The sequence below is a fragment of the Bradyrhizobium dasycarpum genome, assembly GCF_042019905.1.
GTDB lineage: Bacteria > Pseudomonadota > Alphaproteobacteria > Rhizobiales > Xanthobacteraceae > Bradyrhizobium > Bradyrhizobium japonicum_B.
Genome location: NZ_CP169574.1, coordinates 113,951 through 171,621, shown reverse-complemented (window position 1 = coordinate 171,621; position 57,671 = coordinate 113,951). Strand labels below are relative to the sequence as shown.

42 protein-coding genes and 8 pseudogenes (2 of these 50 running past the window's edge) are annotated in these 57,671 nt (G+C 65.7%); 16 read left to right on the top strand and 34 right to left on the bottom strand.

What is annotated here, in order from left to right:
- The 3 genes from ACETMP_RS00770 to ACETMP_RS00760 form a co-directional block, all read right to left on the bottom strand.
- A protein-coding gene (locus ACETMP_RS00770; protein WP_375159553.1) for a hypothetical protein crosses the window boundary here: on the bottom strand, nt 1-89 show its beginning. It extends 268 nt beyond the left edge of the window; the window shows 89 of its 357 coding nt (coding positions 1-89); the start codon lies at nt 87-89; its stop codon lies beyond the left edge, outside the window.
- A gap of 237 nt (nt 90-326) precedes the next feature.
- On the bottom strand, nt 327-917 hold the full coding sequence (locus tag ACETMP_RS00765; protein WP_375159552.1) for a DUF2147 domain-containing protein: 591 nt from the start codon (nt 915-917) through the stop codon (nt 327-329).
- 106 nt (nt 918-1,023) lie between these two features.
- Nucleotides 1,024-2,052, bottom strand: coding sequence for an NAD(P)/FAD-dependent oxidoreductase (locus ACETMP_RS00760; RefSeq protein ID WP_028137516.1), 1,029 nt, complete (start codon nt 2,050-2,052; stop codon nt 1,024-1,026).
- A gap of 183 nt (nt 2,053-2,235) precedes the next feature.
- On the opposite strand from ACETMP_RS00760, the gene ACETMP_RS00755 reads away from it, so the two are divergent.
- Nucleotides 2,236-2,703 (top strand): acyl-CoA thioesterase, encoded by a 468-nt coding sequence (locus tag ACETMP_RS00755; RefSeq protein ID WP_375159551.1) that lies wholly within the window; start codon nt 2,236-2,238, stop codon nt 2,701-2,703.
- Between the two features lie 16 nt (nt 2,704-2,719).
- Here ACETMP_RS00755 and ACETMP_RS00750 read toward each other — a convergent pair whose 3' ends face one another.
- On the bottom strand, nt 2,720-3,040 hold the full coding sequence (locus tag ACETMP_RS00750; RefSeq protein ID WP_028137518.1) for a 2Fe-2S iron-sulfur cluster-binding protein: 321 nt from the start codon (nt 3,038-3,040) through the stop codon (nt 2,720-2,722).
- 177 nt (nt 3,041-3,217) lie between these two features.
- Nucleotides 3,218-3,591, bottom strand: a pseudogene (locus tag ACETMP_RS00745) (Hpt domain-containing protein).
- 398 nt (nt 3,592-3,989) lie between these two features.
- Between ACETMP_RS00745 and ACETMP_RS00740 the strand changes: the two are divergent.
- Nucleotides 3,990-9,693 (top strand): annotated as a pseudogene (locus tag ACETMP_RS00740) (negative regulator of septation ring formation).
- Between the two features lie 262 nt (nt 9,694-9,955).
- Here the strand turns inward: ACETMP_RS00740 and ACETMP_RS00735 are convergent.
- The 3 genes and pseudogenes from ACETMP_RS00735 to ACETMP_RS00725 all read right to left on the bottom strand — a co-directional run bounded on the left by ACETMP_RS00735 (nt 9,956) and on the right by ACETMP_RS00725 (nt 12,772).
- The gene (locus ACETMP_RS00735; RefSeq protein ID WP_375159550.1) at nt 9,956-10,822 is read right to left on the bottom strand and encodes an MlaD family protein; all 867 of its coding nucleotides are present in this window, start codon (nt 10,820-10,822) and stop codon (nt 9,956-9,958) included.
- A gap of 29 nt (nt 10,823-10,851) precedes the next feature.
- The gene (locus ACETMP_RS00730) at nt 10,852-11,634 is read right to left on the bottom strand and encodes an ABC transporter ATP-binding protein (protein WP_375159549.1); all 783 of its coding nucleotides are present in this window, start codon (nt 11,632-11,634) and stop codon (nt 10,852-10,854) included.
- 2 nt (nt 11,635-11,636) lie between these two features.
- Nucleotides 11,637-12,772, bottom strand: a pseudogene (locus tag ACETMP_RS00725) (MlaE family ABC transporter permease).
- Nucleotides 12,773-12,905: 133 nt separating this feature from the next.
- Between ACETMP_RS00725 and dgcA the strand changes: the two are divergent.
- Nucleotides 12,906-13,901, top strand: coding sequence for an N-acetyl-D-Glu racemase DgcA (dgcA, locus tag ACETMP_RS00720; RefSeq protein WP_375159548.1), 996 nt, complete (start codon nt 12,906-12,908; stop codon nt 13,899-13,901).
- Here the strand turns inward: dgcA and ACETMP_RS00715 are convergent.
- Entirely contained in the window at nt 13,871-15,067 is a 1,197-nt protein-coding gene (locus tag ACETMP_RS00715; protein ID WP_375159547.1) for an MFS transporter, read from the bottom strand. The two genes, dgcA and ACETMP_RS00715, sit on opposite strands and share 31 nt — an antisense overlap.
- Nucleotides 15,068-15,142: 75 nt before the next feature.
- Between ACETMP_RS00715 and ACETMP_RS00710 the strand changes: the two genes are divergently transcribed.
- On the top strand, nt 15,143-16,558 hold the full coding sequence (locus ACETMP_RS00710) for a hypothetical protein (RefSeq protein ID WP_375159546.1): 1,416 nt from the start codon (nt 15,143-15,145) through the stop codon (nt 16,556-16,558).
- Between the two features lie 274 nt (nt 16,559-16,832).
- Here ACETMP_RS00710 and ACETMP_RS00705 read toward each other — a convergent pair whose 3' ends face one another.
- Complete coding sequence (locus tag ACETMP_RS00705) at nt 16,833-17,192, bottom strand: hypothetical protein (protein ID WP_375159545.1); 360 nt, start codon at nt 17,190-17,192, stop codon at nt 16,833-16,835.
- Between the two features lie 143 nt (nt 17,193-17,335).
- Between ACETMP_RS00705 and ACETMP_RS00700 the strand changes: the two genes are divergently transcribed.
- On the top strand, nt 17,336-17,719 hold the full coding sequence (locus tag ACETMP_RS00700; RefSeq protein ID WP_375159544.1) for a VOC family protein: 384 nt from the start codon (nt 17,336-17,338) through the stop codon (nt 17,717-17,719).
- Here ACETMP_RS00700 and ACETMP_RS00695 read toward each other — a convergent pair.
- Nucleotides 17,712-18,155, bottom strand: a complete 444-nt coding sequence (locus ACETMP_RS00695; protein WP_375159543.1) for an RbsD/FucU family protein — start codon at nt 18,153-18,155, stop codon at nt 17,712-17,714. The two genes, ACETMP_RS00700 and ACETMP_RS00695, sit on opposite strands and share 8 nt — an antisense overlap.
- A 164-nt stretch (nt 18,156-18,319) precedes the next feature.
- Here ACETMP_RS00695 and ACETMP_RS00690 point away from each other — a divergent pair, with 164 nt between their 5' ends.
- Nucleotides 18,320-20,119, top strand: coding sequence for a caspase family protein (locus tag ACETMP_RS00690; RefSeq protein WP_375159542.1), 1,800 nt, complete (start codon nt 18,320-18,322; stop codon nt 20,117-20,119).
- 258 nt (nt 20,120-20,377) lie between these two features.
- Here ACETMP_RS00690 and ACETMP_RS00685 read toward each other — a convergent pair whose 3' ends face one another.
- The 4 genes and pseudogenes from ACETMP_RS00685 to thiD form a co-directional block, all read right to left on the bottom strand.
- Complete coding sequence (locus ACETMP_RS00685) at nt 20,378-21,361, bottom strand: threonine/serine dehydratase (protein ID WP_375159541.1); 984 nt, start codon at nt 21,359-21,361, stop codon at nt 20,378-20,380.
- A gap of 62 nt (nt 21,362-21,423) precedes the next feature.
- The gene (locus ACETMP_RS00680) at nt 21,424-22,482 is read right to left on the bottom strand and encodes a glycosyltransferase family 4 protein (protein WP_375159540.1); all 1,059 of its coding nucleotides are present in this window, start codon (nt 22,480-22,482) and stop codon (nt 21,424-21,426) included.
- 13 nt (nt 22,483-22,495) lie between these two features.
- The gene (locus ACETMP_RS00675; protein ID WP_028137533.1) at nt 22,496-23,308 is read right to left on the bottom strand and encodes a UDP-2,3-diacylglucosamine diphosphatase; all 813 of its coding nucleotides are present in this window, start codon (nt 23,306-23,308) and stop codon (nt 22,496-22,498) included.
- A 207-nt stretch (nt 23,309-23,515) separates the two neighbouring features.
- A pseudogene (gene thiD, locus ACETMP_RS00670) lies at nt 23,516-24,315 on the bottom strand (bifunctional hydroxymethylpyrimidine kinase/phosphomethylpyrimidine kinase).
- Between the two features lie 330 nt (nt 24,316-24,645).
- Between thiD and ACETMP_RS00665 the strand changes: the two are divergent.
- Nucleotides 24,646-26,577 (top strand): PAS domain S-box protein, encoded by a 1,932-nt coding sequence (locus ACETMP_RS00665; RefSeq protein WP_375159539.1) that lies wholly within the window; start codon nt 24,646-24,648, stop codon nt 26,575-26,577.
- A gap of 96 nt (nt 26,578-26,673) precedes the next feature.
- The gene (locus ACETMP_RS00660; protein ID WP_018317369.1) at nt 26,674-26,919 is read left to right on the top strand and encodes an Lrp/AsnC family transcriptional regulator; all 246 of its coding nucleotides are present in this window, start codon (nt 26,674-26,676) and stop codon (nt 26,917-26,919) included.
- 7 nt (nt 26,920-26,926) lie between these two features.
- On the opposite strand, the gene ACETMP_RS00655 is transcribed toward ACETMP_RS00660, so the two are convergent.
- Complete coding sequence (locus ACETMP_RS00655) at nt 26,927-27,865, bottom strand: c-type cytochrome (RefSeq protein ID WP_375159538.1); 939 nt, start codon at nt 27,863-27,865, stop codon at nt 26,927-26,929.
- A 155-nt stretch (nt 27,866-28,020) separates the two neighbouring features.
- On the opposite strand from ACETMP_RS00655, the gene ACETMP_RS00650 reads away from it, so the two are divergent.
- On the top strand, nt 28,021-28,437 hold the full coding sequence (locus ACETMP_RS00650) for a CHRD domain-containing protein (RefSeq protein ID WP_257196304.1): 417 nt from the start codon (nt 28,021-28,023) through the stop codon (nt 28,435-28,437).
- A gap of 72 nt (nt 28,438-28,509) precedes the next feature.
- On the opposite strand, the gene ACETMP_RS00645 is transcribed toward ACETMP_RS00650, so the two are convergent.
- The 10 genes and pseudogenes from ACETMP_RS00645 to ACETMP_RS00600 all read right to left on the bottom strand — a co-directional run bounded on the left by ACETMP_RS00645 (nt 28,510) and on the right by ACETMP_RS00600 (nt 40,800).
- The gene (locus ACETMP_RS00645) at nt 28,510-29,793 is read right to left on the bottom strand and encodes a cystathionine gamma-synthase family protein (protein ID WP_375159537.1); all 1,284 of its coding nucleotides are present in this window, start codon (nt 29,791-29,793) and stop codon (nt 28,510-28,512) included.
- A gap of 317 nt (nt 29,794-30,110) precedes the next feature.
- A complete protein-coding gene (locus ACETMP_RS00640) occupies nt 30,111-30,557 on the bottom strand; it encodes a c-type cytochrome (RefSeq protein ID WP_375159536.1) in 447 nt (148 codons plus the stop codon).
- Nucleotides 30,558-30,711: 154 nt separating this feature from the next.
- Complete coding sequence (locus ACETMP_RS00635) at nt 30,712-33,021, bottom strand: xanthine dehydrogenase family protein molybdopterin-binding subunit (protein WP_375159535.1); 2,310 nt, start codon at nt 33,019-33,021, stop codon at nt 30,712-30,714.
- A gap of 157 nt (nt 33,022-33,178) precedes the next feature.
- Entirely contained in the window at nt 33,179-33,709 is a 531-nt protein-coding gene (locus tag ACETMP_RS00630) for a GNAT family N-acetyltransferase (RefSeq protein WP_375159534.1), read from the bottom strand.
- Nucleotides 33,710-33,751: 42 nt separating this feature from the next.
- On the bottom strand, nt 33,752-34,027 hold the full coding sequence (locus tag ACETMP_RS00625; protein WP_375159533.1) for a DUF1127 domain-containing protein: 276 nt from the start codon (nt 34,025-34,027) through the stop codon (nt 33,752-33,754).
- 257 nt (nt 34,028-34,284) lie between these two features.
- Nucleotides 34,285-35,811: a murein biosynthesis integral membrane protein MurJ gene (murJ, locus tag ACETMP_RS00620; RefSeq protein WP_375159532.1), complete on the bottom strand. Its 1,527-nt coding sequence runs from the start codon at nt 35,809-35,811 to the stop codon at nt 34,285-34,287.
- Between the two features lie 190 nt (nt 35,812-36,001).
- Nucleotides 36,002-37,153, bottom strand: a complete 1,152-nt coding sequence (locus tag ACETMP_RS00615) for a DegT/DnrJ/EryC1/StrS family aminotransferase (RefSeq protein WP_375162055.1) — start codon at nt 37,151-37,153, stop codon at nt 36,002-36,004.
- Nucleotides 37,154-37,204: 51 nt separating this feature from the next.
- Nucleotides 37,205-38,209, bottom strand: a complete 1,005-nt coding sequence (locus ACETMP_RS00610; protein ID WP_375159531.1) for a Gfo/Idh/MocA family oxidoreductase — start codon at nt 38,207-38,209, stop codon at nt 37,205-37,207.
- A gap of 180 nt (nt 38,210-38,389) precedes the next feature.
- Nucleotides 38,390-39,803: pseudogene (locus ACETMP_RS00605) on the bottom strand (mannose-1-phosphate guanylyltransferase/mannose-6-phosphate isomerase).
- A gap of 7 nt (nt 39,804-39,810) precedes the next feature.
- Complete coding sequence (locus tag ACETMP_RS00600; RefSeq protein ID WP_375159530.1) at nt 39,811-40,800, bottom strand: NAD-dependent epimerase; 990 nt, start codon at nt 40,798-40,800, stop codon at nt 39,811-39,813.
- Nucleotides 40,801-41,034: 234 nt separating this feature from the next.
- Between ACETMP_RS00600 and ACETMP_RS00595 the strand changes: the two genes are divergently transcribed.
- The gene (locus ACETMP_RS00595; protein WP_375159529.1) at nt 41,035-41,994 is read left to right on the top strand and encodes a lysylphosphatidylglycerol synthase transmembrane domain-containing protein; all 960 of its coding nucleotides are present in this window, start codon (nt 41,035-41,037) and stop codon (nt 41,992-41,994) included.
- Nucleotides 41,991-43,011, top strand: a pseudogene (locus tag ACETMP_RS00590) (glycosyltransferase family 4 protein). Before ACETMP_RS00595 ends, ACETMP_RS00590 begins: the two are co-directional and overlap by 4 nt.
- Here ACETMP_RS00590 and ACETMP_RS00585 read toward each other — a convergent pair.
- The 5 genes and pseudogenes from ACETMP_RS00585 to rfaD form a co-directional block, all read right to left on the bottom strand.
- Nucleotides 42,932-43,945 carry an NAD-dependent epimerase/dehydratase family protein gene (locus ACETMP_RS00585; RefSeq protein WP_375159528.1) on the bottom strand — a complete coding sequence of 338 codons (1,014 nt, stop codon included), beginning with the start codon at nt 43,943-43,945 and terminating at the stop codon, nt 42,932-42,934. The pseudogene ACETMP_RS00590 and the gene ACETMP_RS00585 overlap by 80 nt on opposite strands.
- A gap of 43 nt (nt 43,946-43,988) precedes the next feature.
- The gene (locus tag ACETMP_RS00580; RefSeq protein WP_375159527.1) at nt 43,989-45,902 is read right to left on the bottom strand and encodes an SDR family NAD(P)-dependent oxidoreductase; all 1,914 of its coding nucleotides are present in this window, start codon (nt 45,900-45,902) and stop codon (nt 43,989-43,991) included.
- An 84-nt stretch (nt 45,903-45,986) separates the two neighbouring features.
- Nucleotides 45,987-47,273 carry an O-antigen ligase family protein gene (locus tag ACETMP_RS00575; RefSeq protein ID WP_375159526.1) on the bottom strand — a complete coding sequence of 429 codons (1,287 nt, stop codon included), beginning with the start codon at nt 47,271-47,273 and terminating at the stop codon, nt 45,987-45,989.
- A complete protein-coding gene (gene rfaE1, locus ACETMP_RS00570; protein WP_375159525.1) occupies nt 47,270-48,754 on the bottom strand; it encodes a D-glycero-beta-D-manno-heptose-7-phosphate kinase in 1,485 nt (494 codons plus the stop codon). Before rfaE1 ends, ACETMP_RS00575 begins: the two co-directional genes overlap by 4 nt.
- A 12-nt stretch (nt 48,755-48,766) precedes the next feature.
- Nucleotides 48,767-49,748: pseudogene (rfaD, locus tag ACETMP_RS00565) on the bottom strand (ADP-glyceromanno-heptose 6-epimerase).
- 156 nt (nt 49,749-49,904) lie between these two features.
- On the opposite strand from rfaD, the pseudogene waaF reads away from it, so the two are divergent.
- A pseudogene (gene waaF / locus ACETMP_RS00560) lies at nt 49,905-50,974 on the top strand (lipopolysaccharide heptosyltransferase II).
- A 176-nt stretch (nt 50,975-51,150) separates the two neighbouring features.
- On the opposite strand, the gene ACETMP_RS00555 reads toward waaF, so the two are convergent.
- Nucleotides 51,151-52,188 carry a glycosyltransferase family 4 protein gene (locus ACETMP_RS00555; RefSeq protein WP_375159524.1) on the bottom strand — a complete coding sequence of 346 codons (1,038 nt, stop codon included), beginning with the start codon at nt 52,186-52,188 and terminating at the stop codon, nt 51,151-51,153.
- A gap of 126 nt (nt 52,189-52,314) precedes the next feature.
- Between ACETMP_RS00555 and galE the strand changes: the two genes are divergently transcribed.
- From galE to ACETMP_RS00540, 3 genes are all read left to right on the top strand, one after another.
- Nucleotides 52,315-53,328: a UDP-glucose 4-epimerase GalE gene (gene galE, locus ACETMP_RS00550; RefSeq protein WP_028137556.1), complete on the top strand. Its 1,014-nt coding sequence runs from the start codon at nt 52,315-52,317 to the stop codon at nt 53,326-53,328.
- Nucleotides 53,329-53,446: 118 nt separating this feature from the next.
- A complete protein-coding gene (locus ACETMP_RS00545; protein WP_375159523.1) occupies nt 53,447-55,252 on the top strand; it encodes an ABC transporter ATP-binding protein in 1,806 nt (601 codons plus the stop codon).
- A 35-nt stretch (nt 55,253-55,287) separates the two neighbouring features.
- Entirely contained in the window at nt 55,288-55,989 is a 702-nt protein-coding gene (locus tag ACETMP_RS00540; protein WP_375159522.1) for a fumarylacetoacetate hydrolase family protein, read from the top strand.
- Between the two features lie 109 nt (nt 55,990-56,098).
- Here ACETMP_RS00540 and ACETMP_RS00535 read toward each other — a convergent pair whose 3' ends face one another.
- Nucleotides 56,099-56,332, bottom strand: a complete 234-nt coding sequence (locus ACETMP_RS00535) for a hypothetical protein (RefSeq protein ID WP_375159521.1) — start codon at nt 56,330-56,332, stop codon at nt 56,099-56,101.
- Between ACETMP_RS00535 and ACETMP_RS00530 the strand changes: the two genes are divergently transcribed.
- Nucleotides 56,331-56,873: a Spy/CpxP family protein refolding chaperone gene (locus ACETMP_RS00530; protein WP_375159520.1), complete on the top strand. Its 543-nt coding sequence runs from the start codon at nt 56,331-56,333 to the stop codon at nt 56,871-56,873. The genes ACETMP_RS00535 and ACETMP_RS00530 overlap by 2 nt on opposite strands.
- Before the next feature lie 171 nt (nt 56,874-57,044).
- Here ACETMP_RS00530 and ACETMP_RS00525 read toward each other — a convergent pair whose 3' ends face one another.
- On the bottom strand, nt 57,045-57,671 hold the 3' portion of the coding sequence (locus ACETMP_RS00525) for an aspartyl/asparaginyl beta-hydroxylase domain-containing protein (RefSeq protein WP_375159519.1). The gene runs 303 nt beyond the window's last position; the window shows 627 of its 930 coding nt (coding positions 304-930); its start codon lies beyond the right edge, outside the window — the gene reads right to left on this strand; it ends in the stop codon at nt 57,045-57,047.

The following is a 57,671-nucleotide window of genomic DNA, read 5'->3' as shown; positions in this document are numbered from 1 at the left end:
TAGCGCCCGTCGTCACGCGCCTGTGCCGAGAATGCCGGAAGCGCCGTCACGACCAGCAGCGTCGCTGCGCACGATCTTGAAAATTTCATCTCGTCGTCCCGCGATCAAATGATCCGTGCGGGGGACAATGCCGTCGGTTGTCCGCGCCTTGAACCAGGCGCGGCCGACGACTCGTTCCCCAGCAGCTGACGACGAGTATGCAAATCCGCTGCCAGCGCGCATTCCGGGGAATTACTGCCGCACGGCGCGACGCCACGCGCCTTCCAGCGGATGCGGCCTAGGAACAAAATCCGAGGCCGAGAAGATCGTCAGATAGCGAGGCCAGCCTATTGCTTGGCCGGTGCCATCATCGTGCCGCCGCCCTTCTTCGGCACGGGTGCCGGTTTGGTGGCCGCGGCCTGCGGGGGCAGATATTTTGCCACGATGGCGGGATCGACCTGGGCGATGTTGGCGTCAGGCAGACGCGTCCAGGTCTCGTCCTTGCCGAGCAGCGAAATGCCGAGATAGCCGCGCAGGGTCAGGGTCTGGCCGTCGGGACTGACCTTCATGTTGGCTTTCCAGATCTGGCCGTCGCGCGGATTGAGCACGTTGCCGCCTTCGTACTTCAAGCCTTCGCGCTTCATGTTGCGGACGAAGGAGATGCCCAGCACAGGCGCGTTCTTGCGGTCATCGGTGCACTTGCTGCAGACCTCGTTCGGATCGTCGCCGGGACGCGGGAAGGTCTTTGCGATCACGCCTTCGAAGACGCCGTTGCGGTCGACGAAGAGAAACCATCCGACCGTCCTGCCGTCTTCGACCTTCTGCCAGAGGCCCGCCGCCGTGGGCTCGGCTGTCTGCGCCGCAGACGGCCTCACCGTCGCGAGCGACAATGCGAGCGCGAGGAAGGAGAGCAGCCGAAGGCTGGAGAAATTCCGCATGAGATCACCTTGTTATTCCACGACCGGAATGGCCGCAGACTACGGCGATTTCGCGAACGGTTCCAGCACCAGAAACATGGGGCATGCCTTCCCGGCCCTGTTGCCGTCAGTTGACACCGAGCTTCTTCTGCAGGCTGGAGGACGAGGTCGTGTATTGGAACACGAGCCGCTTCTCCGGATAGACGTAGCGATGGGCTTTTTGCGACATCAGCGCGCCCTCGTGGAATCCGCACAGGATCAGCTTGATCTTGCCGGGATAGGTGTTGATGTCGCCGATCGCGAAGATGCCGGGCACGTTGGTCTCGAACGCGGATGTCTCGACCGGCACCAGGTTGTTCTCGAGCGCAATGCCCCAGTTCGCGACCGGACCGAGCTTCATGGTCAGCCCGAAGAACGGCAGCATGGTGTCGCAGGCGATCTCGGTGATGCTGTTGTCGTTGCCCTTGACGGTGGCGCCGGTGAGCTTGCCGTCGGCGCCCGACAGCGCGGTGACCTGGCCGAGCTTCAGATCCATCTTGCCGCCGGCAACCAGCGCGCGCATCTGCTCGACGCTGTGGGGCGCGGCGCGAAACTCGTCGCGCCGGTGCAGCAGCGTGATGCGCTTGGCAATGGGATGCAGATTGAGCGTCCAGTCGAGCGCGGAATCGCCGCCGCCGACGACCAGCACGTTCTTGTCGCGGAACGTTTCCATCTTGCGCACCGCGTAGTGCACCGAGGTGCCTTCATAGGCCTCGATGCCCGGCACCGGCGGACGCTTGGGCTGGAACGAGCCGCCGCCGGCCGCGATCACCAGCACCTTGCACTCGAACACTTTGCCGGCGTCGGTGGTGCAGCGAAACAGGGGATCGCCGATCTTCTCCACGGTCTCGACCATCTCGCCGAGATGGAAGGTCGGATGGAACGGCTTGATCTGCTCCATCAGCGCGTCGGTGAGGCCCTGCCCCGAGACCTGCGGAATGCCGGGAATGTCGTAGATCGGCTTTTCCGGATAGAGCTCGGCGCACTGGCCGCCGACCTTGTCGAGGATGTCGACGAAATGCGCCTTCATGTCGAGAAGGCCAAGCTCGAAGGCGGCGAACAGACCGCAGGGGCCGGCGCCAATAATCAGCACATCGGTTTTGATTGCGTCGCTCATGTCGTCTCTTTGTCTGTCGCTATCTGTTGGACGGCGCCCTTTGGGCCGAGGTGACCCCTGCCTGTCTAGCCAACGGGGATGGATCAGGGAAGGCATAAAAGCGGGAGCGCCCCGCGGCCGCGCCCACTTGCCGGGGCAGCATAACTGGGCTGTAACGAGCAAGGATATGACGGAGATCAATCGGTGAACGCACCAAGTCGCCTCGATACGACGCCGCGCCTGGAGGACTTTCCCTACCGCCTCAGCGACAACGTCCGCTTCGGCGACCTCGATCCCAACCAGCACGTCAACAACGCGGTCTACGCCACCTATTTCGAGACCGGCCGCGTCACGCTGATGAAGCTGCCGGAATACGGACTGACGCCGCCGGGCCTCGCCTGGATCATGGTGCGCCTCGACATGCATTTTCGCGCCGAGCTGCATTGGCCGGGCTCCATCGAGCTCGGCCTCGGCGTCGTGAAGCTGGGACGCACGTCCGTGACTTTCGAGCAGGTCGTGTTCTCGGAAGGAAGATGCATCGCCTCGGCGACGTCGGTCGGCGTCTTGCTCGACGAGGCGACGCGCCGGCCGGCCCCGCTGACCCCTGAGGTGATCGAGAAATTCAGACCCTGGCACAAGCGCGGCATCGAGGTCGCGCCGCCGAGCAGTTAGTCTTGTCGAGGGACGATCAGGCCTGACGTTCCGGCGTCGTCACGACGAGACCGTCAAGGTCGTCGGTGACCTTGATCTGGCAGGACAGGCGCGAATTCGGGCGCACGTCGAAGCCGAAGTCGAGCATGTCCTCTTCCATCGGGGTCGGGCTGCCGACCTTCTCGCGCCAGGCTTCGTCGACATAGACATGGCAGGTCGCGCAGGCGCAGGCGCCGCCGCATTCGGCCTCGACCCCGGGAATGCTGTTGCGGATCGCGGCTTCCATCACGGTTGCGCCGTTCTCGATTTCCACCGTGCGGGTTTCGCCCTTGTGGTCGACAAAGTGAATCTTGGCCATGTGTGCTCGTGTTGCCGCGGTGCTGGGAATGAAGGAGGGTCCGGGCTGTCCTATAACGGGTCGATCAGCCCGGCGCCATAGGGTTTTGATGCGAAGTGAATGCCGCTTTGCGGCAAGAAAATGCGTCAAAACAAGAGGCTAAGACAAGAGCCTGGTATCCGGCTCGGCGGCGCGGTCTCAAGCCTTCAGGATCGCCTCGATGGCGGCGCGAGCCTCGGTCACGGCCTCCTTCAGCGCGGCGAAGGCGTGGCCCTCGTTATGGCCGACCTGGATCGCGGTCTCCAGGCTCGCCGCGGCATCGGCCACCGCAAAGGCGCCGATCCCGCGCGCCGACCCCTTGAGCTTGTGGGCAAGCGCGGCGGCCTCGGCCGGCAATCCCGCCATAGCCGCCACCAGGCGCACCGCCTGCTCGGCGAACATGGCCAGCACTTCCTGCTCCAGCTCGGCGTCGCCGAGCGTCATCCGGGAGAGATGGTCGAGGTCGAGCGGGCTGTCGATGGGTGCAAGCGGGGGGAGGGCATCCAGTCCATCCGTTGCAGTTCAGGCGTCATGGCGAAAGGCCCCGGCATCGCGCGACGGTTCCGCCGGTCCGGCGGTGAGTTCACCTCACCCAAGCATGGAAATGGTTAACGAAATGTTTGGGGTCGGAGACGCAGTTCTGCCCGTTTATTGACGAAAAGTTGCCGCAATCGGCCGAGTCCGGTGGAGAATTTCATTTATTGCTAAGGCGTTACGGCGCGATCCTGTTAACGATGATTAAGAATGTCTTAATCGCGGGCATTTCATTCGCGACGCTCTGCCAATAGGATGTTGCGGAAATTGGCGGACAAGCCGTCCGGGTGGGGACGGCTCGGAGATCCGCGCAAGCGGCATGATCCGGTCTGTGGGCTTGCGCAGGGCGCAGGGCTCGCGGGGGGACGCGTACAAGTAACGAGGGCTCGGACTGAACATGGCGAACACTCCGAAAAAGGTCAAAGACCCCACAGAAGTCGCGCTTTCTGCAATCCAGGAAGCCCTCAACATCAGCGACACCGCTGCGGACACCAGCCGCAACGCCGCGATGCGCAACGAGACGGCGCCCCCCGTGGCGCCTCCGGCCTTCGACGAGCCGAGCTTCGAGCCGCGTCCTGCCGCGAACGAACGCTCGACCGTGTTCGACCCGGTCGAGGAGCCGCGCGCCTCGCGTCGCGCCGCCAACGACGACCGCGAGACCATCGGCCAGCTGCTGCAGGCGCTGCAGAAGGGCCGCCCTGCCCGCAGCGTCTATACCTTCGCCACCATCTTCGCCGGCGTCTGGCTTGCCGCCTGCGCCGCGCTGACGTTCGGCTTCCTGCCCTCGATCCAGGCCGCCATGGGCCAGAGCGGCGGCGTGCTCGTCATCGCCGGCCTGATCGCGATGTTCTTCGCGCCGATCATGCTGTTCTACTTCCTCGCCAGCCTGGTCTGGCGCGGCCAGGAAATGCGCATGATCGCGCAGGCGATGGCGCAGGTCGCGATCCGCTTCTCCGAACCCGAGGGCTCGGCCTCCGATTCCATGGTCACCGTCGGCCAGGCCATCCGCCGCGAGGTCGCGGCGATGGGTGACGGCATCGAGCGCGCCATCGCGCGCGCCGGCGAGCTTCGAGACGCTGGTCGCCAACGAGGTCGCCGCGCTCGAACGCGCCTATTCCGACAACGAAGTGCGCATCCGCGCCCTGCTCCAGGACATCGCGCATCAGCGCGACAACCTGGTCGGCCAGGCCGAGCAGGTCCGCAGCGCCATCTCCGGCGTGCAGATCGATCTGCGCCACGACATCGCGCTGATCTCGGACGCGATCGCCTCGCGCGTCGACGAGGTCGCCAAGTCCATCACCGGCGCGCTGGAAGAGCGCGGCGCCCACATCACCAGCGCGCTGAGCAATGCCGGCGACAACATGATCCTGGCGCTCGGCGAGCGCGGCGGCGACCTGCTCGACCGCCTCGAGGAGGCCAGCAACGAGACCACGCGCGCCGTGCTCGACGCCAGCGAGCGGCTGACCACCAGCCTCAACTTCAAGACCGGCCACGTCCACGACGAGTTCGTCGACCTCGCCGACCGCGTCCACGAGATGCTGAACGAGCGCATCGACCGCATCACCGGCGAATTCGAGCAGCGCTCCGCTGCGATCGTCGACGGCATCTCCGAGCGCACCGAGCAGGTGCACGACAGCCTGAAGAATTCGTCCGACTCGCTGCTGCTCGAGCTCGAGCTGCGCTCCAACGACATCTCCGCCAAGATCGACGACGCCGGCAACCGCCTCGCCAGCCAGATCATGACGAGCGGCGACAAGGCGAGCGAGGCGCTCGACGCCACCGTCAACACCCTGGTCGCCAAGGTCGTCAGCCAGACCGAGACCGCGCACGATTCGCTGTCGCTGCAGATGAGCGCGTTCGACGAACTGGTCAGGAATCAGGGCACCGAGCTGGTCGAGAAATTCGCCCGCGACTCCGGCACGCTGGGCGCCCTGATCACGCGCCACATCTCCGAGTTCGACCGCACCGTGAAGACCTTCGGCGGCGAGATCGTCGAGCGCATGGGCCAGCGCACGCAGGACATCCATGAGTCGCTGAAGACCTATGTCGACAATTTCGACACCCGCTTCACCGCCAACGGCGGCGAGATCACCGCGATCCTCGACCAGCGCCTGGCGCAGTTCGAGACCACCATCGGCGAACGCGTCAGCAATTTCGACGCCTCGCTGAACGGCAAGATCACCGGCCTCGATTCCACGATCGAAGGCCACATCAAGACCTTCGACGAGCAGCTCGGGGGCCGCGTCACCGCGCTCGAGCAATCGTTCGACAGCCGTGCGAAGTCGATGACCGAGACGATCGACGGACGCATCAACACGCTGGCGTCGTCGCTGACCGACGGTGCCGCCCAGGCGATCCAGTCGATCGACAGCCGCCTCACCCACCTCACAAGCACGCTGACCGATGGTGCGTCGCAGGCCGTCGAAACCATCGATGCGCGCCTCAACCACCTCACGAGCACGCTGACCGACGGCGCGTCGCAAACCATCCAGTCGATCGACACCCGTCTGACCTACCTCACGACGACGCTCACCGGCGGCGCCTCGCAGGCGCTCGAGTCCATCGACAGCCGCCTCACCTACCTGACCACCTCGGTGACGAACGGCGCATCGCAGGCCGTGCAGTCGATCGACACGCGCCTGACGCTGCTGACCTCGACGCTGACGGACGGCACCGCGCAGGCGATCGAAGCGGTCGACCGCCGCATTACCGGCGTCACCGAGATCATCGACGGCCGCAGCATGCACCTGACCGACACGGTCACCGCGCGCTTCCAGGAGATCCAGCAGGCCATCGAGACCAAGGTCGGCTCGGTCGCGAGCGACATCGACGTGCGCGTGGCGCAGTTCGAGGACCTGCTCGGCTCGCGCGTCGAGGCCGTTGCAGGCCGCATCGAGAGCAGCGGCCGCCAGGCCAGCGAGGACATGATGTCCCGCGCCGAGATGATTTCGACCGCGATCCGCTCGCATGTCGAGGACGCCGAGCGCTCGCTCACCAACCTCGTCGTCAACACCAGCGAGACGATCCAGACCGGCGCACGCGCCGCCCAGCAGTCGCTGATGACGGTCTCCTCCGACGTCAACGCCCAGCTCAAGATGACCTCCGCCGAGGTCGAGCGCGCATTGACTGCGGCCGGCACCGGTTCTGCGAACTCGATCCTGAGCAGCGCCCGCGAGGCGCAGTCGACCCTGGTCGCGGCGTCGGGCGAAGCCTCCACCCAGATCAAGGGGCTCGCGGCCGACGTCGAACGCACGCTGTCGGCGGCAGGCGCGGCCACCGCCGCCTCGATCCTGGCCGGCGCGCGCGAGGTGCAGACCACCCTCGTCACGGCGTCCTCGGATGCGGCCAACCACGTCAAGACGCTCACCACCGACGTGCAGCGCTCGCTGTCGCTGGCCGGCACCACCACGGCGGAATCGATCACTGCCGGCGCCCGCGACGCGCAGAGCGCGCTGATCGCGGCCTCGACCGAGACCGCCAACCAGATCAAGGCGCTGTCCTCGGACGTGCAGCGCTCGCTCACCATGGCCGGCACCTCGACGGCCGAAACCATCATGAGCGGCGCCCGCGAGGCCCAGAGCACGCTGGTCACGGCATCCTCGGATGCGGCGAACCAGGTCAAGTCCCTCGCTGCCGAGGTGCATCGTTCGCTCTCGCAGGTCGGCCAGTCGACCGCCGAGACCATCACCACCAGCGCCCGCGACGCCCAGAGCACTCTGCTCACGGTCTCGGCCGAGCAGACCAGCCAGGTCCGTTCGCTCGCAGCCGAGATGCAGCGCGCGCTGGCGACCGCCGGCGGCGCTACCATCGAGGCGCTGACCAGCGGCGTGCGCGAGGCCCAGGGCACGCTGATCTCGGCGTCGACCGACGCGGCGACCCAGATCAAGTCGCTGACCACCGACATCGAGCGCACGCTGACCGCGGTCGGCGCCGACACCGCCTCGACCTCGACCATCCTCAACAGCGCCCGTGAGGCCCAGACCTCGCTGACCTCGACCTCGGCGGACGCCGCGAGCCAGATCCGCTCGATCTCGACCGAGATCGAGCGCACGCTGAGCGCGGCCGCCGCGAACGCGACCAACGACATCCAGACCAGCGCGCTCAACGCCCAGAACGCGCTGATCTCGGCCTCCAACGAGGCGAGCTCGCGGGTCAAGTCGAGCTCGGCCGACGTCGAACGTTCGGTGCTCGCCGCCAGCTCCAGCTTCGGCCAGGCCATGACCGGCAAGACCGACGAGATCGTCACCTACGTGCAGCAGCAGGCCGACCGCCTGTCGAACATGATCGACGCCAAGCGCGGCGCGCTGGTCGACGCGATCGGCTCGAAGACCAGCCAGCTCACGCTCGACATCGACCGCGTCACCTCGGACGCGCTGAAGTCGATCGAGACGCGCGGCCAGGCCTTCTCGCAGACCATGATGGGCAACGGCTCGGAAGTCGCCCGCACCATCAACGCGGCGAGCGAGATCGCCACCAGCGCGGTCGGCAAGTCGCTCAAGGACCTCGAGCAGGCCTCGCGCTCGGCGATCGACCAATCGCGCCAGGTCTCGGTCGCGGCCGTCACCGAGATGCAGGAGACCAGCAAGATCCTGCGCACCGACACCGTGGCGCTGTTCGAGCGTCTGCGCGAAGGCAACATCCTGCTCCAGGAAGTGCTGACCGGTGCGCACGACAATCTCAACTCGCTGGAGCGGGCGCTGGTGACGCGCGTCGCCGACTTCGTCTCGGCGATGAACGACGTCACCTCGCGCAACGGCGCGGCGACGCAGAACCTGGAAGAGCAGCTCAACGTCTTCAACAGCAAGACCACCAAGGCGCTGCAGGATCTCGGCGAGCTGTCGACCCAGTTCGACGCGCACGGCAAGGCGCTGGTCGAGGCCGCCCAGGTCGTCGAGCAGAGCAACAAGAACACCACCGCCTCGCTCGCCGAGCGCAAGCAGGCGCTGGAATCGCTGGTCACCACGATCGACCTGCGCACCGCCGATCTCGACCAGCGTCTGTCGCGCTTCACCGGCCTGCTCGATGAATCGCTGGCCGCGGCCGAGGAGCGTGCCCGCGATATCGCCCGCGTCGTCGCCGAGACCGCCGGCGCCGGCTCGGCCGCGATTACCCGCCAGTTCGAGGCGGTGCGCGTGGCCTCCGAGGAGGAGCACCGCCAGACCATCGAGGCGATGCACGACATCTACCGCCAGACCACGGACGAGGCGGACGCGATGTTCAAGCAGTCGACCGAGAAGTTCACCAACCTCGTCGCCAGCATGAAGCAGATGGCCCTCGAGATGCACAACGAGCTCGAAGCCACCCGCAACGAGCTGCGCCGCGGCGTGCTCGAGATGCCGCAGGAGGCCGCCGAGAGCACCGCGCAGATGCGCAAGGTGATCGTCGACCAGATCGAGGCGCTCGCCGAGCTGAACCGCATCGTGGCCCAGCACGGCCGCGGCCTCGACGTCACCACGGCGGGCCGCGCCTCCGTCGCCGTGCATCGCCAGGAAGAGCCGGTGATGGCCGTTGCGGGCAACCGCGCGACCGAGACCCGCATGCGCGACACCGGCAGCGCCTCAACGCTGCCGCCGCCGGACCTCGGCATGCCGGCCGCGCGCCGCACCGAAGCGCCGCCGGTCGCGCCTTCCGGCAACGACCAGGGCCGTGACGGCTGGCTGTCGGACCTGCTCAGCCGGACCGACGCCAATCAGGGCGCCCCGACCGGACGTGAGGCTCCCCGTGGCCGCGCCGCGCCGCAGCCGCCGGCCCCGCAGGCCAGCAGCAATCCGCTGGAATCGCTGTCGCTCGACATCGGCCGGCTGATGGACCGCAACCTCGCCGCCGAGATGTGGGACCGCTACCAGCGCGGCGAGAACAAGGCGTTCACCAAGCGCCTCTACACGCCCGCTGGCCAGAAGGCCTTCGACGAGGTCGCCCGCAAGTACCGCGCCGACCGCAACTTCAAGGGCACGGTCGACCGCTACGTCGCCGAGTTCGAGCGCCTGCTCGACGAAGTCGCTCGCGACGGCCGCGGCCCGCAGGAGCTGCGCAGCCACCTGACCTCGGAGACGGGTCTGGTCTACACGCTGCTGGCGCACGCGGCGGGACGGCTGGGGTGAGCGGCGAATAGCGAGTGGCGAAATAACGAATGAAAAACGGAGGCCTCGCGGCCTCCGTTTTTTTATTTGCATCCTCGCTGCCGTGCCCCGGACGCAGCGCAGCGCCCCTTCGGCGGTGCGCTGCAGAGCCGGGGCCCATGTCGCGGCATTGCGTGTGTCGCCGTCTGGGATCCCGGCTCTGCACAGCAACGCTAACGCATTGCAGCGCGGCCGGGACACGAGAGCTGGCGCGACAATGAAGGAACGTGATGGCTCCTACCCCCTACCGTCTCGGCGTCGCCGCCGGCTTCGGCGGTTCGGGCGGCGGTGCGGGCTGTGACGAGTTGCTGGCGCCGAACAGCACGCGGGTCGGGTTGCGGTCGAAATTGTTCACGGCGCGGCTGATGTCGCCGAGGGTGCGGCGGCCGTCGGCCATCAGCGCGCCGGAGCGCTTGTCGAAATCGTCGGCGAGCTCGCGGATCGACTTCACCGCCTGGAACAGCTCGCCGCCGTCCTTGCCGCCGGCCAGCGTGTTGAGGCCGAGCATGAGATTGTCGGCCTTGAGCATGACGCCGTCGACCTTGGCCATCACGCCGTCGATCTTCTCGGAGTTGCGCGCCAGCGAGTTGGTGAAGGTCTCCAGATTCTTCAGCGAGTTCTTCACCGATTCCTGATTGTCGGCGACGATCTTGTTGACGTTCTGCAGCGTGGCGCGGATCGCCTCGGTGACGTCCTGCAGCTTGTTGGGATCGGCGGTGAGCGTCGGGATGCCGTCCTGGTCGAGCGGCGGCGGGGCCGCCGCCTCGTCCCCGCCCTTGAGCGAGATCGCGGCGACGCCGGTGAGGCCCTGGAATTCGAGGCCGACCAGGGTGTCCTTGCGGATCGGGGCGTTGTTCTCGATCATGGCGAGTGCGACAACCCGCCGCGGATTGTCGAGCTTCACCGAGACCACCTCGCCCACCCGGATACCGTTGAAGTTGACGCTGCCGCCGTTGCGCAGGCCCGCCGCCGGGCCCTCGAACACGACACGCAAGGGGCTGCGCTGCTTGGTGGTATGCAGCGACTGAAACCACAGCACGAAGCCGATCGCCGCGGCGATCACCGCCAGCGTGAACGACCCGATCAAGATGTAGTTCGCCCGCGTTTCCATCAGGTGCTCCGGCTACTCATCCCAGCTACTCAAGTCATGACCGCGCGGGCGCGCTTGCCATGGAAATACTGCCTCAACCAGGGATGCTGCGAGGCCTGCATGTCGGCGATCGACCCTGCCGCAATGATCTTACCGTTCCCTAAAACGGCGATGCGGTCACACGCGGTGTAAAGGCTGTCGAGATCGTGGGTTACCATGAAAACCGTCAGCCCCAAAGTGCGTTGGAGCGTCCTGACCAGCTCGTCGAAGTCGCCGGCGCCGATGGGATCGAGGCCCGAGGTCGGCTCGTCCAGGAAGACGAGGTCCGGATCGAGCGACAGCGCCCGCGCCAGCGCCACGCGCTTGATCATGCCGCCGGAGAGCTCGGACGGGAAGCGCTCGGCCACTTCCGGCTTGAGGCCGACCATGGCGAGCTTGGCCATGGTGATCTCGTCCATCAGCCGCTGCGAGACCCGCAAATATTCGCGCATCGGAAACTGGATGTTCTGCTGCACGGTCAGCGAGGAGAACAGCGCGCCCTGCTGGAACAGGACGCCCCAGCGCCGCTCGACGTTGCGGCGCTGCGCGGTGCTGGAGGAATCCAGGTCGACGCCGAACACCTCGATCGAGCCTGCGACCTTGGGCACGAGACCGATGATGGTGCGCGTCAAGACGGATTTGCCCGCGCCCGACGGGCCAACGAAGCCAAGAATCTCGCCGCGCTTGACGTCGAGGTTGAGGCCGTCGAGCACGCGCGTCGTGCCGAACTGCACGGTGACGTCGCGAACGCGGATGATGGGATTTTGAATCTCGCTTTGAACTTCTCTTGCCATCGTCACATCCCGATCGAGGCGAAGAAGATGGCGAACACGCCGTCCATCACGATGACGAAGAAGATGCCCTTCACCACCGAGGCCGTGGTGTGCTGGCCCAGCGATTCCGCGCTGCCCTGCACGGCAAGCCCTTCGACGCAGGCAACGATGCCGATCACCGCCGCCATCACCGGGGCCTTGACCATGCCGACGATGAAATGATCGATCGAGATGGCGTCGCGCAGGCGCAGCAGGAAGGCTTCGGGCTCGACCCCGCCATAGAGCCAGGCCACCAGCCCGCCGCCATAGAGCGCGGCCATGGCACCGAGGAACGCCAGGATCGGCAGCGCCAGAACCAGCGCCATCATGCGCGGCAGCACCAGCACCTCGATCGGATCGAAGCCCATGGTACGCAGCGCGTCGATCTCCTCGCGCATCTTCATCGAGCCGAGCTCGGCGGTGTAGGCGCTGCCCGAGCGGCCCGCGACCATGATCGCGACCAGGAGCACACCGATCTCGCGCAGCACCAGCACGCCGAGCATGTCGACCACGAAGATGTCGGCGCCGAACCGCCGGAAATGGAAGATGCCTTGCTGGGCGATGATGCAGCCGATCAGGAAGGTGATCAGCACGATGATCGGCACCGCGCGCCAGCAGACCTGCTCCATGTGGTGCACGGTCGAGGTCAGGCGGAACGAGCGCGGATGGATCAGGACGCGAAACCATGCCGCGAGCACGGCACCGAGCATGTCGACGAGGCCCGCGACCGTCCCGGCTAGGCCGGCCACGGTCCGGCCGATCTGCTCCAGCATGCCGGCGATGGTGATCGGGCTGCTGTCGACCACGGCCCCCGCCCTGACCCGCCGCACCTCGTCGACGAGGCTGGAATAATTGGCGGACAGCCCCGCGATCTGGGCCTCGACGGCGCCTTGGGGGTCAGGCTGCGGCGCAGCCGCTCGATCAGCCAGGCCCCGAAGGTGTCGAGCTTGGCGACTTCGGAGACGTCGATGAAGATGCTTTGGGGGCCGCCGGCGAGCTTCTCGGCGTCGGCTACCATCCGTTCCAGCACCGGCGCGAAGCTCGCGGTCCAGGTCCCAGTGGCGCAAAGTGCCAGCGCGTTGCCCTTGGCAATCCGTTCCAGCTTCGGATCGCTATCCAAATGTCCGCTCCCGTACCGGGGCGGAGAAAATCACAGAGTTGCGCACGCGCCCTTACCCAGAGAAGGTATCCCCAAGTGGTTAATGTTAGTTGCTAGAGGTAACTAGCAGGTTCAGATTTCGCCAGAGTTCAAAATGACTTCCATGAAATTTGCCTCCCTGGCGACGCGAATCGAGCGCTTCCCGATCGCGGGCAGCTTTACCATCAGCCGCGGGGCGAAAACCGAGGCCGTGACCGTCATGGTGGAGGTGAGCCGGGACGGGCTGACCGGCCGCGGCGAGTGCGTGCCCTATCCCCGCTATGGCGAGACTCCCGAGGCGACGCTGGAGGCCATCCAGGCCATGCAGCAGGCCGTCGCCGACGGTATCTCCCGGCAGGCGCTCCAGGCCGCCATGGCGCCCGGCGCGGCCCGCAACGCCCTGGATTGCGCCCTGATCGACCTCGAGGCCAAGGCGGCCGGCCTGCGCGCCTGGAACCTGCTCGAGCGCCCGGTGCCGGGCGAGCGCACCACCGCCTACACGATCTCGTTGGGGACCCCCGAGGCCATGGCCGCCGCGACCGCCAAGGCGGCGCACCGGCCGCTGCTCAAGATCAAGCTCGGCGGCGACGGCGATCCGGAACGGATCGCGGCGGTGCGCAAGGCGGCGCCCGAATCCGAGCTGATCGTCGATGCCAACGAGGCCTGGACCGAAGCCAATCTGGAAGCCAACCTTGCCGCCTGCGCCGCCGTCGGCGTCACCCTGGTGGAGCAGCCGCTGCCGGCGGGCCAGGACGAGGCGCTGGCGCGGATCAAGCGGCCGCTCGCGGTTTGCGCCGACGAGAGCGTGCATGACCGCTCCTCGCTCGCTCCCTTGCGCGAGCGCTACGACGCCGTGAACATCAAGCTCGACAAGACCGGCGGCCTCACCGAGGCGCTCGCGATGGCCGATGCGGCGCAGGCGCTCGGCTTCGAGATCATGATCGGCTGCATGGTCGCGAGCTCGCTGTCGATGGCCCCGGCCATGCTGGTGACGCCGCAGGCGCGCTTCGTCGATCTCGACGGCCCGCTGCTGCTCGCACGCGACCGCGACCACGGGCTGCGTTACGACGACAGCCTGGTCTATCCGCCGGACGCCTCGCTCTGGGGCTGAGCCATGAGCCGGTGCCGCGCCGACCAGATCAGCAGCGCGCCGCATGCGGCCATCGCCGCCATGACGTAGTACAGGCCGTCGCCGATGCGGGCGTAGATTGTGCCTGACGCGATCGAGGTAGTGGCGCCCAACAGGCCGTTGCAGGCGGCGTAATAGCCCTGACCTCGTGCGATCTGATGCGGCGGCACGCGCTGCACCAGGAGATTCATCGTGCCGACGATGGTCATGCCGAAGGTGAAACCGTGGCCGAGCTGCACAATCGCGAGCAGCACCAGCGACGGCTCGTTCGCGGTGACGATCCAGCGCACCACAGCGCTAAGCCCGCCGATCGCGATCATGGTGGAGGGATGCAGCGAAAAGCGCGGCGACAGCGCGAACACCACGATCTCCGCGATCACGCCCAGCGTCCACAGCCCCGCGATGGTCAGCCCGCTGATCCCGTGGAGCTGCCAGTTGATGGCCGAGAAGGTGTAGTAGGCGACGTGGCTGCCCTGGATCAGCGCCGCCGAGACGATGACGGCCCAGAAGCCGGCATCGCGCAGCAGCGCCTTGCCGGCATGCCTCTCCGCCGTCTTGCGCCTGAGATCGTCGAGCGGCTGAAGCAGCAGGCTGGCCGCGACCGCAACGACGGCCCATGCGACGATGATCCAGATCAGGTCGCGCGCGGCGATGACGTCGACGAGATAGCCGCAGGCGAGCGAGCCCGCGGCGAAGGCTGCCGAGCCCCACAGCCGCAACGGTCCGTAATCGAGCCCGTAACGGGCGACGCCGCGCAGCGCATAGGCATCGGTCAGCGGCATCGTCGGCGTCCACATCACGCAGGTCAGCGCATAGATCAGGAACAGTGCCAGCGGCTGCTGCTGCTGGCCGACCGCCGTAAAGCCGATCGCGGTCGCCAGCACCGACAGCATCATGGCGGCGCGGATGGCCTGTCGCTTCTCGGCAAAGGCGGTCACCTGCGGCAACGTGGTGAAGCGGGTGATCGCCGGCAGCGCGTTGATCAGCCCGATCCAGGCCGCGTCGATGCCGATCGCCTTCAGCCACACCGGAAAGAACGGCAGATGCGTGCCCGAGACCGCGAACACAGCCGAATAGAACAGGGCGAGGCTGACGGCGAATCGCCGCTTCCTCGATGCCGCGATGGGGATTTGTGATTCGGACTGCATCAAACCAATTGCGATTCGGTCGATATCGTGGTGATCGTTACAGTAACGCGTAGTGATTTGCGCGACGAGATCGTCATGGCCAACGAAGCATTCGCCCTCTCGCCTATGTCTGCCCGCGCGGCCGAGCCGAACGAGCAGGATTACGACGCGATCCGCGAAGCCTTCATGGAGACGGCACGCGGCCGCTGGTTCCTCGGCGAATACGCCAAGCGCAACCGCAATGCCGACACGCGCATGGTGCTCGACGCGGTCGCGAAGATCGAGGAAACCCTTGCGGCACAGCGGCAACCCGTCGTCGAGGACCGCCTGCCCGAGGCGCTGGTCGAGATCCGCCGCGCGATTCGCGAGGCCGAGACCATTGCGCTTGCGGCGTTCGACCCCGCGGCCATCGAAGCCAGCCTCGCGCCGATTCCGCGCGGGGTGCGCATCATCAAGGAGATCTCCTGGCGCTGGCGCGAGATCGGCGCCGACGGGCAGATCTGCGATCTCATTGATTCGCAGCTCGCCTCGATCGAGGCCGCCTGCGGTCAGGCCCAGGCCATCGATCCCCGCGTCGAGCTCAGGATCGCCTTCGATCTGCTGAAGGACCGGGTCGAGCAGACCGAGGGCGACGCAACGAAGCCGGCGGCGGCTCCGGTGCAGGAGGCGCCGTCATCCGTCGCCGAAGCGCCTGTCGAGACCGCGCCGGAGGCGATGGCCGCCGAAGCACCCGTGGCTTTTACGGAGACGGCGCCGGACGTCGCAGCAAGTGCCGCGCCTCAAGCCGTCGTGGAGAGGGCCGGCGCCACCGAAGCGTTCGCCGCGGCCGAGCAGGCAATGGACACCGCCGTCGCGACGGAGATTGCGGCCGATAGCCAGGTCGCTGTCGAAAACGCCGCGCTTGACCAGGTCGTGCCGGAGCATGTCGCGCGTGCAGATGCCGCGGCTGAAGACGTCTCGTTTGAAGAGCCGGCAGCTGAATCCACCGCATTGTCGGACGTCGCCGACGCGCTCGCGCTCGATGCTGCCGCGCAGGCCGAGGACGACGCCGTGCTCGAGGCCATCGCGCTGGAGATGGCGGCGCCCGATCCGGAGTTCGACGAGATCATCGCGCCGGCCGAGATGGACGCGGCCGTTCCGGAGCCGAGACCAGCAGAGTCCGCAGCGCCCGTCGCTGCCGAGCCGATCGCGCCTCAGCCGGTCGTCGCACCCGTGGTCGAAGAGCCTGCCGACGCGCCCATATCGATGGACTCGCTTGCGCGCCTCACCGACGCCATCGCGGAGGCGGCCGCCGAGGTGAGGGAGCAGCCGGCCCCGGCGATGGCGGCCAGTGCCACCTTCGCCGCGGCCCCGGCCACGATGATGCCGACGCCCTCGCCCGTGCCGGAGCCCTCGCTCGGCGCCACCATTCTCGCCAGCGGCATTCTGCAAAAGCCCCGCACGCCTGCCAACGATCCCCTCGCCCCGATCCGCCGCATGACCCAGGCCGAGAAGATCGCGTTCTTCTCGTAAGGGGGCGCTGCGTACTCACTTTCGTGTCCCTGACGAGCGAAGCGCAGAGCCGGGACCAGAGGCCGCACTCTCAGTCGCAACATGGGCCCCGGCTCAGCAGCGCACCGCTGAAGAAGCGCTGCGCTGCGTCCGGGGCACGCAAGCGGAAGAGGCGCACCCTCACCGCATCGTCATTGCGAGCGCAACGAAGCAATCCAGAATCCCCTCCGCGGAAAGACTCTGGATTGCTTCGCTACGCTCGCAATGACACGGAAGCGCTGACCGCCGCGCCTCCTCACCCGCAATTCCACACCGCACCGATCGGCGTGCGGGTCCAGCACGGGCCAAAGCTGCCGCCGTTGTAGCGGCCGCCGTTGAAGCCGGGGCGGCCGAAATAGTGCCATTCGCCGTCCCAGCGGTAATATTGCGGAACCGGATCGATGTACCAGTGGCGGCGCTCGTTGCGCGCGAGGCGCCGCATCGCGTCCTTCTGCTTGTAGAGCGGGATGCTGTTGCTCAGCGGCTGGCGATAGCCCGGCAGGAATCCATAGCCTTTCCAGACCGGCTTGGGACGCTTTTGCGCGGCCTCAGCGGGCGCGACGGCGGGCAGCAGAGACAGGATGATGGCAACGAATAGACACATGAGGCGAGACATGAATTGACGATAGACGCTCGCCTGTCGGAAGACCATTCAAATTCGAGTGGGGGGCCTTTTGCCGCTTCGACATGTCGGCCTGTCCCGATAAGCTTGCCAGCGCAGCAGCAGCAGCTGGGCGAATAATATTGCGGAATGAACGCATGTCTGAAACCCCGCACGTCGGCGCTTTCGCCATCGTTCCAAGCAACGATCTTGCCGCTGCAATTCCGTTCTGGGAACGCCTCGGCTTTGCGCGCAGCGGCGGCGATGCCGGCTATGTCATCGTGACGGGCTGGGGATGCGAGGTGCATCTCACGCAAGCCGGGGATGACCCATGGCGCGTGCCGACGCACAATCCCTTTGGCATCTTCATCCGCACGCCCGAGGTCGAGGCCATCGCGGCGCGCGTGGACGATCTCATCATCCGTCCAGGCGGCGTGCTGCGTCACCGCGAATGGGGCATGTATGAGTTCGGCATCAACGGCCCTGACGGCCTCCTCGTTAGGATCGGCTGGCCCTCGGCGCTGATGAGGCCCGCTAGCTGATCACGCCCTTCCGGATCAGGAAGCAGCCATAGCCTCTGCTGTCACCGATCTGCACGACGCCAAAGCCCGCCGCCGCCGCGCGATAGAAATCGGATCGCGAGAGCTTGCCGGGACTGACCGGACTGCCGCTGGCGCGTTCGATCTCGGCGAGCACCGCGCGCTGCACCTCGGGCACGCGATCGGGATCATCGACCGGCATCATCACGCGCACCGGATCGGGATCGAAATCGTCGAGCGGATAGACCGACATGATGGCGCGGACGGCGGTCTCCATCGTCATGCCCGGCAACTGGATCAGGCGCTGCGACGATGTGCTGCGAGCGATATGCGTGGCCGGGTGGTTGGCGTCGACGACCACGAGATCGTCGCCGTGGCCCATGGAAGCCAGCAGCCAGAGCAGGTCGGGCGTCAGGATCGGATCGATCGATTTCAGCATGGGACGGCGGCTCCGCTCAGCGATCGCTAACCATAGCAGGTTCCAAGCGTGATTCAGATCACGTCCGTCACCATGGTGACAGGGATCACGGACCTCGCGCTCGAACGCGGCCAGGCTTGGTCGCAACCAATCTCGTATCGAGATGAGTGCCAAAGGAGCACGCCATGTTCCGCCTAAAGCCTTTTTTGATGACGGCCAGCCTCGTGGGAAGCCTGTTCGGCTTCACCTGCGGGCCCGTGTCCGCGCAAGTCGCCCCGGTCCAGCCTGCCGCCGCCGCGCTGCAAGGCCCCGAGCAGCGGGTGGCACTGGTGATCGGCAATGCGAACTACCAGAACGCGCCGCAGCTTGCGAACCCCGACGATGATGCCCAGTCGATCGCGCAGTTCCTGAATTCCGCCGGCTTCGAGGTGGTTGCCGCGACCGACCTGACCCAGAACGACATGCTGCGCGTCGTCCAGGACTTCTCCGCCAAGGTCGCTTCGCGCGGTCCGAACACGGTGGCGATGGTCTATTACGCCGGCCACGGCGTGCAGCTCGCCGGCGAGAACTATCTCGTTCCCGTCGACGCCAAGGTCTCCAGCCCGACCGAGCTCGTCAACAATTCGGTGCGCCTCGTCGACGTGATGTCGACGCTGGAGACGATCCCGAGCCGCATGCGCATCGTCATCCTCGATGCCTGCCGCAACAACCCGTTCCCTGAGGTCAACGACGCCGGCCGCGGCCTTGCCATCGTCGATGCGCCGAACGGCTCGATCGTCGGCTACTCGACCGCGCCGGGCGCCGAGGCGCTCGACGGCACCGGCGGCCACAGCCCGTACACGCAAGCCTTCCTCAACGTCGCGCGCGAGCCCAACGTGCCGATCGAGCAGCTGTTCAAGCGCGTCCGCCTGCAGGTGAACCAGACCACCAGCGGCGCGCAGATCCCGTGGGAAAGCTCCTCGCTGACGAGCGACTTCACCTTCTTCGGCGACACTGCCGTTGCCGCCAACCGTGCGCCGGTGAAGGCGCCCGTGGTTCAGATGGCCTCCAACCTGCCGAGCCGTTCGACGCGTCAGGCCTATGACTACGTCGTGTCCGAGGGCCGGCCGGAATATTATCAGGAGTTCATCCGGATGTATCCGCACGACCCGCTGTGCGACCACGTGCGCTGGCTGCTCAACAACATCCTGATCTCGCAGGCCTGGCACAAGACCGTCCTGGCGAACTCGCCAGTCGCGTACAAGAGCTTCTATGACAGCTACGGCAACAGCCCCTATGCGCAGGTCGCGCTGAAGCTGCAGGCGCAGCCGAAGCAGATCCCCTTGATGCAGGCGACCAAGTTCCTGGCGCCGCAGAACATTGTCCCGACCTTCAAGATCGGCAATCTCGGCCAGCAGAAATACATGCCGCTGCTGCAGCAGGGCAATGGCGGCGGTCAGCTCAACGGCAACCTGCCGATCGTGCAGAAGCCGATCGACGGTAATGTCATCGGCAAGCCCGGCAATGGCGGCCAGATCGTCAATCTGCCGGCTGGCAACAACAACCAGCAGAACGGCACGCCGTCGCAGACCCCGGGCAAGATCGTCACCCTGCCCGCGCCGACCACCACCAACAAGGGCGGCATCGGCAAGATCGTGACGCTGCCTGCGACCAGCAACAAGCCGGACGGCGGCAACGTCAATGGCAAGCCGGGCAAGATCGTGAGCATGCCGGTAAACATCGGCAAGGGCGGCGCGACGATCGACGCAAAGCCGGCCGTTCAGACCCAGAACCAGCCGATCCGCGTCAACAACGGCAACACCGGCATCGTGAAGCTCAACAACAACCCGGTGAACAAGGTGCAGAACAGCGTCCAGACCAACCGTCCGCAGCTGAACTCGATGCCAAGCCGCATGGTCAACAGCAACAGCAACTTCCGGCAGTCGATGAACCAGGCGCCGAGCATGAGCAATGGCGGAAATCGCCGCAGCGGCTTCATGCGCTGATCGCGCGAACGAAGAAGGTGTGCTCCCTCCCCGCAAGCGGGGGAGGTTGCACCGAGCAAGCGGATCGTTCGAAGCCAGCAGACACAAAGACAATAGACACAAAGAAAGGGGCAGAGCGGTGACGCTCTGCCCCTTGTCTTCATCTCAGCCCTGAAGGTCGTCATTGCGGGATGTGCGGAAGGCGCAGGCCCGGAAGCCATAACCCCGGCTGGTGGCTATGGATTCCGGGCTCGCGCTCCGCGCGCCCCGGAATGACGGCTAGGCCACCAGCTCGGCGAACAGATCCGCATCAACGTTGCCGCCGGAGAGCACGATGACGACGTTCTTGCCGGCGACGTCGAGACGTCCCGCCAGCAGCGCGGCGAGAGCGACGGCGCCGCCGGGCTCGACCACCAGCTTGAGCTCGCGATAGGCGAACGCCACGGCGGCGCCGACTTCCTTGTCCGATGCAGTGACGCCGCGCGCCAGCAGCTTGCTGTTGATCGCAAAGGTCATCTCGCCGGGGATCAGGGCCATCAGCGCATCGCAGATGGTGCGGCCCGCGGGCCCGTGCGGCTCGCGATGACCCGCGCTCAGCGAAATGCCGTGATCGTCGAACGCCTCGGGTTCGGCCACCACGATCTCGGCGAGCGGATAGCGTGCCTTCACCGCGGTCGCGACGCCCGCGATCAGGCCGCCGCCGGACGCCGGTGCCACCACGATGTCGGGGGAAAGGCCAAGCGTTGCCATGTCCTCCGCGATCTCGCGGCCGGCAGTGCCCTGTCCTGCGATCACGAACGGATCGTCGTAGGGCCTCACCAGCGTCGCGCCGCGCTTCTCGGCGATGCCGCGCGAGATCGCCTCGCGGTCGTCCTTGTCGCGATCATAGAGCACGACCTCGGCGCCGTAGGACTTGGTGCGCTCGCGCTTGGACAGCGGCGCATCGGCAGGCATCACGATGGTCGCCTGCATGTCGAGGATTTTTGCCGCCGCCGCCACGCCCTGGGCGTGATTGCCGGAGGAGAACGCGACGACGCCGCCGGCGCGCTTGTCCTGCGGGATCGAGAACACCTTGTTGAAGGCGCCGCGGAACTTGAACGAGCCGGTGCGCTGGAGCATCTCCGGCTTCAGGAAGACTTTCGCGCCAACCCGCTCGTTGAGCACCGGAAAGGACAACAGCGGGGTGCGGATGGCGTAAGGCGCGATCACGCGCGCTGCGGCGTCGATGTCGGCGGGGCCGATCGGGAGAAGCTGTTCGGTCATATCAGACCTTATCGCGGCCATTGAGCCGCGGGCAAGACACCTCCGCGCGAGGAATCTTCCCTTCAGGCGACGAAGCGCGGCTGTTCCGTGCCGTCCCGGCCCGGCAGCATGCCCCCCACCGCCTGGATATTATCAACAAAAGCCCTCGCCGAGGCTTCCCAGGTGTAATTGGCGGCGAATTCGACACAGTCCTGCCGGGAAATGTCGAGCGCCGCGAAGCAGGCGTTGCGGAGGTCGTGATCGAGGGCACCGACCGGGGCATTGCCGATCACGTCGCGGGGGCCCTTCACCGGAAAGGCCGCGACCGGCAGCCCGCTCGCCAGCGCCTCCAATAGCACCAGGCCGAACGTGTCGGTCTTGCTGGGGAATACGAACACGTCGGCCGCCGCATAGATGTCCGCCAGCGCCTCGCCATGCTTCTCGCCGAGGAAGATCGCTTCGGGATAGGCCTCTTCCAGCGCGGCGCGCGCCGGGCCGTCGCCCACGATCACCTTGGTGCCGGGCAAATCGAGGTCGAGGAACGCTTCGAGATTCTTCTCCACCGCGACGCGGCCGACCGACAGGAACACCGGTGCCGGCAGGCAGAGGTCGATGGCACGCGGATGGAACACCTTTGTGTCGACGCCGCGCGGCCACAGCACGACATTGTCAAAACCGCGCTCGGCCAGCTCGCAGGCGAGCGCAGGCGTTGCCGCCATCACGGCACGGCTGGGGGCATGGAAGCGGCGCAGCGCCCGCCAGATCAGCGAGCCCGGAACCGGCACGCGGGCGCGGACATATTCGGGAAAGCGGGTGTGAAAGCTGGTCGTGAACGGCAGCCGGCGCTGGCGGCAATAGCGGCGGACCATCAGGCCGATCGGCCCTTCGGTCGCGATGTGGATGCTGTCCGGGCGCGCCTCCTCGATCAGCCTGGCAATGCGCGCGGGGCGCGGCATCGCCAGCCGCACATCGCGATAGCTCGGCATCGCGAAGGTGCGGAACGCTTGCGGCGTCAGGAACGTGAACGCAACGCCGGAACCTTCGACGTCAAGCCCTTCGGCCGCGTCAGCGAGCTTGGTCAGCGTCCGAACCACACCGTTGACTTGCGGGTGCCAGGCGTCGGTCGCGACCAGAATGCGCATCGGGCGGCCTCTGTTATGCGGCTCTGGCTGCAACCTGCGGGACGGCCGCCGGCTTCTGCAGATGATCCGCCCAGGTGATGATCTCGAAACGACCGTCGTCGTGCTCGACGAGCGCGGTGCAGCTCTCGACCCAGTCACCGCAATTCATGTAGCGAATGTCGCCTTCGTCGCGGATCACGGCATAGTGGATGTGGCCGCAGATCACGCCGTCGGCGTCGTAGCGCCGCGCCTCGGCGGCGAGCGCCTGCTCGAACGCGCCGATATAATTGACCGCGTTCTTGACCTTCTGCTTGGCCCATTGCGACAACGACCAATAGGGCACCTTGAACAAGCGGCGGAAGAAGTTGACGAAGCGATTCATCTGGATCGCGAAGTCGTAGGCCTTGTCGCCGAGATGGGCGAGCCAGCGCGCGTTCTGCACCACGAGATCGAAGATGTCGCCGTGGATGACGAGATAGCGCTTGCCGTCGGCGCCGGTGTGGACGGTGTTCTCGACCACGTCGATGCCGCCGAAATGCGTGCCGTAATAGTTGCGCAGGAACTCGTCGTGATTGCCGGGGATGTAGATGACCTTGGCGCCCTTGCGCGCCTTGCGCAAAAGCTTCTGGACGAGGTCGTTGTGGGATTGCGGCCAGTGCCAGCTCGATTTCAGCGCCCAGCCGTCGACGATGTCGCCGACCAGATAGATCGTGTCGGCATCGTGGTAGCGCAGGAAGTCGAGCAGAAGATCGGCTTGAGAACCGCGGGCTCCGAGATGAACGTCGGAGATGAACAACGTGCGAAAGCGCCGCTCGGGGCCCTCGTCACTCACATCGTAACTTCCCATGCGCCAGCCTGTAACAATGTCCCGTGACAGGGGGATGACCGATTGAACCCGTGAGGCACCTCTAGATACGAATCACGCCTAGCCTCGCCCTCCCTGCGAATATCAGTCGCATGCGACAATCAGGCGACACGGCGCCGCAGAAGGTGATCGTCATGGGGGCCAGCGTGCCCCCAAACTGCGCCGCGGCGGCGCTCCCGCGCGCCCGCGTCAGTAGAACCTGTGAAAATGATGGATCGGGCCGTGGCCGTGTCCAACGCTGAAGCGGTCGGCGGCGGCGATCGCCGCGCTGATCCAGGTCTTGGCGTTGCGCACGGCGCTTGCCAGATCCTCGCCCTTGGCGAGCCCGGCCGCGACCGCCGAGGACAGCGAGCAGCCGGTGCCATGGGTGTTGCGGGTCGCGACGCGCGGCGCGGCCAGCGCGAGCGTTCCCTCGCCGCTGACGAGATAATCGATGCTCTCGGCGCCCTCGCCGTGCCCGCCCTTGATCAGGACCGCACGGCAGCCGAGCGCCAGCAGGCGCCGCCCTGGCTTTCGATCTCCGCTTCGCTTGCCGCGACCGGCTCGTCGAGCAGCGCCGCGGCCTCCGGCAGGTTGGGCGTTATCACCGACGCCAGCGGTACCAGTTTTGTGCGCAGCGCATTGACGGCCTCCGCGGCGAGCAGGCGATCCCCTGACGTTGCCACCATCACGGGATCGAGCACGACGTGTCCCGGCGACCAGCGCAACAGTGCGGCCGCGATCGCCTCGATGCTGACGACCTGGGCCACCATGCCGATCTTCACCGCGCCGATGTCGAGATCGGAGAACACCGCATCGATCTGCTCGGTGACGAACGCCGCCGGCACGGCCTGGATGCCGGTGACGCCGCGGGTGTTCTGCGCGGTCAAGGCCGTGATGACGGACGCGCCGTAGACGCCGAACGCCGCAAACGTCTTCAGGTCGGCCTGGATGCCGGCGCCGCCGCTCGAATCGGAGCCGGCGATGGTGAGTGCGACCGGGGTCGTCATCGCCGGACACATTTGCTGGAGACGGAAGCCATGGCTTGTCCTAGCGCGACCGCGAAACACCGGCAAGCGCCGACCTGCCGGCGGCAGCCTGTGATTCGCCGTGGCGCCCCCAGTTCGAATCAGGCGAACTCGAGGGCCTCGGCGCCGCAACGGTACGGGATGCAACCACGCGGAAACCCTTGGTATAGTCTTGAACTGCTTCGTCGATGCGGCAGACGTCGGGTGGTCGACCTGTCAGCGACACCGATGTCCCGGGCCGCAAGGCCGCTCGGAACGGAATCGTGGGGTGAAACGATGTGGGCCTTTTTCGAACGTCTCCTCGACTCGTCCATGCTTTCGCCGCACGGCATCTGCCTGTTGTGGGAACCCGAGCTGATCTGGCTTCACGTCGCCGCCGACGCCTGCATCGCCGCCGCCTATTTTTCGATCCCGATTGCCCTCGCAATCCTGGTCACCAAGCGGCGCGACCTCAAATTCGGCTGGGTCTACTGGGGCTTCGCAATCTTCATCATGGCGTGCGGCCTGACCCATGTGCTGTCGATCTACACGCTCTGGGTCCCGATCTACGGCATCGAGGGCATCGTCAAGGCGGCGACCGCGGTGGCCTCCGTGGTCACGGCGGGCGCGCTCTGGCCGCTGCTGCCGAAGATTCTGGCGATCCCCTCGCCGTTCGAGCTGCGGCAGGTCCAGGCCGCGCTCGAGGAGGAGGAAATCAAGAGCCGCGACGCCGCGCTGCTGCTCCAGCAGATCAGCGACGCGCAGCGCGCGATGCGCGAGAGCATGACGCGCCTCACCGCCATCGTCGAGACCGCGGTCGATGGCGTCATCCTGTTCGATGCGCAGGACCGCCTCCTGCTGTTCAACCCGGCCTGCGAGCGCCTGTTCGGCTATTCCGCCGACGAGGTGATGGGCCGGAACGTCAGGATGCTGATGCCCGAGGCGGGCAGCCAGGCGAGTCATTTCGCGACCGCCGGCGAGGCCATTGGTCTGCGCAAGGACGGATCGACCTTTCCGATGGACGTGTCGGTCGGCAAGGCGCGGCAGGACGGCGAGTTGATCTTCGTCGGCATCGTCCACGACCTCACCGCGCGCAAGCTGACCGAGCGGCAGCTGCAGCAGGCGCAGAAGATGGAGACGGTCGGCCAGCTCTCCGGCGGCATCGCCCACGACTTCAACAACCTGCTGACCGTCATCATCGGCAATGCCGAGCATTTGAGCGAGCAGCTCAAGGCGAGGCCCGATCTGCGGCGCTTCGCCGACGACATCTGCCAGTCGGGCGAACGCGGCGCCGAGCTGACGCAGCGGCTGCTCGCATTCAGCCGCCGCCAGTTGCTGCAGCCTCAGACGGTCGATTGCCGGGGCCTGCTCGAGTCCATGTTCAAGCTGCTCAAGCGCACCTTGCGCGAAGACATCGAGATCAAGACGATCTCCGGGCCCGGCACGATCCTGGCCTTCGCGGATCGCGCCCAGCTCGAATCCGCCGTGCTGAACCTGGCGCTCAATGCGCAGGATGCCATGCCGGCCGGAGGTCACTTGACCCTGGCCACGGAGTTGACGATGCTCGACGAGGAGTATCGCGCCGTTCACCCCGAAGTCGCATCCGGGGCTTACGCCTTGATCGCGATCGCCGACGACGGCGAAGGCATGACGCCCGATGTCGCCCAGCGCGCCTTCGAGCCGTTCTTCACGACCAAGGAGGTCGGCAAGGGCTCGGGTCTCGGCCTCAGCATGGTCTATGGCTTTGCCAAGCAATCAGGCGGCCATGTCTCGATCTACAGCGAGAAAGGCCTCGGGACGACCGTCCGGATCTACCTGCCGCGCGCGGACAAAGGACAATGGCAGGCCGACCTCTCCGACGGCGAGGACGCGGCCCCGCGGGGCTACGAGACGATCCTGATCGCAGAGGACGATCCGTTCGTTCGCTCCTCCACCATTCGCCGGGTGGAGGCGCTCGGATATCGCGTCGTCGCCGCGGTCAACGGCAAGGACGCGTTGCAGCAGCTGCGCACCGACCCCGGCATCGACATGCTGTTCACCGACATCGTGATGCCCGGCGGCATGAGCGGCTGGGAGCTCGCCGAGCAGGCGCGGCGGATTCGCCCCTCGCTGCCGGTCCTGTTCACCTCGGGCTACGCATTGGAGACCCTGGTCGAGCAGGGCCGCGCCCACGCGCAGGCAATCGTGCTGACCAAGCCCTATCGCAAGGCCGAGCTTGCCCAGCGGCTGAGAGACGCATTCGCCGCCGCGACCGTGGCGTCCTGATTTGGAGCCTCGGGCCGGCCGGCCGGCAAGCCCGCTTGCTAAATCGTGCCGGGTTTGGCCTATTAGCCGGAAGAATACGCTTTCGGAGTGCCCGCGATGGTTCCTTTTTTCGTCCAGATCAAATGCAAGCTCGGCCAGTCCTACACGGTCGCCAATGCGCTCGCCGAAGCCGAGATCGCCTCCGAGATCTACTCTACGGCCGGCCAATACGACCTGCTCGTGAAGTTCTATGTCGACAAGGACACCGACATCGGCCATTTCGTCAACGAGAAGGTGCAGGTGCTGCCGGGCATCCAGGACACCCTCACCATCATCACGTTCAAGGCGTTTGGCGCCAGCTAGCGCGCCGCTAGCCGGCTTCCTTGCCGGCTTCCTTGCGTTTGGGCCGCGGCGGACCGTCCACCGGCGGCAGCGATTTGAGGTACTCCGCCATCGCCGCAATATCCTCGTCGGGCAGTTGCGAGGTGTTCTTGATCACGCGCGTCATCGCGCCGCCGACGCTGTCACCGTCGGGCAGTTCGCCGTTCTTGAGGAAATAGGCGATATCCTTCACGCTCCACTCGCCGAGCCGCTTCTGGGTAATGTTGGGCACCCAACCCTCGCCTTCGGGATTGGGCCCGCCGGCGAAGCGCTGGCTCGAGATGATGCCGCCGAGCGCATTGCGCGGGCTGTGGCATTCGGCGCAATGGCCAAAGCTGTTGACGAGATAGGCGCCGCGTTTGAATTGCGGTGACTTGCTGCTGTCGGCGATGAGCGGCTTGTCGTCCAGGAACAGGAACTTCCAGATGCCGACATTACGCCGGATGTCGAAGGGAAACTGCATGTCGTGGTCGCGCACCTTGCCGGTCACGGGGGGCAGCGTCTTCAAGTAGGCGAAGAGATCGAGCACGTCCTCACGCCTGGCGTGCTGATAGGACGTGTAGGGGAAGGCGGGAAAATAGTGCTGCCCGCCCGGCGAGACGCCGTACATCACTGCGTTGACGAAGTCGGCGTCCGTCCATTTGCCGATGCCGTCGTTCGGATCCGGAGAGATGTTCGGCGCATAGAACGTTCCGAACGGCGACTTGATCGCGACGCCGCCACCGAGCCTGCCACGATCGGGCTGGTCGGGCGTGGCATGGCAGGACGCGCAGCCCCCGGCGTTGAACATCACCTCGCCATTGGCAAGGTTGGCCACATGGGCCGGCGCGTTGCCCGCGGCCGCTACCTTCGGCGCGCTGAGCCACCAATAGGCGCCTGCGGCAACGAGCGCCGCGAGCAGCCCGATGAGAATTGTTCGTTGCAACATGCAGATCCATTCAATCGTCGCGGCGAACTTATGGCCGATGTCGTCGCGGCTCCAGCCACGAAGAATTTAGCCCGCCTCGGCCGGACACGGGAATAAACTGAAATGCCGGCTGTTGGAAGTTTGCCAGCCCGAACGGGTTCAGCAGGGAGAATGTCATGAACAAGACCGTCATTGCCGCCCTGGCGCTCGGTGCCGTGACCTTCGCAGGCCCGGCCAGTGCCGAAAAACTCAAAGCAACGCTCGACGGCAAGTCCGAGGTGCCGCCAACCGCCGGCAGCGGCACCGGAACCGCCGAACTGAACTATGATGCCGCCAGCAAGAAGCTGTCCTGGACCGTCACTTATTCCGGACTCTCCGGTCCCGCCACCGCCGCGCATTTCCACGGGCCCGCCGAAGCCGGCAAGAATGCCGGCGTCGCGGTCGCGATCCCGAATGCGGCCGCAAGTCCGGTCAAGGGCGAAGCGACGCTGACGGATGCGCAGGCCGCCGATCTGCTCGGCGGCAAGTATTACATCAACATCCACACCGCGGCCAATCCGGGCGGCGAGATCCGCGGTCAGGTGACGAAGTAAGCCGCAACGCTGCTTCGTCGCGAAGGTCGGGCGCAGGGAGGGGGCGCCCGGCCTTTTCGATATTGAGCGCGCTCAGGCCGCGTTCAGCGCCTGCGCGAGGTCGGCGATCAGGTCGGACGGGTTCTCGATGCCGATCGACAGCCGGATCGTGGAATCGAGCACGCCGATCTTGTGGCGGATGTCGGCGGGAACGCCGGAATGGGTCATGGTCGCGGGCAGGCTCGCAAGCGATTCGGTGCCGCCGAGACTCACCGCCAGCTTGAGGATCTGCAGCGCGTTGAGGAATTTGACCGCCGCGTCCTTGCCGCCGACGATGTCGAACGAGAACGTCGACCCCGCCCCGAGGCACTGCCGCGCGAAGACGCGACCCGCCGGCGAAGCCTCCTCGTGATGACCGAGGTAATGGACCTTGGCCACCTTGGGGTGATCGCGCAGATAATCCGCCACGAGGCGCGCGTTGCTGTTGGCCTTCTCCATGCGCAGGCTCAGCGTCTCGAGCGAGCGGTTGATCATCCAGCAGGAATGCGGATCGAGCTGGGTGCCGATGGCGCCGCGCAGCGCCTTGATGCCTTTCATGATCGCCTTCGAGCCGAGCGCGGCACCCGCGATCAGGTCGGAGTGACCGCCGACGTATTTGGTCAACGAATACAGCGACAGGTCCGCACCGTGCTCGATCGGGCGCTGAAACACCGGGCCCAGCAGCGTGTTGTCGCAGGCGATCACCGGCGTGTGCCCCTGCGCCTTTCCGATGGACTCGGCGACACGCCGAATCATGGCGACATCGACCAGGCCGTTGGTCGGGTTGGCCGGGGTTTCGATCAGGATCATCGAAACGCGGCCCTTGGCCATGGCCTCCTCCGAGGCCTGCCTGACGGCTGCTTCGTCGATCCCGTCGGCGAAGCCGGCGGCGCCGATCGACAGACGCGCCAGCGTGTTGGTCAGCAGCGTTTCGGTCCCGCCGTAGAGCGGCTGCGAGTGCAGAATGACGTCGCCGGGGCGGACGAAGGCGAGGATCGTGGTGGCGATCGCCGCCATGCCGGACGAGAACAGCGCGCAGCTCTCGGTGCGTTCGTAGATCGCGAGCCTGTCCTCGACGATCTCGCTGTTGGGATGATTGAAGCGCGAATAGACGAGGCCCGCGCCCATGCCTGCGGGCGGCTCGCGCCGGCCGGCGACGTAATCGAAGAAGTCCTGCCCGTCATCGGCCGTCTTGAACACGAAGGTGGAGGTCAGGAACACCGGCGGCTTGATGGCGCCTTCGGACAATTGCGGGTCATAGCCATAGGTCAGCATCAGCGTTTCGGGATGCAGCATGTGGTTGCCGATGTGCGTCTTCGACGGAAACGGTTTTGCCATGGCCTGTCTCGCTGTTGATTGAGATCCTCGCCGCGCGCTGGAACTCCCGACGTCATGAGGCAATCGGGAAAGAGACGCGACTCGTCGCATCAACGCCGCGGCCGCTGCTGCGAACATAACCGTTCGGACGGCGATCCGTCAGACCTTGTAAACGGAAAAAGCTTGTAAACGGAAAAGGGCGGCTGCTTCGCAACCGCCCTTTCTGAATTCCGAGTAGCCCGGATGGAGCGCAAGCGTAATCCGGGACGGACGATCGACTCGGACAGCCCTCCGGATTGCGCTTCGCTCCATCCGGGCTACGAAGCTTTTCTTTGGTCTCAGCTGTTCTTGATGCGGTAGGTTTCGTGGCAGCCGCCGCATTCCTTGCCGATCGCGGGCATGCTCGCCTTGAGCGAATCCAGGTCCTTGATCTTGCCCTTGGCCTCGCTGACGACCTTGGCGAAGCTCGCGATCTTCGCGTCGAAGCCGGCCTTGTCCTCCCAGACCTTCGGCGAGGTCGAGTAGTCGCCGTCGAGCTTCACGCCTTTGGCGCTGGCCGGAAACAGGTTCGGCAGCTTCTTGGCGGTATCCTCGAACTGCGCCAGCGCGCTGTCCACGGTCGCCTGGTCGTAAGGCTTCTCGCCCTTCACCATCGCCGACATCGCGCCGGCGTTCTTGCCGTTGCCCTTCATGAGGGTCTGAACTTGCTTGGCGGAATCCTGTTGCGCCCAGACCGCGCCCATCCCGAGCAGCAGCGCGCTCCCGACGATCAATACTCGCTTCATTCGCAAATCCCTTTCCCTGATGCAGGATCGTGCCGACCCCTGAATGGCCAACACCGATTGGCAGATTTCATTCCATCCGGAGCGGGACGATAAATCGTCGCACTCCGGATCAATTGAGCTGAGCCCGCAAGACGCGTTCCGCGTTTGCCTGGACTTACAGGCTGTGGCGACGGTGATGCTCGCTGATGGCGATCCACACCCGCTCCGGCGTCGCCGGCATGTCGATGTGGTCGATCTTGTATTCGCGCCAGAGCGCGTCGACGATGGCATTGACGATGGCCGGACAGGAGCCGATCGCGCCGGCCTCGCCCGCTCCCTTCACGCCCATCGGATTGGTCTTGCACGGGACGTTGTGGGTCTCGAACACGAAGGCCGGGCCGTCAGCCGCGCGCGGCAGCGCGTAGTCCATGTAGGTCGCGGTGATGAGCTGGCCGTCGGTGGCGCCATAGACCACCTGCTCCATCAGCGCCTGGCCGATGCCCTGCATGGCGCCGCCATGCACCTGGCCGGCCAGCAGCAGCGGATTGAGCGTCTTGCCGAAATCATCGACGATCACATAGTTGACGATCTTGATGATGCCGGTGGCCGGATCGATCTCGACTTCCGCGACATGGGTGCCGTTGGGATAGGTGCCGTCGGCGCTGGCGAAAGTCGCGCTGCCGTTCAGCTTCGACGGATCGACGCCGGGCCGCTTGGCAAGATCGGCAAACGAGATCGAACGGTCGGTGCCGGCGATCCGCACCACGCCCTCGGCTATCTCGAGGTCGCCGGCGCCGGCCTCCAGCGCCTGCGCCGCGATCTCCTTCAGCCTCGAACCGAGCTCGCGCGTGGCACGCTCGACGCTGACGCCGCCCGAGGGGATCGAGGCCGAGCCGCCGGTGCCGAGACCGGTCTTGATCTCGTCGGTATCGCCCTGATGGATGTGGACACGCTCGGGCGCGACGCCGAACTGCTCGGCGACGATCTGGGCGTAGGCGGTCTGGTGGCCCTGCCCGCTCGATTGCGTGCCGATCAGGATGGTGACATCGCCATTGGGATCAAGCCGCACATTGGCGGTCTCCTCGCCCATGGTGCCGCAGACCTCGACGTAGCTCGCCAGCCCGATGCCGCGGATCAGGCCGGCCTTCTTGGCCGCCTTGGCGCGCTTGGGAAATTCCTTCCACTCGGCAATCTCCATGGCGCGCTTCAGATGCGCGGCGAAGTCGCCGGAATCGTAGACCTTGCCCGTGGCCGTCTTATAGGGCAGCGCCTTCGGCGGGATGAAGTTCTTGCGGCGGACGGCATCCGGCGTCATGTCGAGCTTGCGCGCGCAGGCGTCGACGAGGCGCTCGATGACATAGGCAGCCTCGGGCCGGCCCGCACCGCGATAGGCATCCACCGGCACGCTGTGGGTAAAGACGGTGCGCACCCGGCAATGGAAGGCCTGGATGTCGTAGAGGCCCGGCAACATGCCGGCGCCGCCATGCGGGATGTAGGGCCCGAAGGTCGACAGATACGCGCCCATGTCGCCCATCAGGTCGCAATCCATCGCGAGAAACTTGCCGTCCTCCGCCAGCGCCATCTTCGCGGTGGTGACGTTGTCGCGGCCCTGCGCGTCGCCCATGAAATGCTCGGAGCGGTCGGCCGCCCATTTCACCGTCTTCTTCAGTTTCTTGGCCGCGACCGCCATCAGGGCGTATTCGCGGTACGGGAACAGCTTGGTGCCGAAGCCGCCGCCGACGTCGGGACAGATCACCCGCATCTTCTCGGTGGGGATGTTGAGCACGTTCTGGCACAGGATGTCGCGCAGCCGATGGCTACCCTGGCTGCCGACCGTCAGCGTCAGATGGTCGCGCTTGGAATCGTATTCGCAGACCGCCGCCCGCGTCTCCATGAAGCTCGCGACCACGCGCGGATTGACGATCGAGATCTCGGCGACCGCATGCGCCTTGGCGAAGGCCGCTTCGGTAGCAGCCTTGTCGCCGATCGAGACGTCGAACAGGACGTTGCCCGGCTTGTCCGGCCAGACCTGCGGCGCGCCCTTCTTCACGGCGTTGACGACGCCGGTGACCGCCGGCAGCGGGCTCCATTTGACCTCGATCGCCTCGATCGCGTCGCGCGCCTGGTCGATGGTCTCGGCGACCACGAAGGCGATGGCATCGCCGACGTGGCGCACCTCGTCCTTGGCCAGGATCGGGTAAGGCGGTCCCGTGAACGGATCGGTCTCGAGATTGAACAGGCAGGGCAGATTGCCGAGATCCGCAACGTCCTCTGCCGTCAGGATCAGCGCGACGCCGGGCAGGCCGCGGGCGCGGCTCACGTCGATGGTGTATTTGGCATGCGCATGCGGCGAGCGCAGCATCAGGCAGCGCAGCGCGGCCTGCGGCGCATAATCGTCGGTATAGCGGCCCTTGCCGCGGATGAGCGCGTCATCCTCCTTGCGCAGCACGCTTTGGCCAACGCCGAACTTGATGGGAGCCGCCATTTTCTGATCCCGTCCTATGGTTGTTTTGCGGGCATATTGCCGTGGAAAAACTGGCAAGGCAAACGGGTTTAGGCAGCCGTTCCCCATTGAGCCAATGATTCGAAGCCACCTCGGCGGTTCTGGCGCGAGCCGGCCGCGTAGCCGTGTCAGAAGTGCATCAGCGGCTCATTTTCCTGACCATAAGGTACTTATCATATGTGGCGTCACCTATCCGGACGGCAGCTGGATCCGTGCCGTAGACCTCGAACCCGTTGCGTTCATAGGTCCTCATTGCAGCGGTTGCTTCGCACAGGACCTCAAGATGGACCTGCTCGACGCGTGCCTCGGCATGGGCAAGAAGCTGCTTGATGAGTCGATCCCCGATCCCCTGACCACGGCCACCCTCCCTCACATAAACCGTAAAGATGTGGCCCCTGTGCCGCGAACGCCGATCTGAGGACACGTAGAAGCCGGCGACCCCAATCAGATTTCCGCGCTCAAAGGCGCTGAGGATCGCGCCACTCAGCCAATGGCGATAGGCCGCCAGCATCGCCTCGCCGCCCTCGTCCTCTTCACGAGAACCAAAGGTTTGAGGATGCGTCCGAAGCGCTTCCGCGCGAATGTCGCGAAAGAGGTCGAGATCATCGACCGTCAATCGTCGGACGTCCACGTTCTGGGCACGGCCAGCATGCGATGTCACGATCGCCACCTCTCCTTTATCCGACTCAAGGCCGGCAGACACTGGTGCCTGTCACATCCCACCACGGCCCCACAGAGTCCTCGTGCTGTCTTTCAATCTCTCGATGGCGCGTTCGGGCACGATGCAGTCGATCTCGCCACGCGTCAAACCGACGTCCACCAGCTCCCTGTCGCTCAGGTCGTGCAAGCTGACCCGTGAGCGCGGCCGCCACTCCTGAAACCCCTGCCAGTATCGCCTGAGCAGGCTCAAAGCGATGGAGAGATCGAGGCCGCGCCTTGCGGCGTCGACCTCAATTTCGGGTGAGATGTTCGTCAGTTGGGGTGGCATCGCACACTCCTGCTGTTGAGCCGGCAGGGAGCGTGGCCAAAGAAAAGGCCCCGTCCGATGCCGGCGGGGCCTGGTGGAAAAGATGTCGTCGAATTCCTAGCGCACGACTCCTCCCACCGCCCAGCCGAAGCGGGTGATGTGGTTGCGGTTGAAGGTGCGCGACGATTTGATCATGAGGCATCGATACCACGGCGATCGCGCAAAATCAATAGATGTGCGGATGTTGGTTGCAGCCTGGAGGCGAGCACACTGCCTGCCTAACCCCGCACCAGCGAGACCAGCCAAGCGCGGCCGAACAGGATGAGGATCGCGAGCCCATAGACGATCGTGCCGCCGACCGCGAGCAGGACCAACATCAATTCATCTCGCAAATGTATCGAGCCTAGGAAGGGACCGCCAAAGCGCGCCATGAGCCAGAAGGCGGCGGCGAGGATCAGCCCGGTCAGCAGGAATTTGCCGAGCGACATCAGCCAGGCGCGATCGAGTACGAGAAAGCCGCGCCGCACGGCGAAGAACAGCACCAGCAGGAGATTGGTCCAGACACCGATGGCGGTCGCCAGTGCGAGGCCGATCTGCGCGAGCGACCCCATCAAGGCGACCTTCAGTGCGACGTTGACGGCAATACCGGTCAGCGACGCCCGCACCGGCGTCGCGGTGTCCTTGCGCGCATAGAAGGTCGCGACGGCGCTGCGGATCAGCACGAAGGGGATCAGGCCGATGGCGTAGGCGGCGAGCGTGCTGCCTGCGGCCACCGCGTCCGCCTTGGAGAACGCCCCGCGTGCGAACAGCGCGCGCATGATCTCGTCGGGCACGGTGAGAAAGGCCGCCACGAACGGGATCGAGAACAGCAGCGTGAAATCGAAGGCGCGGCGCTGCGCCTTCATCGCGCCGTCCTGGTCGTTGGCGGTGATGCGCCGCGACATTTCCGGCAGCAGCACCGTGCCGATGGCGATACCGATGACGCCGATCGGGAGCTGATTGAGCCGGTCGGCATAATACAGCGCCGACAGCGCGCCGGCAGGCAGGAAGGTTGCGATGATGGTGTCGGCGAACAGCGCGACCTGTGTGCCCATCGAGCCCAGTGTCGCCGGGCCCAGCGCCTTGAAGAAGCCGCGGACGTCCTCGTCGAGCTTCAGCGGTGCAAAACGCGGCAGGCCGCCATGACGGGCGAGGTCGCCCGCGAGCAGGAAATATTGCAGGAAGCCCGAAATGAGCACGCCCCAGGCGGCGGCGTGGCCCGCGGTCGGAAACCAGGCGGCGAGCGCCAGCGTCATCATCATCGCGACGTTGAGGAAGATCGACGCCGCCGCGGCGCTGGCAAAGCGCTGCATCACGTTGAGCATGCCGCCATAGAGCGTCACCAGCGTGATCAGCAGCAGATAGGGAAAGGTGATCCGGGTCAGCTCGATCGCGAGCTTGCGCTGCTCGGCGTCGTCAGAAAAGCCCGGTGCGAGGATGCTCATGGCCTGCGGCATGAACAGCCAGGCGACGACCAGCAGCAGGACCTGTGAAGCCAACAACAGCGTGAAGATGCGATCGGCGAACAGATGAGCTGCCGCCTCCCCCTTCTCGCCATGGACATGCGCGTAGGCCGGCACCCAGGCGGCGTTGAAGGCCCCCTCGGCGAAGATCGCGCGGAAATGATTGGGCAGCCGCAGCGCCACGAAGAAGGCATCGGCCACGGGACCGGCGCCGAGGATCGCCGCCAGCATGATGTCGCGGGCAAATCCCGTCAGCCGCGAGAGCAGCGTGTAACCACCAACCGTGAAGATGCGTCCGAGCATGCGTCTGTTCTAGAGCATGTCAGGAATAGGTCTAGGTGCAAACCACGGCGCAGGTACGCTCCCTCCCCGCTTGCGGGGAGGGCTGGGGAGAGGGTTGTCTCAACAACGAAGACTCCCCCAGAGGAGAGACCCCTCACCCGGCGCTTCGCGCCACCCTCTCCCGCACGCGGGAGAGGGGAAGAAAGCAAGATCACCCCGCCAGCGCGCCGCGGACGGCGGCGATGATTCGTTCCTGGTCGGCCTCGGTCAGATAGGCATGCATTGGCAGGCTGATGACGTCCTGTGAGAGGCTCTCGCAAGCCGGCAGGCCGCCATCGGCAACCGGGTATTGCTTGTAGGCGGTCTGCTGATGCATCGACTTGCCGTAATAAATCGCGGTCGGCACGCCCTGGGCTTTCAGCGCGGCGGCAAAGCCGTCGCGGTCGATGCCTTTGGGCAGGCGGATCGTGTACTGCGCCCAGACCGAGGTATTGCCCGGCGCCAGGCGCGGCACGGTGACGACGTTGCTGAGCCCGCGCGCGTAGCGCTCGGCGACCTTGTTGCGGGCGGCGATCTCGTCGTCGAAGATCTTCAGCTTCTCGATCAGGACCGCGGCCTGCATGGTGTCGAGCCGGCCGGTCAGGCCGAGCCGGACGTTGTCGTATTTGTCGACGCCCTGCCCGTGCACGCGGATGCTGCGCAGCGTTGCCGCGAGCTCGTCGTCGTCGGTGAAGATCGCGCCGCCGTCGCCGAAGCAGCCGAGCGGCTTTGCCGGGAAGAAGCTGGTCGCGGTGGCGAGCCCGAAGGTGCCGAGCTTGCGGCCCTTGTAGCTGGCGCCGAAACCTTGCGCGGCGTCGTCGAGCACGAACAGGCCCTCGGCTTTTGCGATCTCGGCGATGGCGTCGTGATCGGCGGGCTGGCCGAACAAATCGACCGGAATCACTGCGACCGGCTTGAGGCCGGCCTTGCGCGCGGTGGCGATGCCGCGCTTCAGCGAGTCCGGGCTCATGTTGAAGGTGGCCTCGTCGACGTCGACATAAACAGGCGTCGCGCCGGTGCGCGCTACCGGCGAGGCTGTCGCGATGAAGGTGAAGGACGGACACAGCACGGCATCGCCGGGCCCGACATTCTTCGCCATCATCACCATCAGGATCGCGTCGGTGCCGCTGGCACAGCCGATGACATGCTTGGCGCCTGAATAGGCGGCGAGCTGCTTCTCGAGCTCGAACACTTCAGGCCCGTTGACGAACTGGCAATGGTCCATCACGCGCTTGACGGCGGCATCGAGCGAGGCGCCGAGCCGGCGGCGCTGCGAGGCGACGTCGATGAAGGGAATGGGTTCGGAGCGCAGATGCTGGTTCATGGCCTGGTTCTTGGCGCCTTGCTGGTCTTGAGCGGTCGGCATGGACAGGGATCAGCCGGCGATGCGGCGCGGCCCCTTGAGGGCGGGCGATTTGGCCGCGGGCCGCGACGGCGTCTCCAGGCACTGGGTGGCGATCTCGAGGCTGGCGACGCCTTCGTCGCCAGTGACGGCCGGCGTCTCGCCGTTGCGCACCGCCTTGAGGAACGCGATCAGTTCGGCGCGGAGCGGCTCGTCATGGCCGACCGGCAGGTGCCGCATCGAATAGCTGCCATCGGGCTTGAAGCCGAAGCACTCGGTGACCTGGCGCGTCAAGAGATCGCCCATCACATATTTGCCGCGGGTCGCGACCGTGACGCTGCGCGCCTTGAACGGCGTCAGCCAGTTGGTATTGATGTGGGCGAGCACGCCGTTGGCGGTGCGGAACTGCAACAGCGCGATGTCCTCGCGCTCGGCCACCGCGCTCGACAGCTGCGGCTGCACCTCGACGATGTCGGATTCGGTGAACCAGCGGATCAGGTCGATGTCGTGCACGGCCAGGTCGATGACGACGCCGACATTGGACATGCGCGGCGGGAACGGGCCGACGCGGGTGATCGCGATGGAGAGAATGTCCTCGCCCGCGATGGCCTGCTTGACGGCGGCAACCGCCGGATTGAAGCGCTCGACATGGCCGACCATCAGCGTCACGCCGGCCTTGTGCGCGGCGGCAACGATCTCGCGGCCCTCCGCCACCGTGGAGGCGATCGGCTTCTCGACCAGGACATGGATGTTCCTGGCGATGCAGGCGAGCGCGACCTCGTGATGCAGATGGGTCGGCGCGGCGATGGTCACCGCGTCGACACCGGCGGCGATGAGCTGGTCGAGCGTCTCGAAGCTCGGGCAATTGGCCAGTTCCGTGGCCCGGGCCCGATGCGTGTGCGAGGGATCGACGACGCCGACGAGGCTGATGCCGGGCAGGCCGCTGAGCACACGCGCATGGTTGCTGCCCATCACGCCGGCGCCAATGACGCCGACGCGCAAGCCGGCCTTTGCCGGTGCAGATCCTTTGGAACTCATCTGAGCAAACCCCGATTCAACGCAAATCCCCGGCGCGCTTCTAGCACGGACGCCACATTTGTGGCGAATGCCGCCCTCGCGGCCCGGACACGATTTGATTCAAAAAGTTACACGTTCCCCGGGCCTTAGGCGGAAGAATATCGCCTGTTGGCCCGGGGCTCGTGATTCGGAGCTTGGTGGTTACGACCTTTGATAGTCGTCTTCAATCCGGATGATGTCGTCTTCCCCGAGATAGCTTCCGGTCTGGACCTCGATCAGCTCCAGCTGGATCTTGCCCGGATTCTCCATGCGGTGGACGGCGCCCATCGGAATGTAGATCGACTCGTTCTCGTGCACCGTCTTGACGGTCTCGTTGACGGTGACCTGCGCGGTGCCGCGGACCACGATCCAGTGCTCGGCGCGATGGTGATGTTTCTGCAGCGACAGCCGCCCGCCCGGCTTCACCACGATGCGCTTGACCTGGTGGCGCTCGCCGTTGTCGACGGACTGGTAGCTGCCCCAGGGCCGGTGCACCTTGAGATGCTCCTCCGTCACCTTCGGCGCGACCGCCTTCAGCTTGGTGACGAGACGCTTCCAGGCCGTTGGCGTCCTTCTGGCGCGAGACCAGCACGGCATCGGCGGTTGCGACCACGACGAGATCGTCGACGCCTTCGAGCGCGACCAGCGCCTGGTCGGTGGTGACGTTGCAATTGCGCGAATCCTCGAACACCGCGGCACCGTGCGCGGCGTTGCCCTGCGCGTCCTTCTCGGACAATTCCCACACCGCGTGCCAGGAGCCGACGTCGGACCAGCCGCAGGACACCGGCACCACCGCCGCGCGCGAGGTCTTCTCCATCACGGCATAGTCGATCGAGATCGCCTTCGCCGCGCCGAATGCCTCCGGCTCCAGCGTGACGAAGCCGAGATCGCGGCCGGCATTGGTGACCGCATTGGTGACCGCCTCGACGCTTGCCGGATCGACCTTGCGGTACTCGTCGAGCAGGACGCTCGCCGGGAACATGAAGTTGCCGCTGTTCCAGAGATAGCCCGAATTGACGTAGTCGGACGCCTTTACCGCGTCCGGCTTCTCGACGAAGCGCGCGACCGCATGCACCTCGCCGGAGATCACCTCGCCCGGATTGATGTAGCCGTATTCGGTCGCCGGCCGCTCCGGCTTGACGCCGAAGGTGACGATGCGCCCGGTGCTCGCGGCGGCAAGGCCCTCGCGGCAGGCGGCGACGAAGGCGGCATTGTCCTGCACGACGTGATCGGCGGCGAGCGCGAGCACGATGGCTTCACTGGCGCGATTCTGCGCGAACACCGCGCCGGCCGCGATCGCAGGCCCGGAATCGCGGCGCATCGGCTCGAGGATCACGTCGGCCTCGATGCCGATCTCGGCGAGCTGCTCCAGCACCATGAAGCGATAGGACGCGTTGGTGATGACGATCGGCCGGTCGAACAGCTGGGGATCGGAGACGCGCAGCAGCGTGTCCTGGAAGGTCGAGCGCGTGCCGAACAGCGGCAGGAACTGCTTGGGCCGCACCTCGCGCGACGCCGGCCACAGCCGCGTGCCGGCGCCGCCGCACATGATCAGGGGGATTATGCGTTTGTCCATCGTCATCTCAAACCTTGAAATAGTCCCGATACCAGGTGACAAAATTGTGGACCCCATGCTCGATCGGCGTTGACGGTGCAAAGCCGGTGTCGCGCATCAGATCCTCGACATGCGCGAACGTTTCCAGCACATCTCCCGGCTGCATCGGCAGCAATTCTTTGATCGCCGTCCGGCCCAGCTCCCGCTCCAGAAGACCGACGACGTGCATCAGTTCCTCCGGATGGTGATTGCCGACATTGTAGAGCTTAAACGGCGCATTTGCGGCAGAAGGATCCTCCGCCGGCACAAGATCGATCAGCCTGGATACGACACGTGTGACATCGTCGATATAGGTGAAGTCGCGACGCATCCTGCCATGGTTGAAGAGCCGGATCGGCTTGCCGGCCATGATGGCGCTCGCGAACAGAAACATGGCCATGTCGGGCCGTCCCCACGGCCCGTAGATGGTAAAGAAGCGCAGGCCCGTGACCGGCAGGCGATAGAGATGGCTGTAGGACTGCGCCATCACCTCGTTCGCCTTCTTGGTCGCGGCGTAGAAGCTCACCGGATGATCGGTGCGGTCCGCAACCGCAAATGGCATTTTTGTGTTGGCGCCGTAAACGGAGGATGACGAGGCGTAGACGAGATGACGAGCGCCATTGTTGCGGCAGCCCTCGAGCACGTTGAGAAATCCGACGAGATTGGACTCGGCATAGGCGTGCGGCTGCTCGATCGAGTAGCGCACGCCGGCCTGCGCCGCCAGATGCACGACTTTGGCAAAACGATGTTGCGCGAACAGCGCGGCCATCGTGGCGCGGTCGGCAAGATCGGCCTCGACGAAAGAGAAGCGGGCCTCCTCCTTGAGCAGCGCAAGTCGCGCCTTTTTCAGCGCCGGATCGTAATAGCTGTTGAGATTATCGAGCCCGACGACTGACCGGCCTTCGCCCAGGAGCTGGCGGGCGACGTGAAAGCCGATGAAGCCGGCCGCGCCGGTAACCAAAATCGCCTGATCTGTCATCCTGTTCCCTGGGGATCCAAGCCGACCCTGTTTAGCCGCCGGCTCGATCGGCTCGCAATAGGCCCGCAGCGCTTCATGAGGACTCCTCTCAGCGTCCTTAACGCGGCTAGTGAACGAGGGCTATCGAACAAGGGCTATTGCAAGATCGGCGCCAAAACCATACCAAAGCGGCCGAATTCGGCGCCTTGCGTCGGGTTGCCTCAAATCTTCGCAAACCCAGTTCATGCGGGCGAAATGCGCCGAATCCTGCTTTCCGCGGCCAAAATCACGATTTCCGCGGCGCTGCTCTATCTGGCGCTGCGCAAGGTCGACCTATCCGAGCTGTTTTCGCGTTTCACCGTGACCAGCCTGCTCTGGATCGGCGTGGCGATCGCGATCACGTTTCTGCAGATCCTCGTCGGCGTGCTGCGCTGGCGCGAGATCAGTGCTGTCTGCGGCGCGCCGCTCGAGCTCGGCCGTGCCATGCGCTACAACGTGATCGGCTCGTTCTTCAACCAGACCCTGCCGTCGGCGATCGGCGGCGACGCGGTCCGGCTGTGGCTGGTCGCGCGCGCCGGCGCCGGCTGGCGTGCGGCCACCTACTCGATCTTCGTCGACCGCGCCATCGGCCTGATCGCGCTGGCGATTCTCATCGTCGCGAGCCTGCCCTGGAGCTACACCCTCATCACCGACCCGCACGGGCGCTCGGCGCTGCTGCTCATCGACCTCCTGGCGCTCACCGGCGGCGTCGGCTTCCTGATCTTCGGCGCCCTGAAATGGCGCTGGCTCAAGACCTGGTGGGCCACGCATCATCTTCACGCCTGCGCGGTGATCGCCAACCGCGTGATCTTCAATCGCAGCCGCGGACCGGTGATCGCGCTCCTGTCGATCCTCGTTCACGTGCTCGCCGTCGTCATCGCCTGGTGCGTGGTGCAGTCGATTGCGGCCCCGGTTCGCTTCAGCGACGTCTTTCTGCTCGTGCCGCCCGTGATGCTGATCACGATGATGCCGATCTCGATCGCCGGCTGGGGCGTGCGTGAAGCCACGATGGGCCTGGCGTTCGGCTTCGCCGGACTTGCCGCCAACGAGGGCGTCAACATCTCGCTGCTGTACGGCGCCGTGTTCTTCATCGTCGGCGCGGTCGGTGGCCTGGTCTGGATCCTCAGCGCCGAAAAGGCCGCGCAAGGCACCGCTCCGATCGGGGTGCCGGAGTGAGCTCGGCCGCCGATGCGCTTCCCGGCGCCGCCCTGCTGCTTGCCGTCGCGGCCGCAGCGCTGATCTCGGGGCTCGTCACCTGGATCAGCCGTCCCCTGTTGCAGCGCTACGCGCTGGCGCGGCCGAATGCACGGTCCTCGCATCGCGTCCCGACCCCGCAGGGCGCGGGCATCGCGGTGCTCGCCGCGACGCTGATCGTCGCCTCGCTCTGGGGGGCCTCAGCCAATGTCGCGATCCCGCCGGCGCTGGTCGCTGCGACGGTCGTGATCGCGCTGGTCGGCTTCGCCGACGACATCGTGTCCCTGCCCGTGCTGGTACGGCTGGTGCTGCAGGCCGCCTGCGTCGGCGCCGTGGTATTGACCGCGCCCGAGAGCGCGCGCATCGTGCCGGCGCTGCCGCTGCCCCTGGAGCGCGGCCTCGTCGTCCTTGCCGGTGTCTGGTTCGTGAACCTCGTCAACTTCATGGACGGGCTGGACCTGATGACGGTGGCGGAAGTCGTGCCGGTCACCGCCGCCCTGCTGCTGCTGGGAATGCTCGGGAGGTCTCCCGTGGCCGGCCGTGCTGCTCGCCACCGCGCTGTGCGGCGCCATGCTCGGCTTTGTGCCGTTCAACCGTCCGGTCGCAAAGGTCTTCCTCGGCGATGTCGGCAGCCTGCCGATCGGCCTGTTGCTCGGCTGGTGCCTGCTGGAGCTCGCCTGGCACGGCCAACCCGCCGCAGCACTGCTGCTGCCGGCCTATTACCTTGCGGATTCCACCATCACGCTGTTTCGGCGCATCATCAGGCGCGAGCCATTCTGGTCGGCGCACCGCACCCACTTCTATCAACGCGCAACCGACAACGGGTTCACGGTCCCGCAGGTGATCGGCGAGGTGTTCGCGCTCAATCTCGTGCTGGCGATGCTTGCCATCGTCACCGTTCGCGCCGGCTCGACGACGATCATTGTTGCGTCCCTGGTTGCAGGCGCGGTCGCCGTCGGTTTCGTGCTGCGGCGCTTTTCCCGCCCTCAGGCGTCCTGATCCGACAGCGCCAGCCGCACCCCTCCTCGAGGGAGACCTGCGGCTGCCATCCGGTGGCGATCGCCTTGGAGATGTCGAGCTCGAGCGAGCCGATCAGCCCGTCCTGCATCTCCTGACGGCCCATCACGCGGAGCACCGCGCCGAGCAGGTTCGGCGGGACGCCGAACAGCCGGGCAGTCTTGCCGGAGGCTCGCGCCATGCAGGCGATGAATTCAGGCGTCGAGACCCGCTCCCGGTCGGCCAGCAGGAAGATCTCGAAATTGCTCGCCGTGTCAGGATGGCGTAGCCGATGCAGGATGAATGACGACAGGTTCTGCACGGCAAGAAAGTTGCGGCGATTGCGGATCGCCGCAAAGGGCAGCGGCAGCCCCAGCCTGATTGCGCGCGCCAGCAGCGGGAAGTTGCCCTTGGCGTGCGCGCCGTAGATCAGCGGTGGCCTGATCACCGAGATTTTCATGTCGACGTCGCGCGCCAGCGTCCTCAAGCCCGCCTCGGCCGCGGCCTTGGATGTGCCGTAGAGGCCACGCGGCGTCGGCGAGTCGTTCTCGCTGAACGGCGCGCGGCCATCATTGCTGCGGCCATGTACCAGAACGGTGCTGATGAAGATGAAATGACGCACGCCAGCCGTTGCTGCGCAGCCTGCCAGGCGCAGCGTGCCCTCGACATTGACCTTGCGGTAGAGCTCGGCCGCGTGCTCGTCGTTCTTGTAGTGCACGCGTGCGGCCAGATGGATGACGGCGTCGACGCCCTCGAGCGCCGCCTGCCAATCGGTTTCGGGACCGATCGAGCCGATCACGACCTCGCCGTCAGCCCCTTCCGAGCTGCGCACCGCGCGGCGAACCGACCAGCCCTCGCATGTCAATGCGCGCACGACGTGACGACCGACGAAGCCGCTCGCTCCCGTCACCAGCGCGACCGGCTTCGTCTCGCTCATCGTTGCTCCGACAGGACAGCGCGCAACCCATCGACCGGCATGGTCAGGCCGCCGTCGACCCGAATTCCGGCACCGCGTCCTTCAGGATGGTCCTGATGGTGGCGCGGTCCTCGCGCGCGACGGCCTGCTCCAGCGCGCCGATCCATTTGCGCAGCGTCTGCATCGGCGGCTCGTTCGGCTGTGCGGCCATGATGCCGGCAATCCCGATCTCGCGGGTCGGCTCCTCGGAGGCGAACAGGATCTCATACAGGCGCTCGCCCGGCCGCATGCCCGTGTACACGATCTCGATGTCGTAGCCGGGCTGCAGTCCGGAGAGGCGGATCATGCGCTCGGCGAGATCGACGATCTTCACCGGCTGGCCCATGTTGAGCACGTAGACCGAGACATCGGGACGCTGCGCGCCGAGCGCGTGCGTGGCCGCGGTGATGACGAGATCGCAGGCTTCGCGGATGGTCATGAAGTAGCGGACCATGTCGGGATGCGTCACCGTGACCGGGCCGCCGGCCTCGATCTGGGCCTTGAACTTCGGCACCACCGAGCCGTTCGATGCCAGCACGTTGCCGAACCGGACCGAGATCAACCGCATCGGCGACCTGGCGCCACCGCTGGCTGCAGCGAGATCGCGATCGAGCGCCTGGCAGTACATCTCGGCAAAGCGCTTGGTGAGGCCGAGCATCGACACCGGCTCGATCGCCTTGTCGGTCGAGATCATCACCATGGCTTCGGCGCCGGCGCTGTGCGCGGCATCGGCGACATTGATCGAGCCGAAGATATTGGTCTTGACGCCCTCGCTCCAGTCGCGCTCGAGGATCGGCACGTGCTTGAGTGCGGCGGCATGGAACACGATATCCGGCCTGAACTCGGCCATCAGGCGCATGATGCGCTCGCGATCGCGAATGTCGGCGATCCGCCCTTCGATCTCGGCTGCCACACCCCGCGCGGCGAACCGTTCCGTGATCGCGTAGAGCGCCGGCTCGGAGTTTTCGACGATGAGGAGCCGCGCGGCGCCGAAAGCGACGACACGCTCGCAGATCTCGGAACCGATCGAGCCGCCGCCGCCGGTGACGATCACCGCCTTGCCGTTGATCAGGGCTTCCAGGCGGGCATAGTCGATCGCCTCGCTCGGCCGCAGCAGGAGATCTTCGACCGCGACGGCGGTGAGCCGCGGCGTGTCGCCGCTCTCGAGCGAGGGCATCCGGTTGACGATTACACCCAACTTGCGCGCCCGCATCAGGACCGATTCCGGATGCGCCTCCGGCTCGAACGCCGACGGAGTCATCACGAGGCGGGCAATCGGCTTGTTGCGTTTGGCGAAGTCCGCAATGATGTCCTCGACATCGTCGATGCCGCCCAGCACCGGCAGGTTGCGGATGAACTGGCCGCGGTCCGAAAACGACGGCGACAAGACGCCGACCGGCCAGATCCGCTTGATCGCCCCGCTCTCGATGCCGCGCAGCAGCACCTCCGCGTCCGCGGCGCGGCCGATCAGCAGCGTCGGCGCGGCATCACCGCCTCTCGCATGGCGCCGCACCCGCGTATAACGGAAATAGCGATAGGTCATGCGCAAGGCGCTGAGGAAGGCGATCTCCAGGAACCAGTAGAGGACGATCGTCGCCTTGCCGAGGAAGAAGGCGCCGCGAACGTTGGGGGCAACGAAGATGTAGTCGAGCACGAGCAGGGCCACCGTCAGCACGGTCGCCGCGCGAATGATGTTCAGCGCGTCAGGCAGCGAGATGAAGCGCCATTTCGTCGTGGTCAGGTTCAAGACGAAGAACACGACGACGCTGAAGACAAGAAAATAGGGCAGGATCTGGAAAAGCAGCGGCAAACGCTCGTAGAAGCCGTCGCCGCCCTCGAATCGCACGTAAAAGGCCGCGAAAAGCGCCGCCGTCGTCGCCAGCACATCGTGGAGCGCGATCAGGAAATTGCGCGAGGTGAGATGCGATAAACGCGTCATCCGCCGACCGATGAAAATCCAGTTAGATGCAACCTGACCGCGCTGATAGCCCATCTGAACCAGACTTGCCAGCCGCGCGGCCGCTCAGGAACCGGCTTCCCCCATCTTCGCCTGGCCCCGTTGTGCCCGGATCACCATGCCGCCCGCCACGCCGACGCCGATGACGTACATCCAGCCCTCATGGAAGTCGAACAGATGGGAATTGAACAGCGATGTGAAGACGTTCTGCACCACCACCAGCAGCCCGATCCAGTTGGCAAGCCCGTCGCCGCGAAACAACAGCAGATGCAGGATCCAGGTCGCATAGAGAATGAGGATGCCGATCGCCCCCCATTGCACGGCAACGTTGAGCGTCTGGTTGTGGGGATTGCCGATCACCTCGGCCGAGGCCCGGTTCTGACCGGCCGGCGCCGCGGCGCGTTCGAACAATCCGCGCGTCGAGCCGGTGCCGTGCCCCATGATCGGCGCCTCTGCCAAGAAGCTCAGCGACTTCCGCCAGAATTCGAGCCGCAGGCCCAGGGAGGTCGCCTCGCCCCTTTCCACATAGCCCGCGTAGTCGTCGGTAAATCTCTCGGCGGTATGGCGCAATTGCGGAGAAGCCTGCCAGGCCAGAACGGCGCCGGCGAGCAGAGCGGCGGAGATGATCGCGATGCTGCGCCATTTGAGGTGGAGCAGCGCGAACACGCCGAGCATGATCGGGATGGTGACGAGCGCGGTACGCGACACCACGACGAAGGTCATGTTGACGAAGAAGCTCAGCGCCAGCGCCGTCAGCAGTCCGGCGAGCCAGTAGCGCTTCTCGCGCAGCAACGTCACGATCGGATAGGCCAGCGCGACCGCGCAAAGCGCGAATTCCTGGCTCTGGTCGATGTAGTTCTTGACGAAGATGCCGCGCTCGGGCGGACCGGACTTGAGCGCGAGGTTGGGGTAGAAGGCGACCAGCCAGGACATCACCGACAACAAGGCGCAGGACACCAGAAAGGCGATGAAGATCCAGTGGCCGCGGGGCGAGCGCTCGAAATGATAGAGCAGCAACGGCAGCACGAGCAGCTTCACGGTCGGATTGACCGCATACAAGCGCGCCCCCCAGGTCGCGTCCGACCAGAGTGTCCCCACCAGCGCCAGCAGCACGAGCGCGATCGGCGCCGCACAGATCGGACGCTTCAAGGACTCCAGGAGCGCGCGGATGTCGAGGAACGGCACGATGCACACCAGCATCAGCGCGTTGAAGATCCCCGCGAGCGAGGTCGACCAGGGCAGCGAGGCCGCGGTCAGGACCGCGAATATATCGACCGTCTCGCGCCAGGCGGCCGGGCTGCGCAGACGGCGAAGCAACCTTTCGCCGGTCGTCTCGCGTGCGAGCACCGTCACTTGCCTCCTCCCCGAGCGCGATGCACCAGTGCCGTCGTGCTGAAGCCCTGGAGGATGTCGACCAGCACGACCGCCCCGCCCGCTTGCTCGACGACCTCGTGGCCCACCACCTGCTCGCGGGTGTAGTCGCCGCCCTTCACCAGCACGCCGGGCTTGATCCGCCTGATCAGGTCGATCGGCGTGTCTTCCTCGAAGATGACGATGAGATCGACGGCCTCCAGCGCGGCCAGTACCTCGGCTCGCGCGCGCTCGTCCTGGACCGGCCGCTCCGCGCCCTTGAGCCGCCGCACCGAGGCGTCGCTGTTGAGGCCCACGATCAGCCGGTCGCAGGCTGCACGCGCCGCGGTCAGCACCTTGACGTGGCCGGGATGCAGGATGTCGAAACAGCCATTGGTGAAGCCGACGCGCTGGCCCTGCCTCTTCCACTCGACGAGCTGGGCGTCGAGCGCGGCCGGATCGAGCACGATCTTTTCCTCGGCCGCGAGACTGGCATGCGGCAGGATCTTGCGGCGCAGCTCGGCCGCGCTCACGCTGGCGGTGCCCTGCTTGCCGACCGCGACGGCGGCCGCGGCGTTGGCCATGCGCAATGCCGTGTCCCAGTCCGCGCCGGCCGCAAGCGACACCGCTAGGGCGGCAGCGACGGTGTCACCGGCCCCAGAGACGTCGCGCACTTTCACCGGGAAAGCCGGAACGTGAACGGCCTCGCCGCTGCGCGGCACCAGCGTCATGCCGTGCTCGCCCTGGGTGACCAGGATCGCCTCGCAATCGGCGAGCCGCATCACGTCCTCGCTGGCATCGACGATGTTCTGCGGTGTGTCGGCGCGGCTGCGCGTCGCTTCCGAAAATTCCTTGCGGTTGGGCGTGAGCAGCGTGGCGCCGCGATAGATCGCCCAGTTCAGGCTCTTGGGATCGACGATTACGGGCTTGCCGAGCTTTCGCGCGGCGTCGATGGTGTGGCGGATGACGCGCGCCGTCAGCACGCCCTTGGCGTAGTCCGAAAGCAGCACGAGGTCGGCGCGCGCGATCTGCGGCAGGATCGCCTCGATCAGCTTGGTCTCGACCTCATCGGATACAGGCGCCGCCTGCTCCCAATCCGCGCGCAGCATGTGCGTGGAAAAATGTTCGGAGACGAAGCGGACCTTTCGCGTGGTCGGGCGCGCGGGATCGCACACCAGCACGCTTTCGATCGCAGCAAGCTCGTCAAGCGCCGTCTTGAGCCGTGCACCGGCATCGTCCTCGCCGACGAGGCCGACGAAGATGCAGCGCGCGCCGAGAGACGCGACGTTGCGCGCGACGTTGCCGGCGCCGCCGATATGGATCTCGCTGCGCTGCGCCGTGATGACTGGCGTCGGCGCTTCCGGCGAAATCCGCGACACCTCGCCATAGACGAACTCGTCCAGCATGATATCGCCGATGCACAGCACCGTGCGGCTTGAGATGGCTTGCGCGAGAGCGTCGAAATCGAGAATGGGCGTCGGCATGGTCAAGGAGCCTCAGCGGAAGCGGTCGGGCCGGTCGAGATAATCCCCGACAAAGGCCTTCACCGCGTCCTCGAGGCGTCGTGAAGCCGCCGTTATAGCCGGCGCGGCGGAGCCGATCGACCTCGCTCTGGGTGAAGTACTGATAGGCCGAACGGATCTGCTCGGGCATGTCGATATATTCGATGTTGGGCTTGGTGCCGAGCGCCGCATAGGCAGCCAGCATCAGGTCCCTGAAGCTGCGTGCCTTGCCGGTTCCGACGTTGAACAGTCCGGACACCGAGGGCGTCGCCAGGAGCCACATGATTACGCGCACAACGTCATCGACATAGATGAAATCGCGGCGCTGATCGCCGTCCTCGATGCCCTCGCGATGCGATTTGAACAATTGCACGACGCGGCCGGCCTTGACGTCGTCGAAGCGGCGCGCCAGCACGCTCATCATCGAGCCTTTGTGGTATTCGTTGGGGCCGAACACGTTGAAGAATTTCAGGCCGACACATTGCGGCGGCAGCGGATCGCCATTTGCCACGCGCCCGGCGACCGCAAGATCGAACATGTGCTTGCTCCAGCCGTAGAGATTCATAGGCCGAAGCTTCTTCAATGCGGGGATCGAAGCGTCGTCGTCGAAACCGCTTTCGCCGTTGCCATAAGTCGCCGCCGAGGAGGCGTAGATGAAGGGCACCACGCTTGCCGTGCACCAGTCGAGAAGGCGCATCGACAGACGGAAATTGGTCTCGAACACGAGGTCGCCGTCGGTCGCCGTGGTCGCGGAAATCGCCCCGAGATGGATCACGCCATCCAGCTTGCGGCCTTTCAGCCAGTCCATCAATTCGGCCGGCGGAACGATATCCACAAGCTGGCGCTTGGCGAGGTTCCGCCACTTGCCGTCGGTGCCGAGCAGATCGCAAACCACGACGTCGCTGCGGCCCGCGTCATTGAGCGCGGCCACGACATTCGACCCGATAAAACCGGCCCCGCCGGTCACCAGCAACATTCCGAAATCCCTGCCCGATTTTTTTGCGATCCGGTCCTGCCGTAGCGCATGAGTCGCTAAAGTGTAAGCGGTTTTGGGATTGAGCGGTTTGCCGGCTTTACCTGCCGGCTGGGAGCGGCTACCGAACCGCCCAAATCATTGCGGCCCCTTCAACGAATGAACCAAAATTCACAGCTTAGTGAAGATCCCGACCAGAGCGATACCCGCCCGATTCTGATCATTCCCTACATGTGGATCGGCGATTTCGTCCGGAATCACACCGTCGTCCGGGTCCTGAAGGAACGCTGGCCCAACCGGCCGGTCGATCTCCTCACCACGTCGCTATGCGCCCCTTTGGTCGATTACATGCCCGGTGTGCGCGAGGGGATCGTCTGGGACCTGCCGCGCGGCCGGCTTGCCGTGGGCCGTCAGCTGGCCTTGGCGAAGCTGCTGCGCGAGCGAAACTACGGCACCGCCCTGGTGCTGCCGCGCACCTGGAAGGCTGCCATCGCGCCCGCTTTGGCCGGTATTCCCGAACGGGTTGGCTTCGTCGGTGAATTCCGGTTCGGCCTGATCAACCGCTGGCGCTGGGGCGAAAAGAGGCTGCCCCGCTTCATCGACAAGAACGCCGCCCTAGCCCAGCCCGACGGGGCCCCCTGCCCCCGGAATGGCCGGTGCCGCAATTGCGGGTCCCGGCCGCGGACATCGTCCGCTGGCGGCAGGCCAACGGCCTCGGCGCCGGAGCTGCGGTGGCGCTCGCTCCCGGCTCCGTGGGCGTCTCAAAGCGCTGGACGTACTATCCCGAGGCTGCCCGCCTGCTGGCCGGGCGCGGGCTGGAGGTGTGGGTGGTCGGCGGCCCCGCGGAAAAGGGCCTCGCCCAGGAGATCGTGGCGGCAGGCGGCCCCGGCGTGCGGGACCTCACCGGCAACGACTTGCGCAACGGCGTGCTGGCCATGGCGGCCGCCGGTGTCGCCATCTCCAACGATTCCGGCCTGATGCACATCGCGGCCGCCCTGGGCACGCCCACCATGGGCATCTTCGGCCCGACCAGCCCCTATCTCTGGGCGCCGCTCAACGGCCTCGCCGCCACCGTGGTCCAGGACAAGGAGGTGCTGTCCTGCCAGCCCTGCCAGAGCACGATCTGCAAGATGAACGACCACAGGTGCATGCGGAATATCGCGGCGAGCGAGGTGGCGGCGATTGCGCAGCGGGTGCTGAGCGAGGCGGGAGCGAAGACGACGACGTGAGCCGGGCGGAGCCTGCGCTGATGGTGACAGCGTTCCGGTGTTTTGTCCTACGTGTCAAACCAGCCTCGCGAAATCGGCAAACTGCGCAGGCGCCAAGCCATTGATTTAGCTGGCCTCGTCTACTGTGCATGGGGTTGTTTTCACAGTTTTTGGTTGGTGGCCCCGAGGGCGGCAGCTCAGAGCAGCGACCGATAGACCTCGCCGATCCGCGCCGCTTCGGCATCGAGGCTGAACTTTGCCAGCACCCGCGCCCGCCCCCGCTCGCCCATCGCCGTCGCAAGCGTCACATCGCGCATCAAAGGCTCCAGGGCCGTCGCCAGCGCGTCGGCATCTCCCGTCGGGATCAGCACGCCGCTCACACCATCCTCGACCACGAGCTCGGCCGCGCCGGCGCGCGCGGCAACCAGTGCGCTGCCGGCCGCCATCGCCTCGATCAGCGTCAGGCCAAAGCCCTCGTTGCGTGAGGTGAAGGCGTAGATCGTCAGCCGCTGGTACCAGCGCTGCACCGCCTCGATTGGCAGCTCGCCGGTGATGACGATGCGCGATTGCAGGCCAGCGGCCTCGATCCGCTTGTTCAGGTCGTTGGCAAAGGGCGTCTGCTCGGCCGTGACCTGGCCGACGATGACCGCGGTGAAATCCGGATAGCGCGGCAACAGGCGGCACATCGCGTCGACGAAGAGGTCTGTGCCCTTCTGCGCACGCACGCGGCCGAAGCAGCCGATGGCATAGCGGCCCGGCAGACCGCTTTCAGCGAAAGCAGCTGCGCGATCGATCGGCGGCGCGTAAACGTCGGTGTCGACGCCGTGCGGGATCACCGTCGCCTTCACCTTCAGAAACGAGGCCGAGATGTCGCTCGTCGCGATGATCGCGTCCATGCGCCGGATCAGCCAGCGCGTGATCCAGCTATGATGCCGCTGCGCCGCCGAGGTGAACACGAGCTTCAAGGGCCAGCCGAGCGCGCGCAGCACGACACCGGCGATCATCTCGTTGTTGCGCCGCGCATGCCAGATCAGCGGCGCCTTGCGGCGCCATAGCCTGAGAAGATCGGCAATGCCGAGCCGCGCGATCCCGGCCGGCGCATCGGAGCCGAACCAGGCGGCGCGATACAGCTTCGCCAGCCGCGGCGCCACCATCCGGTTGGTCGCGGTGACCCCGGAATACCGCCTGTGCAGATTTGGCACGATCACTTCGAGATCGCCGGGGGAATTGGCCACGTCGCGCTCCGTTTGACCGGCCCCCTATACGCAACATTAAGCATAGTGACCAGTTCGGCCGCGCCGATACCCCCTCTTCACCACGCAGACGTTAGCTTGCAGCGTTGATCGAAGACGGGTGAGATCATGACTGTGCTAGTCACCGGCGGCGCCGGCTATATCGGAAGTCACACGGTGCTCGCGCTGGCGGAAGCCGGCGAGGACGTCGTGGTGATCGACGATCTCTCCACCGGTTTCTCCGCCTATCTGCCTGAGGGCGTGCCGTTGTTCATCGGCGATGCCGGCGACGAGAACCTGCTCGAAGGCGTGATCGCGCAGCACGACATTGAAAGCATCATCCATTTCGCGGGGTCGGTCGTCGTGCCGGACTCGATGCGCGATCCGCTCGGCTATTACCGCAACAACTTCATGACCGCGCGCAACCTGCTGAACGTCGCGGTCAAGCGCGGTATCAATCGCTTCATCTTCTCCTCGACCGCCGCCGTCTATGGCAATCCGGACCAGGTCCCGGTGCCCGAGCACGCGCCGACGCGGCCGCTGTCGCCCTACGGCTCGTCGAAGCTGATGACCGAGATCATGCTGCACGACGTCGCCGCCGCCTACGGCATGCAATACGTGACCTTGCGCTATTTCAACGTCGCCGGCGCCGATCCGCACGCTCGCATCGGCCTTGCCACCGTCGGCGCCACGCATCTGCTCAAGATCGCGGTGGAAGCCGCGACCGGCCAGCGCGCCAAGATCGACGTGTTCGGCACCGACTATCCGACCCCCGACGGCAGCTGCATTCGCGACTTCATCCACGTCACGGACCTGTCGCAGGCGCATCGTTCGGCCCTCGCCTATCTGCGCAACGGCGGCGCCTCGACGACGCTGAATTGCGGCTATGGCCGCGGCTATTCGGTACTGGAGACCATCGACGCCGTGCGCCGCGTGTCAGGCCGCAGCTTTGCCGTGCAATACGCGCCGCGCCGGCCGGGCGACATCATGACCATGGTCGCCGACACCAGCCGCATCCGCGGACTGCTGGACTGGAAGCCGCAATACGAGGACCTCGAGACCATCGCGGCCCACGCTTTGGCATGGGAGGACAAGCTGTTCCACGAGCGCCATGGCGAGCTTCGCCACGCCGCCTCGGCCTAGAATCATCCCAAGCGCAAGCCCTTAATTGGGCTTGAAAAACCCCGCTTGAGCGGGCACAGAGGCCCATCGATCCCTGACGCGCGGGCAGGCTTTGTCCTGCGCCGTCAATGGACCCCGGATGGCCCAGTTTCCAAAGAAGATCACCGACGATCCCTATGCGGCAATGGCCCTGGTGCGCCGCCTGGTCACGGAACAGGGGATCGTCTACTGGCGGCGCTACCTCGTTGCCTTCGCGCTGATGGCGGTGGCCGCGGCCGCGACAGCGTGCGCGACCTACGTGCTCGGCCAGGTCATCAACCAGGCCTATGTCGACAAGAACATCCCCGGCATCGCGATGTTCTCGGGGATCACGGTCGCTCTGCTCTTCATCAAGGGCGTGGCCACCTACGGCCACATGGTCATCCTGACCAAGATCTCGAACGCGATCCTCGCCACAAACCAGCGCCAGCTCTTCGCAAAACTGATGCGCGAGAGCGTCGGTTTCTTCTCCGAGCGCCATTCCTCCGAATTCCTGGCGCGGCTGACGGCCGGCGCCAAGTCGATCACCGACGTGCTCAACATGCTGGTCAACGCCATCGGGCGCGACCTCTTGATGCTGCTCGCCATGATCGGCGTGATGGTGTGGCAGGATCCGCTGATGTCGTTCATCGGCCTCGTCGCGGTGCCGCCGGCGATGCTGGTCCTGCGCAAGCTGGTGAAGCGCATCAAGGGTCTCGCCTACAACCAGTTCACCGGCACCGCCGACATCATGGAGACGATGCAGGAATCGCTGCAGGGCATCCGCACGGTCAAGGCGTTCACGCTGGAAGAGATCATGCAGAAACGCATCGACGAGAACATCGCGATCGTCGAGCGCAACGCCAACAAGATGGCGCGCGTCGCCAACCGCTCCAACCCGCTGATGGAGATGCTCGGCGGCTTCGCGGTCGCCGGCTGCCTGATGTACGGCGGCTACAGCGTGGTCGCGCTCAATGCCACGCCCGGCGCGTTCTTCTCCTTCATGACCGCGTTCCTGATGGCGACCGAGCCGGCCAAGCGGCTGGCGCGGCTCAACATCGATCTGAACAGCCAGCTCGTCGGCGCCCGCATGCTGCTCGAAGTCGTCGACAGCCCGGCCAGCGAACGCTCCGACGACGACAAGCCCGCGTTGAAGCTCACCGACGCGCGGATCGAGCTGCGTGACGTCAGCTTCGCCTACCGCGCCGGCGAGACCGTGCTCAACCGCATGAGCTTCGTCGCCGAGCCCGGCAAGGTCACCGCACTGGTCGGCCCCTCCGGCGGCGGCAAATCGACCGTGCTGGCGCTGCTGCTGCGCTTCCATGAGGTGACGCAGGGCGACATCGTGATCGACGGCCAGTCGATCGGCGCGGTCTCGCGCAAATCGCTGCGCTCGCAGACCGCCTATGTCGGCCAGGACGTCTATCTGTTCCGCGACACCATCCGGAGCAACATCGCCTTCGGCAAGCCGGGCGCAAACGAGGACGAGATCATCGAGGCCGCGAAGGCGGCCTGCGCGCATGATTTCATCATGGGCTTCCCGCTCGGCTACGACACCCCGGTCGGCGAGCACGGCACGCAGCTGTCCGGCGGCCAGCGCCAGCGCATCGCGGTGGCGCGCGCGCTGATCAAGAACGCGCCGGTCATCCTCCTGGACGAGGCCACCGCGGCGCTCGATCTGGAGTCCGAGCGGCAGGTGCAGGAAGCGATCGAGCATCTGTGCCGAAACCGCACCACTATCGTGATCGCCCACCGTCTGCACACCATCATGCACGCAGACAGCATCCTGGTGGTCGAGGGTGGCGAGATCGTCGAGCAGGGCCGGCACGACGAACTACTCCGCCGCGGCGGCCGCTACGCCTCGTTCTTCCGCCTGCAACACCACCACGATTCCGGCGCGCTGGCGCCGATCAGCGCAACCGCCTAGAATTCGTTCCACCTCAAGAGCAGCGAGACCGCTTCATGAACGCCGCCTCCTACGTCATCCCGCTTCCGCCCCAGGCTTCGCTTCCCGTCGTCGGGGAAAGCGGCCGTTATCCGGTTCGCCGCATCTGGTGCGTCGGCCGCAATTATCTCGAGCACATCCGCGAGATGGGCAATGACGAGCGCGCCCCGCCGTTCTTCTTCGCCAAGCATGCCGACATGCTGGTGCCCGATGGCGCCACGATTCCCTATCCGCCGCTGACCAAGGATCTGCATCACGAGGTCGAGCTGATCGTGGCCATGAAGAGCGGTGGCCTCAACATCCCCGCCGACAAGGCGCTCGATCACGTCTACGGCTACGCCGTCGGCATCGATCTCACCCGCCGCGACCTCCAGATCGCCTCGCGCAAGAAGGAGCGCCCCTGGGAGATCGGCAAGTCGTTCGACGGCTCCGCTCCCTGCTCGGCGATTCAGCCGGCCGCCAAGATCGGCCATCCCGCCAAAGGCAAGATCTGGCTCACGGTCAACGGCAAGGAAGCCCAGAAGGGCGACCTCACCGAGCTGATCTGGAACGTACCCGAGATCATCTGGCAGCTCTCGCAACAGGTGAAGCTTGCCGCCGGCGATATCATCATGACCGGCACTCCGGCCGGCGTGTCGCAGCTCCAACCCGGCGACAAGCTCGAATGCGGCGTCGACGGCGTCGGCACGCTGAAGGTGTCGATCGGCCAGCCGGAATAAGTGCGAACGTAGGGCGGATTAGCGAAGCGTAATCCGCCACCTTCGCGCGGCAATCGGTGACGTCGATTATTGCTCGACTGTACGGCGGACTACGCTTCGCTGATCCGCCCTACGACACTACCAGGGCCTTCACCGGCCGATTGGCATGGCTGTCTGCGGCACGCCGCAAGGTGGCCATCACCTGCTCCACATTCGGCAATTTGATCGCGGCAAAGTTTGTTGCCATGGGCCGGACGATCCAGCAAGATTTCAAGCCCGAGACCACTCGATCGCGATAGGGTAGCGTCGCAGCCGGGTCCGATGCTTCGGCATGACCGGCCCGACTTGACGGAGCCAGATTCATGAACCGCCTCCTTCTGCTTGCCGCCTCTCTCCTCCTCGCCGGCAGTGCCGCCAGCGCCCAGTCCAGCCACCCTTATGCCGGCATGGAAAGGCGCCCGATCAAGGCGCTGTCACAGCAGCAGATCGACGATCTTCGCGCCGGACGCGGTATGGGCCTGGCTCTTGCTGCGGAGCTCAATGGATATCCCGGTCCCAGCCACGTGCTCGAGCTCGGCGATAGCCTCAACTTGACAGCCGATCAACGCATCGAGGTCCGGCGACTGTTCGATGCCATGAAACAGGAAACCGTTCCGCTGGGTCACAAGCTCGTCGAACAAGAGCGAGCGCTGGAAGACCTTTTCTCGTCCCGTGCGGTCACGTCGGAAGCGCTCAAGACGAGCATCGGGGCCATTGCCGAAACCCAGGGACAGCTCCGCGAGAGCCATCTCAAATATCATCTGTCGACCGCCGCCGTGCTCAATCAGAGCCAGATGCAGCGATATGCAGAGTTGCGAGGCTACCAGCGTCCCGACAGCGCCGCAGGGCACAAGCACCACCACTGAAAACTCTGACGGCAGGTAAAGTCCTGCGATCGTAGGGCGGATTAGCGAGGCGTCATCCGCCAACGCTTTGCGCGACATCGGACGCGTCGATTGTCGATGCACCGAATGGCGGATTACGCCAGCGAATTGCGTTCGCGCAGCCCGCAAGCTAATCCGCCCTACGCACCGACATCATTTCAGCGCCGAATACACGATGAGGCCGAGGATCAGCGCCGCCAGAGCGTATTTCAGCGTGTAGTAGACGTTGCGGTTCCACTCCTTGACCTTGCGGCTGGCGAGATGGATCTCGTAGAGCTTGCCGAACACCTTGTTGAGCACGCCGACATTCTCGCCCTCGACGTTCTGGGTCGCCGACGCCTTGACGATGTGATGGCTGACCCAGCGGTTGATTGCGGTCATGAAGCCGAACTTCATCGGGCGCTCGACGTCGCAGAACAGAATGATGCGGTTGACGTCGGTCGCATTCTCGGCGCTGTGAATAAAGGTCTCGTCGAACATGAAGGCTTCGCCGTCGCGCCAGACGCATTCGACGCCGTCGACCAGGATGCGGCACTTGTTCGAGTTCGGCGTTACCAGGCCGAGGTGATAGCGCAGCGAGCCCGCGAAGGGGTCTCGGTGCGCACCCAGCTTGCCGCCCGGCGGCAACATCGCGAACATCGCGCCGTGCACGCTCGGGATCGACTTGAGCAGCTCAACCGTCTTCGGGCACAACGTATTCGCCGAGGGCAGGAAGTCGTCATACCATTTCAGGTAAAACCGTTTCCAGCCGCTCTTGAAGAACGAGTAGAAACCCCAGTC

What these genes read in the sequence shown, in the direction of transcription:
- ACETMP_RS00545 (WP_375159523.1), top strand. Translation starts at nt 53,447, where the DNA reads ATGGCCCAGTTTCCAAAGAAGATCACCGACGATCCCTATGCGGCAATG.
- ACETMP_RS00540 (WP_375159522.1), top strand. Translation starts at nt 55,288, where the DNA reads ATGAACGCCGCCTCCTACGTCATCCCGCTTCCGCCCCAGGCTTCGCTT.
- ACETMP_RS00615 (WP_375162055.1), bottom strand. Translation starts at nt 37,153, where the DNA reads ATGAACCAGCATCTGCGCTCCGAACCCATTCCCTTCATCGACGTCGCC.
- ACETMP_RS00680 (WP_375159540.1), bottom strand. Translation starts at nt 22,482, where the DNA reads ATGCGCATTCTGGTCGCGACCGACGCCTGGCACCCGCAAGTCAACGGT.
- ACETMP_RS00665 (WP_375159539.1), top strand. Translation starts at nt 24,646, where the DNA reads ATGCTTTCGCCGCACGGCATCTGCCTGTTGTGGGAACCCGAGCTGATC.
- ACETMP_RS00645 (WP_375159537.1), bottom strand. Translation starts at nt 29,793, where the DNA reads ATGGCAAAACCGTTTCCGTCGAAGACGCACATCGGCAACCACATGCTG.
- galE (WP_028137556.1), top strand. Translation starts at nt 52,315, where the DNA reads ATGACTGTGCTAGTCACCGGCGGCGCCGGCTATATCGGAAGTCACACG.
- ACETMP_RS00535 (WP_375159521.1), bottom strand. Translation starts at nt 56,332, where the DNA reads ATGAATCTGGCTCCGTCAAGTCGGGCCGGTCATGCCGAAGCATCGGAC.
- ACETMP_RS00730 (WP_375159549.1), bottom strand. Translation starts at nt 11,634, where the DNA reads ATGGCAAGAGAAGTTCAAAGCGAGATTCAAAATCCCATCATCCGCGTT.
- ACETMP_RS00595 (WP_375159529.1), top strand. Translation starts at nt 41,035, where the DNA reads ATGCGCCGAATCCTGCTTTCCGCGGCCAAAATCACGATTTCCGCGGCG.
- ACETMP_RS00600 (WP_375159530.1), bottom strand. Translation starts at nt 40,800, where the DNA reads ATGACAGATCAGGCGATTTTGGTTACCGGCGCGGCCGGCTTCATCGGC.
- ACETMP_RS00700 (WP_375159544.1), top strand. Translation starts at nt 17,336, where the DNA reads ATGTCTGAAACCCCGCACGTCGGCGCTTTCGCCATCGTTCCAAGCAAC.
- ACETMP_RS00655 (WP_375159538.1), bottom strand. Translation starts at nt 27,865, where the DNA reads ATGTTGCAACGAACAATTCTCATCGGGCTGCTCGCGGCGCTCGTTGCC.
- ACETMP_RS00610 (WP_375159531.1), bottom strand. Translation starts at nt 38,209, where the DNA reads ATGAGTTCCAAAGGATCTGCACCGGCAAAGGCCGGCTTGCGCGTCGGC.
- ACETMP_RS00765 (WP_375159552.1), bottom strand. Translation starts at nt 917, where the DNA reads ATGCGGAATTTCTCCAGCCTTCGGCTGCTCTCCTTCCTCGCGCTCGCA.
- ACETMP_RS00710 (WP_375159546.1), top strand. Translation starts at nt 15,143, where the DNA reads ATGGCCAACGAAGCATTCGCCCTCTCGCCTATGTCTGCCCGCGCGGCC.
- dgcA (WP_375159548.1), top strand. Translation starts at nt 12,906, where the DNA reads ATGACTTCCATGAAATTTGCCTCCCTGGCGACGCGAATCGAGCGCTTC.
- ACETMP_RS00585 (WP_375159528.1), bottom strand. Translation starts at nt 43,945, where the DNA reads ATGAGCGAGACGAAGCCGGTCGCGCTGGTGACGGGAGCGAGCGGCTTC.
- ACETMP_RS00580 (WP_375159527.1), bottom strand. Translation starts at nt 45,902, where the DNA reads ATGACGCGTTTATCGCATCTCACCTCGCGCAATTTCCTGATCGCGCTC.
- ACETMP_RS00705 (WP_375159545.1), bottom strand. Translation starts at nt 17,192, where the DNA reads ATGTCTCGCCTCATGTGTCTATTCGTTGCCATCATCCTGTCTCTGCTG.
- ACETMP_RS00690 (WP_375159542.1), top strand. Translation starts at nt 18,320, where the DNA reads ATGTTCCGCCTAAAGCCTTTTTTGATGACGGCCAGCCTCGTGGGAAGC.
- ACETMP_RS00735 (WP_375159550.1), bottom strand. Translation starts at nt 10,822, where the DNA reads ATGGAAACGCGGGCGAACTACATCTTGATCGGGTCGTTCACGCTGGCG.
- ACETMP_RS00650 (WP_257196304.1), top strand. Translation starts at nt 28,021, where the DNA reads ATGAACAAGACCGTCATTGCCGCCCTGGCGCTCGGTGCCGTGACCTTC.
- ACETMP_RS00640 (WP_375159536.1), bottom strand. Translation starts at nt 30,557, where the DNA reads ATGAAGCGAGTATTGATCGTCGGGAGCGCGCTGCTGCTCGGGATGGGC.
- ACETMP_RS00685 (WP_375159541.1), bottom strand. Translation starts at nt 21,361, where the DNA reads ATGACCGAACAGCTTCTCCCGATCGGCCCCGCCGACATCGACGCCGCA.
- ACETMP_RS00635 (WP_375159535.1), bottom strand. Translation starts at nt 33,021, where the DNA reads ATGGCGGCTCCCATCAAGTTCGGCGTTGGCCAAAGCGTGCTGCGCAAG.
- ACETMP_RS00660 (WP_018317369.1), top strand. Translation starts at nt 26,674, where the DNA reads ATGGTTCCTTTTTTCGTCCAGATCAAATGCAAGCTCGGCCAGTCCTAC.
- ACETMP_RS00530 (WP_375159520.1), top strand. Translation starts at nt 56,331, where the DNA reads ATGAACCGCCTCCTTCTGCTTGCCGCCTCTCTCCTCCTCGCCGGCAGT.
- murJ (WP_375159532.1), bottom strand. Translation starts at nt 35,811, where the DNA reads ATGCTCGGACGCATCTTCACGGTTGGTGGTTACACGCTGCTCTCGCGG.
- ACETMP_RS00750 (WP_028137518.1), bottom strand. Translation starts at nt 3,040, where the DNA reads ATGGCCAAGATTCACTTTGTCGACCACAAGGGCGAAACCCGCACGGTG.
- ACETMP_RS00760 (WP_028137516.1), bottom strand. Translation starts at nt 2,052, where the DNA reads ATGAGCGACGCAATCAAAACCGATGTGCTGATTATTGGCGCCGGCCCC.
- rfaE1 (WP_375159525.1), bottom strand. Translation starts at nt 48,754, where the DNA reads ATGCCGACGCCCATTCTCGATTTCGACGCTCTCGCGCAAGCCATCTCA.
- ACETMP_RS00625 (WP_375159533.1), bottom strand. Translation starts at nt 34,027, where the DNA reads ATGCCACCCCAACTGACGAACATCTCACCCGAAATTGAGGTCGACGCC.
- ACETMP_RS00695 (WP_375159543.1), bottom strand. Translation starts at nt 18,155, where the DNA reads ATGCTGAAATCGATCGATCCGATCCTGACGCCCGACCTGCTCTGGCTG.
- ACETMP_RS00715 (WP_375159547.1), bottom strand. Translation starts at nt 15,067, where the DNA reads ATGCAGTCCGAATCACAAATCCCCATCGCGGCATCGAGGAAGCGGCGA.
- ACETMP_RS00675 (WP_028137533.1), bottom strand. Translation starts at nt 23,308, where the DNA reads ATGGGAAGTTACGATGTGAGTGACGAGGGCCCCGAGCGGCGCTTTCGC.